The organism is Rhizobium sp. N621 (assembly GCF_001664325.1).
Classification (GTDB): Bacteria; Pseudomonadota; Alphaproteobacteria; order Rhizobiales; family Rhizobiaceae; genus Rhizobium; species Rhizobium esperanzae.
Map to the genome: position 1 here is coordinate 288,004 of NZ_CP013497.1, position 57,495 is coordinate 345,498.

A 57,495-nucleotide genomic window follows, 5' to 3' on the forward strand; every position below is an offset into this window, starting at 1 on the left:
CTGCGCGATGACATCTATCGGAACCTGGGCAGCTGGGCCGCGCCCTCCTGAGCCAGTACAAGGACATAGGCGTCGCTCGTTTCAAAGAACGCGAGACAATCGGCCTCCGGCAGGATCTCAACAAGATCAAGACGGCGAAACCGCCTGTGGAGCTTGAACGCAAAGGCGCGATCTGGGTTCAGCCAACCCTATTCGCTGAATCGAGTATCGCGCCTGGAGGCATAACGGAAAACTACGGCATCGAAACTGGCCGCATTGATCGAAGATTGGTACGAACCGTGAAATTGACGTAAGCGACAAGCTGACCCCATCTGGCGTCAGTAGCGTTGGCCGCTGTATTGCGGACAGACGATTCACAAACTGTGAGCTTCTATGTCTGCGCCTAGCTCTGGAACTAGAAACTTCCATATGATCGAGGCTGTTCCGGAACGGCTTGAGGGCGCCCCACGGCAATTTCGGCGCCGCTGGTCCGATGATTTTAAAGCGCGGGCTGTGGCTGAGGCAATGGAGCCCGGCGCAAGCGTCTCAGCCATTGCGCATCGCATCGGCATACATCCCTCGCAGCTATTTGGCTGGCGTCGTGATGCTCGTGACGGACAACGATCTTCCTCGCAAATCGGGCTGGTCAGACGGAGACTGGGACGATTGGCACACGTGCGATGATCGAGCTTATCATCGGCGACGTCGTTATCCGGGCCGACGCAGATATCGGCGAAGCACACCTGCAGCGGGTGATCCGAGCGGTGCGGTCGGCATGATCCCGTCCGGCGTGAAGGTCTTTCTTGCGAGCCATCCCATCGACTTCCGAAAGGGGCCGGACAGCTTGCTTTCGCTGGTACGAGATGCTGGCAGTGATCCGTTCAACGGTGCACTTTATGTCTTTCGGGCCAAGAGAGCAGACCGAGTCAAGATCGTGTGGTGGGATGGCTCCGGCGTTTGCCTCTATGCGAAGCGGCTGGAAAAAGCCCAGTTCTGCTGGCCCCGGATCGGCCATCATCGCGTCCAGCTCAATCATGCCCAGCTTCTGGCTTTAGTCGACGGAATGGACTGGAAGCGGGTTCGATCCACGCCGGTGAAGCCTCCCGAGATTGTTGGGTAAAACCGCTGCGGCGAAGTGAATCAGGTCCCTGAAAGCATGGGCGGAGCGCGGCAAAATATGCTCTGATCATACCCATGACGCGGCCCGAGATTGAGCTCCCGGATGATGTAGAGGCTCTCAAAGCCATGGTTCTTGCCATGGCCGCAAAAGCAGCCCGCGTCGAGGCTTTGGAGAAGCAGGTTGACGATCTAGAGGCCCGCAACGCGGACGCCGATGAGCGCATCGAGCGGCTGACGCAGATCCTGAAGGCTTTCGATCGCGCCCGATTTGGCCGACGCTCGGAAAGGCTTGCATCATCCACCGTCGATGACGAGCAGCACGCCTTTGTCTTCGAAGAGATCGAGACCGGCATTGCGACGATCAAGGCTCAGGTCACGAAAGGCCGCGGTAGCGCGGACAGCAAACGCGCTCCGCGGCCACGCAAGGGCTTTGCGCCTCATCTTGAGCGCGTCGAGGTCGTGATCGAACCGGAAGAGCTTCCAGAACATGCAGGTAAGACCAAAATCCTGATTGGAGAAGACGTCTCCGAGCGGCTGGATGTCGTGGCAGCGAAGTTCCGTGTCATCGTCACCCGTCGGCCGAAGTATGCCTTTAGGAACGAGGATGGTGTCGTCCAGGCGGCGGCTCCGGCACATATCATCGAAGGTGGCATTCCAACGGAAGCACTTCTGGCCCAGATCGCCGTTTCCAAATATGCCGACGGGCTGCCACTCTATCGCCAGGAAGCCATCACAAGGTCGAACTCGACCGCAAGCTGATGGCTCAATGGATGGGCAAGCTGGGGTTCGAGCTCAATATCCTCGCCGACTACATCCTCGATGAGATCAAGAAGGCCGAACGGATCTTTGCCGACGAAACGACCTTGCCCACACTTGCACCTGGTTCCGGATCAGCGAAGACGGCATGGCTATGGGCGTATGCCAGGGATGACCGGACTTTTGGGGGCAGCGGTCCACCGATGGTAGCCTATCGCTTCGAGGACAGTCGAGCCACCGAGTGTGTCGCACGACACCTGAGCGGCTATCGTGGAATCCTGCAGGTCGACGGATATGCCGCTTATAACAAGCTCGTCCGGAAAGATGGAGGCAATGACAGCGCCATCCTGGCCGGCTGTTGGTCGCACAGCCGGAGAAAGTTCTACGAGTTGCATGTCGCAAAGAGCTCGAAGGTCGCTACAGACACCGTCGAGCGTATGGCGAGGTTATGGGAGATCGAGGAGCGTGTGCGCGGCCAAAGCCCTGAAGCTCGTGTCGCTGCACGCCAGGAGATCTCCGCAGCGATCGTCCGTGACCTCTTCACTCTCTGGCAGGCGACCCTGCCACGGGTCTCTGGAAAATCCAAACTCGCCGAAGCTCTGCGGTATGCCATCTCGCGTCGAGACATCTTCGAGCGCTTCCTGACCGACGGCCGCATCGAACTCGACTCCAACATAGTCGAGCGAGCAATCAGACCCCAAGCGATCACGAGAAAAAATAGTCTATTCGCTGGAAGCGACGGTGGCGGCCGGACTTGGGCGACCATCGCGACGCTCCTGCAAACGGCAAAGATGAATGCAGTCGATCCGCAAGCTTGGTTGACCCAGACGCTTGAGCGCCTTGCGAATGGATGGCCCAGCAGTGAAATCGACGCGCTCATGCCATGGAACTACGCCGCCTGAACGGCCACGGCTTGTCGCTTACAAATTGACGCATGGTGGCTGGAAAAAACGCCGAGCTATGCATCCGGTTCGAGGATCACGCCCGCTATGGAATGCCTGCGATACAGGGCTCCAAATTCGGTTCAAAATCCTAATCCGCCCACTCAGGATCGGTTGTAAAGGCGATGGTGAGCCGACGACTCGGACCCTCGTTACCAATCGCGAGCCCGATTTCGTCACGGATCTTATCCCATTCCTGCAATTTCCTCGCCGGGAGGTCCTCTGAGACAACGAAATGTAGCTCGATTTGCCGGCCTCGGCCGACCCGGGCCACATAAGCCCGGTGGGATATGAATCCATGTCGTTCGATGATTGTTTTGGCGACCGCGTCAACTTGTTGTTTGAGATCTAATGGCGTAACAAGCAGTATGTCGGCGAGCGCTCGCCGAACCGTGCCCGCCGGAATGGGAATGATCACAATGCAGATTAATGCCAGCGCGACCGGGTCAATAAACGGCGAGATCCATTCGTAAGAAGACCCCTGAATGAAATATCCGATGGCAAACGCGACGAGTAACCCGATCGTTAGCCCGGCGGACATCAGCCAAGCTTTCGTATCCAGGGCAACGAAATCAGATTTGATCTTACGATTAGCTCGATCACCAATAACCCCCATGGTGGCTGTCACACCGAGTGTTACGACGGAGTAGACGATCGCTTGACTAAAGTTGAGCGGACGTCCCCCATGCAAAATGCTGCCGATTGCGTTGACAAGTGCGTAAACAGCCGACCCGGTTATGAGAATGCCGTTGAGAGCCAAGACTATGGGCTCAAGATGCCAGAACCCCATCGTGAAATGCTCGATAAGTTTTCCTTTGCTGGAGGGCGCTTCGGATGACGCGATGAGCTTTGTAACAAGCAGAGCTACGACAGTCATAGCAGCGTCCGTCAATGCGTAGACACCATCGAATATGATTGCGAACGAACCTGAAATGATCCCGAACAAAATGCCGATGCAGGCAAGGAGGATGGTAACGGCAATTGAAACGCAGAGAAGCCCCTGCTCCGTTCTCATGAAATTCATAGGCTCAGCCTTATAACTTACGTTTCTTTATGGTCCTCTGGACGCGGTACAGACCATCCAATTCAGCTACTGAAGCGAGCACATCCACTTTTGGATCAAGGTACCTTTTTAAATTCAAATGCTGACCTCTCCTGTCCAGTGGGCTCGCATGAGCGTCTTTCACATACCTGGCCACAAGACAAAATCGCCTCGCTGTGTTCTGGCAGTGCGGCCTCGACTATCTAAACAAGGGCCAATTTTGCTTTGCAGGTAAAGCGGGGCTGGACATGATGCACGACACGGAAGGACGCATGAACATAGTCCAGCACTTCGCTGACGGTCTCGCCGCCGCGAATGAAGTCGGAGCCACCACAGATAGGGCATGAGCAGGCCACCTGTTACACGTCATCATGGCACGGCCGAGGTTGCAGAGCTTGCGCGGCGATAGGGCTCTCGACGCATCCACGTCATCCGGCAGGTTCGAATTCCGTTGACTCATGGTTGGATCTGATTTGATGAGAGGCGTTCCAAAGAACGCCGAGGTTTTCGCCCTCATGATAGGCTGTGGCTGACACCACGTTCTAGTCTAGCGATGATCGGATCGTCGAGCCCTTTGGCGACTCCTGTAATTACGGCTGGATTGCCAGATGGAAAAGAGCAGGCTTGCGATATACGCCCACTGAAGAAGCAACAAACTAGCCACCATTGCAACGATGACTTCGTGGATGGAATGCCAGACGAAGTAACTCGTTAGTGCCTTCGCCCAGACGACGAGCAGCAGGAGGCCGCAAAAGATTGTGAAACGCAACACCGTTCTCCTGATTTGTTCGCGAGATTGCGCAGCAATGTCGTCTGCGGCAACGAGAGTCTGGCAGTTCTTCAGGCGGCAACCGCCGCGTGGTTGAGAGCCATGATCATGCCAGTGAGCTCACCATCGAACTCTCGTTCTGGCCATTGCAAATGCTGAGATTTTGGCAGCGGCGGCGCGGGACTGCAGCTTGCGGACCTTCTTCAGCTGCTCCACAATGTCTGACATGATCTCTTTCCTCGAAAATTGATTTCATGATGCCCGCGCCACGTCGGGATAGGTTTCGATAACTTCAATAGCGTCATCGACCATTTTCGTGCCGGTCTCGGCGAGCTTGCCTAGCGTCTCAAAGCCGAACCGGTGGACATCGCGCAGGGTCTTCGACAGAACGACCAACCGTCCAGTCGTGAAAAGCAAGCGGCCGAAGCCCTCATGGCCGATCGTCATGATCGGCGATGCCAACAGGCCTGTGCACTCTTCGATCACAAGCCCCACGCAACTGTAAAAGTTCTGTAGCCTCCACAGCACATACGGATCCGGATCGCCTATGATCGGGATCTTACGGCGCTGCTCCTTGGTGAGGATGAAGTCGGCCAGCAGGTCAGTGTCCGATTTGCCTTCCCACGCCCCATGGGCATCCTGAGCGCGAATGAGCCTTATCAGGCATCTGAGAAAAGGGGTGGCGAGATCCCCATCCTCGTTGACAGCAGGGCCATCCGTACTTCCTGTCAATGTACCCATTTCTTAGTCCTCCTCATCGAAAGGCTTCTTTTCAATGGCGCCTGCTTCGGTTAGCACCTTGCGTAACCAGGGTGGCGGAGTAGTCCTGAGCATCGCCCGAGTTCGCGACAAAACATCTTCGATCAGTTGAGGATCGGATACTTTAATTGGGTGGATTTTGGCCGAAACAACTCGGGCTGCCGATGGCCCACCGATCGCCAGACAGAACAATAAGTGACAACCTTCCAACGCCTTCACCTTCGGGTTAATACGATCGACGTCCTCGTTCCGATGCTTTCCGCTCTGGTCGGAAACGTCTTCGAAGTCCAGGACTTCCACCAGTTTCCAGTCGTCGGGACTCACATCATAGACGACGAAACGTTTTGCCGATCCGAAATGGGCGTCGAGAGATTTCATATCTTGAGTGGCGATTGCGACGCGCAACGCGCCAGCCTTCCGTTTTGGAGCTGACGAGTGAACCCCGTCAGGGACGAGGGAAAGGCGACGAGCGGCGATCATCTAGGCAGTTCTCCTTTGCGGGAGGGATCAAGCGATCCAGGACACGGCGCGCGCTGATTGGCCTGGAAGATGTTGGAAACATCGAAGATCAGGTCGCGCGTTCCCTGATAGAGACTTGTGAGCTTATGCTGGCTGCCGAGTCGGTCGTATATCGGGAAGCCCACCCGCATGAGCGGAATCCCAAGGCGCTCCGCCGCTTGTCGTCCATGCGAATGCGTGACGAGAAGATCAGCGCCGACGGCAAGTTCTTCGAGATCGCCAAGATCACCGACCTGGAGCGATTCGGCCGGCATTTCCGCGAGTATTTTTGAGGTGCCGGTCGTGGTGACCGCTGCCGCGATTTCGGCGCCCATGCCGGTGAAGAAGGTAGCGAATTGGTAGAGCTGGTCCGGCTCCACAGCAATTGCGATTTTCTTGCCTCCGAAATGGAAATGTCCGTCGAGCAGGGCGTCCTGCAGCTGTGCTCGGCGACGGCGGATGTTTGCTGGCACCGGCGCACCAGAAATCTCAGAAAGAAACGAGACGAACCGGTCGGCTCGTTTCAATCCTGTCAGCGACTGGAACAATGCGTAAGGGACTCCCGTCCGGGTCCGCAGTAGCTCTGCGGGGCGGCGCATATGCTCGCCGATCGCGATACATTGCGCCGCCGTGCCAAGCTCTTGTATCTCGTCGACGGGAGTACCGCCATAGGTGGTCGGAACCCAACGATCGCCGGGCACCGTGCCGTCGAGAGAGCCGGAAATGTCCGGCAGGATCACCGGCTTCAGACCGAAGCTTTCGACCGTTTCGCGCAGAAGCTCGATGTCAGCGACTGTCAGATGCCATCCTGGTAGGATCGCAATCTTCTTTTGGTGGCGGCTCTGCTCGCCTGGAGTGGTGATGCGCTCGACCATAGAGATGACGGCCTTCGCCCATCCCTCTTCGATCGCTCCCTCGAAATCCGGGGTATTCGCCAGCACAACCTCCGTACCCGCGAGCTCATCGGCACGATCCCGCTTGATGTTGGCGAGATCGCCTGCGAAATCTTCGCCGCGGGTTTCCACCAGGGCTGTCGTGCAAATTCCGATCAGCTTGGGTTTTGCGCGCCTCTTGAGATTTAGGATCGCCTCTTCCAGATTGCCTGCGCCGCCAAGAATGGTCGCCACTGCGTCCAATGCCGTTGTCTGCAAGGGAATGGCTTCCTTAAAGTGCCGGACTAAAAGTACCAGCGCCAAGCTGGTGCAGCCCTGGCTGCCGTGGAACAGCGGCACGGCACGCTCGACGCCAAGAAAGGCGAGCGCGGCGCCGAGCGGCTGCGACGATTTCAGCGGATTGACCGCAGCTGATTTGGTCTGGGGAAAGACTTGAACCATCGGCTTTCCTCAACGCTTGCCGAAGCTGCCGGCGACCGCGCCGACAAAGTTTTGCAAGACGTACCCAGTCTCGTTCTCGCTCTTGGTATTCGTCAGTTCTTCTTCCACCGCATGCTGGCATTCCCACGGTGCCGGCTCCCGCACCTCCATCCAGATCGGATTGTGAATAGCAAGATCGATCTGGCGAACGAGCTCCACCATGCCGTCATAGCCGGCATAGGGGTGGTGGCGTTCCTGGTTGATATCGAGCCAAGGTGTCTTGGCCTTCAGCGCGATGAATTGCGTGCGCCCGCCAGACAACATGATGTCGGCTTTACCGTCGGCGAGCATGTTATAAAGCTCGCGCGGCGCCATCGACTCGAACAGGTGTTTTTCGTCTTTCAGGAGTTGCTTGATACGTTCCTTGTCTTCAGGCGTGGATTTCTTGACCGAGGTGCCCACGATCTCGATGCCCACCTCCATCAGCGCATGGACAACCGACCAGGACTTGACGCCGCCGGTGTTGAGCAACACGCGCTTGCCTTCAAGCCTTGGTCGATATGCTGCGAGTTTCATCCAGGCAATCGCCTCCTCCTCCGCGATCAATGCCTCGGTGCGCTCGAGGATTTCGGGATCCGCCCCCTGCATCACGAGCAGCTTGGCGATCTGTCTGAGTGCTTCCGAGGTGTCGGTAATTCCGTAAAAGGAGCCTTCGAAGAACGGGATATCCCAGAGCTCCTCCATTTTGCGGGCGAGGTTGATGAGTGCTGTCGAGCACACCAACATGGACGCCTTGGCGCGATGCGCAGAAGCAATGTCAAGATATCGGGCGTCTCCTGGAATGCAGGCCCTTACTCTGATCCCCAGCCGGTCAAGAAGCGGCTTTACCAGCCAAAACTCGCCGGATAGGTTGAACTCACCAATGATATTGATGTCGTAGGCGGTCACGTCGTTCGGCTCTACGCTGCCGATCACATGATCGAGCAACGCTTCACCGGCGAGCTTATTGCCAAGGTTCTTGGAGCCGGCAAAGCCCGGTGCGTTGACCGGCACCACCGGAAGGCCGAATTTTTCCGCGGCCCGCTTGCAGACGGCCTCGATGTCGTCGCCGATCAATGCTGTCACACAGGTCGAATAGACGAAAATCGCCGGTGGAGCATAGGCCTCCTTGATCTCGCGGATTGCTTTAAAAAGTTTCCGCTCGCCGTGCCCCATCACCACTTCGGTTTCAGTGAGGTCGGTCGTGAAACTGGTGCGCCAGAGCGTTGGACCTGAGGAAGCCGATCCTCGGTTGTCCCAGGAATTGCCCTCACAGCCGAGAGGCCCATGGATCAGGTGCGCGACGTCGGTGATCGGCTGCAGCACGATCTTGGCGCCATCGAAAGCGCATCCGCCGGCTGCCGCCCCGGGGATCAGCGGCTTCGAACAGCCGTTTTTGCGCGCCTTGGAATCCTTGCTGCGGTTCTTCTCGCAGGCAGGCTCGTCGAAGACATCCTGGACTTTAGCATTGAGCAAGGGCATTGCGGTCTCCAAGTTCAGATGAAGGCGGGCCGGCCTCACAAGGCCGACCGCCGCGCTCCTAGCGGGTCAGGTCGTACGAATAGTCCGTCACACCCGGCTCGCTCGTCTCGCGATCGAGCTTGTCGAAGATCTTGTCGAGGATCGTCGTCAGGACGCGCAGGCCGCCCTGGTAGCCCATGAGCGGGAAACGGTGGTGATGGTGCCGGTCGAATATCGGAAAGGTCAGCCGGATCAATGGGGTGCCGGTGTCGCGCTCGAGATACTTGCCATAGGAATTGCCGATCATAAGATCAACCGGCTCGGTAAAGAGCAGCGAGCGCAACGCCCACAGGTCCTTGCCCGCCCAGACCTGGGCATCCTGGCCGAAGGGCGAGGATGCGAGCAACGCCTTCATCTCGGCTTCCCAGGCCGGCGTGCCGTTGGTAGCAAGGCAGTGGGTCGGCTCACCGCCGGTTTCCAAGACGAACCGGGCAACGGCGTAGACGAAGTCAGGATCGCCGTAGATCGCGTATTTCTTCCCGTGCAGCCAGGCCTGACTATCTGCCATAGCGTCGACGAGACGGCCGCGTTCCAGGCCGATTGCCGGAGGAATTTCCTTGCCGGTAATCTCCGAGACCTTCATCAGGAATTCGTCGGTCGCCTGGACACCCAGCGGATAATGGAACGAGGCCGTAGCCTGACCGACCTCCTTGCAATATTCCAGCGTCTTGCGCGTGTTATAGTGCTGCAGCGACAGGGTCGCTTCGGCATTCAACGCCGTTTTCAAGTCCTCGATCTTCGTGCCGCCGTCATACATGCGGTACGTACCGTCAGACGGCGTGTCGAACTGGTCGGAGGCATCCTGGATGAAGATGTAGGATACGCCCATCATGTCGAGCAGGCGCTTCAGTTCGCGGTTGTTGCCGACGCAGAAGCCGTCGAAGCCGGGAATGATGTTGATGGCTTGAGCAACCTCCTTCCGCTCGTTGCCTTTCCAGAAGTTCTCCAGAATGCCCTTGATCATGCCGTCATAGCCATCGACGTGGCTGCCGACGAAGGCAGGCGTGTGGGCGAAAGGAACATCGAAGTCGTGCGGGACCGACCCTTCGTTCTTTGCGTTTTCGATGAAGCCGTGGAGGTCGTCTCCAATGACTTCGGCCATGCAGGTGGTCGAGACGGCGATCATCTTCGGATCGTAGAGCTTGTATGTATTGGCGAGCCCGTCGACCATGTTCTTCAACCCGCCGAACACCGCCGCGTCCTCCGTCATCGAGGACGAGACCGCCGATGAAGGCTCCTTGAAGTGACGCGACAGATGCGAACGGTAATAGGCGACGCAGCCCTGGCTGCCATGGACGAAGGACATCGTTTGCTCAAAGCCTGCGGCTGCGAAGACGGCACCGAGCGGCTGGCAGGCTTTGGCCGGGTTCACGACCAGGGCTTCGCGGCCCAGGTTCTTTTCGCGATACTCCCAGGTCTTCGTGAAGTCGTTTTGATCGGCAACGACCTGATCCGGGTGGGGGCATTCGAAATTGGCTTTCTTCTCGGCGAGCATCTGCCTGTATTCCGGCTCGCGGAACAGGGGAGCATGGTCGAGAACTTTTTCCGCCGACTGCGGCATAGTAAGCACCTTTCTTTTCATCGCGCCGCACCGGTGGCGGCAATGGGATGTCATCTGTCACGAGTGCGGATCAAGTCCGATGGGAAGAGCCTGGCCTGCCCCTTCCCAAGACAGGCCAGGCTCTCATTCGGCCGCAACCGCCTCAGCTGGCGCGGCCTCTTTTTTCCAGGGGACGTCGTAGAGATCCCACACCGGATTATTGATGGCCAGATCCATGTCGCGGGCGAATATGGCGAAGCCGTCATAGCCGTGATACGGGCCGGAATAATCCCAGGAGTGCATCTGGCGGAAGGGGATGCCCATCTTCTGCACCGGATACTTCTCTTTAATACCGGACCCAACAAGGTCGGGGCGGATGCCTTCGATGAACTTTTCCAGCTCGTAACCGGTCACGTCGTCATAGATCAGCGTACCCTTGTTCACATAATGGCCGGTGCGCTGATAGTCGTCGTTGTGGGCGAACTCGTAGCCGGTGCCGACGATCCGCATGCCGAGGTCCTCATAGGCCGTGATGACGTGGCGAGGACGCAGGCCGCCGACATAGAGCATCACCGTCTTGCCTTCGAGGCGCGGCCGGTACTTATCGACGACAGCATCGACCAGGGGCCGGTACTTGGTGATGACAGCCTCGGTCTTGTCGACGATTTCCGGACCGAAGTGCTTGGCTATTTCGCGCAGGGAGGTTTCGATCTGGGACGGACCAAAGAAATTGTATTCCATCCACGGGATGCCGTATTTTTCCTCCATGTGCCGACAGATGTAGTTCATCGAGCGGTAGCAGTGGATGAGGTTCAGCTTGGCCTTTGGCGCGCGCTCGACCTCAGCGAGCGTGGCATCACCCGACCAGTTGCCGACCACGCGCAGCCCCACCTCCTCCAATAGAATGCGCGTAGCCCACGCGTCGCCACCGATATTGTAGTCGCCGACGACGTTGACATCGTAAGGGCCGGTCTCAAACTCGACTTCGTTCTTGTCGAAAACCCAGTCACGGATGGCGTCGTTGGCGATGTGGTGGCCGAGCGATTGCGAGACGCCGCGGAAGCCCTCGCAGCGCACCGGCACGATCGTCTTTTCGTGCTCCTTGGCCTTCTTGCGCGACACCGCCTCAATGTCGTCGCCAATCAGCCCGATCGGGCATTCCGACTGCACGCTGATGCCGTTGTTGAGGGGGAAAAGCTCCTCGATCTCGTCGATGACCTGTTCAAGCTTCTTGTCGCCGCCGAACACGATGTCCTTTTCCTGGAAGTCTGAGGTGAACTGCAGCGTCACGAACGTGTCGATGCCCGTCAGGCCGACGTAGTAGTTGCGGCGTTGCGACCAGGAATAATGACCGCAACCGACCGGCCCGTGCGAGATGTGGACCATGTCCTTGACCGGCCCCCATACCACGCCTTTGGAACCGGCATAGGCGCAGCCGCGGATCGTCATCACGCCCGGAATGGACTTGATGTTCGATTTGACGTCGCATTCGGAAAGGGCCTTCGGCTCATCGCCAGGCTCGTCGCCGCTCGTTGCGACGCTGAGGTGCTTCTTGCGGCGCTTCGCCGCCTTGTCTGGATATTGCGCTAATACTTCCGCAATGAGCTGTTCATGCAAAACGCTGTCATTCTCGTAATCAAGGCTCATGGGCCCCTGCCCCCTTTCAAGGTTCGGGTTAGGTCGTCGTCGCCGAAGCGGCTTTCTTGGAAGGACGCGCTGGCGCAAGGGCCAGCGCGTCCTGTCGACAGCGGCAGTTATTGAGCCGCAACCACCGCTGACTCCTTGGCCTGTAGTTCGGCCAGCATCTGCTCGTCGCTCTTCATGATGCCGAAGTCGAGCAGCATGTCTTCGAGCTCTTCCATGGTAATCGGGGTCGGAATGGTCCCTTGGCCCGAATTGGCATGGATCTTCTCGGCTAGCGCCCGATATTCCCCGGCCTGCTTGGAGTCCGGCGCGTACTGGATCACCGTCATCTTCCTGAGCTCGGCGTGCTGGACGATGTTGTCACGCGGCACAAAGTGGATGAGCTTGGAATTGAGCCTGGCAGCCAGCGCCTCGGAGAGGTCGAGCTCGCGGTCCGTCTGGCGCTCGTTACAGATCAGGCCGCCGAGCCGCACGCCGCCGGAATGGGCATATTTCAGGATGCCCTTGGCGATGTTGTTGGCGGCATAGAGCGCCATCATCTCGCCGGACATCACGATGTAGATCTCCTGGGCCTTGTTCTCACGGATCGGCATCGCGAAGCCACCGCACACCACATCGCCGAGCACGTCATAGGAGACGTAGTCGACATCGTCATAAGCACCGTTCTCTTCGAGGAAATTGATCGAGGTGATGACGCCGCGCCCGGCGCAGCCGACGCCCGGTTCCGGACCGCCGGACTCCACGCACTTGATGCCTTTGTAGCCGGCCTTGAGCACGTCCTCGAGCTCAAGGTCTTCCACCGAACCTTCCTGCGCCGCCAGATGAAGAACCGTGTCCTGTGCTTTGGCGTTCAGGATCAGCCGGGTGGAGTCGGCTTTCGGGTCGCATCCGACGATCAGGATCTTCTGCCCGAGGTCGACAAGCGCTGCGAGCGTATTTTGGGAGGTGGTGGACTTGCCGATCCCCCCTTTGCCGTAAAATGCGATTTGACGCAAATCTGACATATCGCCTTCCTTCTTTCGTTCCATCCATCGCTGAGTAAAAGGCAGGCAGCTCGCGCCGCCTCGCATGGCAATCTTCAAAACCCGTGCCATGTGGGCCGATCGAGCCAAAGGAAAGATCTTTTTGTTGGGTTTCAGAAAGTTACTCCGAACCACCACAGGAAACTGCCAAACAAACCTAATGTCGCCGATCAGACAAAGCCGACAGACGGTGTCGTGATGGCATCACTTGCACCGCTAGGTCGACCGCGACTATCAGCAGGACAACGGATCCGAAAACTGGAGACAATCGCACCCAGCTCCCAATCGAAAAATGTTGAAGCTTTCGATCCTGACCTGCCGCTGACGGCGATTAGAGCCTCGGCGGTCTTGAACCGCTCCCAAACGTTGGACCACCGGATGCTAGAGTTTTCCGGCTTCATTCAGGGAGGCGGGCTGGTTGCGCCTCCCGAATTCACCAACGAGATCGGCGCCTTGTTGCCGATCGCACCATGAGGTCTTTCCTCATTGTAGTATCTACGCCAATCCTCCATCTTTTCGCGGGCATCCGCAAGGGTCAGGAACCAATGCTGGTTCAGGCATTCTGCACGGAAGCGGCCATTGAACGCTTCGATGAAAGCATTATCAGTCGGCTTTGAACTCAATCAGAATGTTCGTGATTTGATGGATGTTGCGCGGTCCCGTCTTGAAGACACCAAGGGCGAACTCGATGAAGCCCTCGGCCGAACCGGAATAGGTCCCGTGATTGTCACGTGCATCGGGCCAGTAGGAACTGCGCAGCGCCCTTTCATCGGCGCGGTCTATCCCGCGGCAATACCGATAGAGGCAGTCGCGGAGCGCCTCGCGGTCGAGCAATTCGGTAATTTTTTTGTGTTTCATCGCTTGTCGCACATCTGATATCGGGGCGCTTACCCATCCAGTGACGCAGCCAGCTTTCAACTGCTCGGCTGACGTAAGGAAAAACCCTCCCTCTGCTTAGGCATGCATGTAAACAACTGCCCTTAGAAGTAGACATCAATGGGAGAGCTGCGGGTAAGGTGTTTGGACAGCGACGGCGCCGTCATGCACCAGTTGCGTTGCGTTTCAACCCCCACAATGTTGGTTGAACAAAAGGCGATCGAGCAACGCATCCGAAACGCAATCTATCTCCAGCGCACGTTCAGGGCAGGATCGAGCGCCTCGCGACGCGAACAGTTCGTCCCTCTCCTCGACATCGATTGCACCGGGCAGTATGTATCCCTCGTCGTCAAGATTGAATATTTCGGGCGCTTGGGCCCAGCATCTTGCATGACCTTGGCATTTGGAAGTGTGCACTATGACGCGCATACGGTACTCCATGTCTTTCCTCCTCTCAATTATCAGGACCAGTCCAGGATCAGATTCTCCATTCCAAACACGTGGCCCCCATAGGTGATGGGCGCCGTACCATCCTTGATACGGAAGTCAGGGATGCGCGACAGCCACTCCTCCAGGCCGATGACGATCTCTCGCCGGGCAAGGTGTGATCCAAGACAGCGATGGGGACCGTACGCAAAAGCGGTGTGGCGATTGTCTTCTCGTGCCAAATCGATCGTGTTCGGATTTTCGAATTCCACCGGATCACGATTGGCAATCATCGTGGCGCAGGAAATGTAGTCCCCCTTACGGATCGGCGCGCCTTCGAAATTGATATCTTTCGTCGCCACACGGATCATCTGCACGGTCGAATAGGCGCGAAGCAGTTCTTCGGCTGCGAGCACAATTCGATCCGGTTTGCTCCGCAGCAATTCCTGTTCTGTCGGATTGCGCGCGAGATAGGCCAGGTCAAAGCCGATCGCCGTTGCCACGGTGTCCAGTCCCGCGACGAATAGAAGCACGCCTATTCCATGGATTTCCTGGTCTCTCAACAGGCGGCCGTCGACCTTTGCCTGCACGACGAAGGTCATGAAATCGTCGGCCGGTTCTTTGCGGCGCATCGCTGCAAGTTCATCGATGAACGCCAAAATTGTTCGGGCGGCTGCGGTTCGTCTGATGCCGTCGCCGTGGAGCAGGTCCTTCCCCCAGCCCACGAATGTATTGAGGCGCTCATCGGATAAGCCGAGCAAACGGAGGAAGATACTAACCGCAAAAGGAAAGGCGAAGTCCGTCAAGATGTCGCAGCTTGTGCTCGACGCGGAAATCTTGGAAATCAACGCAATCGCCCGATCACGGACCGCCGGTTCAAGCTCCATTATCCGCCTGGGCGAAAGCAGCGGATTGAGAAGTGAGCGAAACACGCTGTGAGCCGGGGGGTCGAGTTCAAGCGGGATCAGCGGCCAGTTTTCGCCAAGCGCCGAGGCGAAAAGGCTCCGATGGCTGGAAAAGGTTCCGGTGTCCTGCAGCAATTTGCGTTGGTCCTGAGCGCGAACGATGACCCAGGTACCTCGGCCATCGCGCGTATTGCAGGGAGAATAAAAGATTCTCGGTCCATTATGGAGGCAAGCGACAGCTGCGTGCGGATCCCCATTTGGCATGCGCTCCATGCCGGGCGACGTGAACAGGCTGAAGTCCTTCACCATTTCGGGAGGGACATGTTCTGGAACCCTAATGGTAGCCACTGCTTTTCTCCTGTCATCAAAGCCCCTTCGCCGAGAACGAATTCTCCTCGGAGAGGGAGCGAGCAAAATCGTTGAGCGCCAGATTTCCAATCTCAGCAGCGCGAGGCGCCAATGACATGCGATGCAGCGATCAGATCGCCGTGCGGCTCGAAATCCACGCTGCTTTGTTGGCCGAAGTCGAAATTTCTTGGATGCCTCGCCCGCCCTTCCGGTCGACATCGGATTTTCACGGGTACCTCTCTTCCGGTAAATGCGTTCTGAGCACAGATGCATTTTGATTTCCTCCGCTCCATGGCGGTCACCAAAGAAACCGGCCGACAGTCCTTGCCGCCCCGCAAGAAGAACTTCAAAGTTCATGCCAATTTGATTGATTTGGCCGGAAAGAAATTTTTCAATTGCCTTTCAGCGCTTTGGCTCAAGGCAGAACTAAAGATTGGCTGATCAAGGCCGTGTCGCGTATCTAACAAAACCCGACATCAGGTGCCGGATGCCATCTATTCAGGTGCGACTTTTTTCCAGCCACCACAGCCGGGGGCCAGAGACAGCGCGACGAGTAACGAATGTCCTGATGTACTGCGATGCAGTGGGATAGCTTGAGGGTGGGTAGCTTTGAATTGTGGCATCGAGCTAGCGGCGGAATTCCGGGAACAGCTCGAAGCGTGCTACTCCTTTGTCCTGAATGTCAGTTCTACCAGCCCGACGACACCACCCTAAGAGTCGGCGGCAATCTGCCGATTGGGTGTTGCCTGACAGCAATGGGTATGGTGGCCTACCGTCCGCCGAGACGGAAGGCGATGGCCGCAGAAAGCCCGCTCAAGCGGCGGGCCGAAAATGCCGTCCGAAACAAATCCACAAACTACCCTGCCTGGCACGGCAAGAGCGTGGGTACGGAGATTTGATCTGGATCAAATCGCAATCCCGATGAAATTGATAGCCATCAAAGACGCGCTGGAAGAAATAGGGATAGCCGAAGTCGCAACGGCCGCGTGGTCGTCTCGGGCATGTCCGGCATAGGCGGTTTTCGAAGGGATCAGGACATGGACGTCGCACGCAGTGAGGTTCTCGTGATTGGCACTTCCGTCGCTTGCCGTTCCTGCCAGGCGCGGCACGGCGTCGTTTGCGGCGCCTTGTCGGCTGGCCAGCTTAGCGAACTTGGCCGCCACTCGCTGCGCCGCAAGGTCGACGCAGGCTGCGAGATCATTGCACAAGGATCGGAAAACTCTTTCTATTCGAACATCACGCGCGGCGTGGTGAAGCTCTGCAAGGTGATGTCGGACGGGCGCCAGCAGATCGTTGGCCTGCAATTCGCCCCCGATTTCGTCGGCCGCCCCTTCGTGCGCGAAAGCACGCTGTCGGCCGAGGCCGCGACCGATGCGGAGATCTGCGTGTTCCCCCGCAATTTGCTCGAACGCATGATATTGGAGACTAGGGAATTGCAGCGTAGCCTGCACGCTCAGGCGCTGAACGAGCTGGATGCCGCGCGCGAATGGATGCTGACGCTCGGCCGGCGGACCGCCGAGGAGAAGGTCGCAAGCCTGCTCCACCTCATTGCCGCCCACGCCGAGACGGCGACGAGCACTGCCATCGATCTGCCGCTATCGCGTGCCGAGATTGCCGACTTTCTCGGGCTGACGATCGAAACCGTCAGCCGCCAGTTGACCCGGCTTCGCAAAGAGGGCGTCATCCGCATCGAGAACATCCGGCATATCACCGTGCCCGACATGGATGCGCTCGCAAAGAAAATCAGCGGGTAATTACCACCCGCGTATTGGAAAGGCCAGCCTGGCGCGCCAGCGTAAAGAACTAGGCGGCATTGTCGGGATGCAGACGGACGTGCCGGGCGCTACCACATCGAGCATTCCGGGCGAGAAAACTTCTAGTCCCGGAGCCGCCGGCTTGCAGCTCGGGATAGCCGCCGGGCAGGTGGGTGGCGTCGCCATCGGCGCCGGGCGCCCAGCAGGTCGCCAGCGAGCTGAGCGGTGAGCGGTGAGAGGAACAAAATATCAGCTCCGCGGCGACGTCAGCCGAGCAACAAATGCTCGTAGGCCAAAGGCTACATAGCGCGACCCGGGTGCCGGTCGGCATCAGCCGATCGATATTGGCGGCTGCGAGCTCTTCACGCCCCCAACCTGCGGATATCCGCCATCGTCGTCTTCTGTGACGAAATTATCGCAGCCGTTTGCGTTTCACCATTTTTCGATGCGCGGTCCGAGCCTGGCGCCCCCTTTTTGTCGGACCTCAAACTTTCTTGTGCAGTTTCAAACAAGAAAACGTGCGCGGGTAGACATACGCACGAGCAGAACCTCAAACCTCGTGACCCGCGCCTTCCCGCCGCGACCGGACTGGCGGGCAGTATGCTAAGGTTCTAAAAGGCGGCAGAGAAACCTTGATCGAGATGCGGTCGGAAGTAGCCGAAACAGCGCCCGGCCGTCAGCGCGGCACAACGGCTTCACAATTCGCTCGCCCGCACGAGCAGCGCACGAGTGCGGCGACGAAGGCCCTGTGCTGACCGCAAGTCCATCTCCTTCAGGCCAAATGGCATGACGCTTGCTTGCCCTGGCGTGTGGGCCGAGGTCGGATTCGTGTTAGCCGTGACTGAGAGGCCGCAAATAAATTTTCCTAGAGGAGCTTCATTGATGACCATGGAAAAGCAGGTCCCTATTGTCACCTTTCGCACGCGGGTTCGCGACGAGTCTATATCCGGTCCCAACCCCTACCGCTGGGAAGACAAGACGACCGACGACTATTTCAGCGGTAAGCGGGTAATCCTTTTTTCGCTGCCGGGCGCCTTCACGCCAATCTGCTCCACCTTCCAACTGCCTGATTTCGAAAGTCTTTATGTCGAGTTTAAGAAGAATGGCATTGACGACATCTACTGTCTCTCCGTCAACGATGCCTTCGTCATGAATGCTTGGGGCAAGTCTCAGGGGTTGAAAAATGTCAAGCTTATCCCGGACGGTTCGGGAGAATTCACTCGGAAAATGGGTATGCTCGTCGCCAAGGACAATCTCGGTTTCGGTCTGCGCTCCTGGCGCTACGCTGCCGTGATCAATAATGGCGTCGTGGAGGGGTGGTTCGAGGAAGAAGGCTTTGGCGACAACTGCGCGACCGATCCGTATGGCGTTTCTTCGCCGCAAAACATTTTGAAATGCCTTAAGGCCCCAGCCTTCGTATGAGCATTGAAGCCAACGACCAGCAGCTACGACTTGTCGTGCACACCTGCGCCGAATGATAGGAGTTTTGCTCGAACCATGAAGTCCTTTACAAGCCTTCATCAGCGTCAGCAGCAATCGCTGGTTATTACGCCCCAGCTCATCGCGTCTATTCGCTTGCTGCAGCTGGCGCACACCGAACTGAATCAGTTCGTGGAACAGGAAATCGAGAAGAACCCATTTCTCGACCTGGCGTCGAATGACGGCGGGGCTTCTGGCGTATCGCCAACTGCGGCGGATGATCCAAATATCAGCGCACGCGAAGACCACGTTGATGGACCGGCCAGGACGGACATGCCTGAGCTGTCTAGTCCCTGGAAATCAATCCGTGACACAGGCAACCTTTCGCCGGGGGAAAGGCCTTCCCTGGATGAGTTCGCCGCCTCAACTGAGACATTGCACGAACATGTCGCCCATCAGATCGCCCTCACTGCCTTCACACCCCAGGAGCGGCTGATTGCTGGCGCGCTTGCCGACCATCTGGATGACACTGGGTATCTGCAAGTGAACCTTCTGGAGCTAGCAGAGAGGCTAAATAGCCCTGAGGCTGGAGTGAAGCGGGTTCTTGAGGCTTTGCAGCTATTTGACCCGCCGGGCATATTTGCGCGAAGTCTGGGCGAATGCCTCGAGATTCAGTTGCGCCAACGAGACCGGTTCGACCCGGCCATGGCAGCTCTGGTCGCAAATCTCGAGTTGCTTGCGCGACGCGATTTTCGAGCACTGAAGCGACGTTGCCGGGTCGATGAAGACGACCTTCTCGATATGTTGAACGAAATTCGTGCACTTGACCCAAAGCCTGGAAACCAGTTCCAGTCCGCAAGGTCGGAATCCATCATACCCGACGTCTTCGTCCTACCCTCGCCGGGAGGCGGATGGCACGTCGAGCTTAATCGGGAGATTTTGCCCAAGGTACTGATCAACCAAACCTATTTTGCGCAAGTTACTCGCCTAACCGCCCAAAGCTCGAAAGATCAGTCATTCCTGAACGAATGCTTCCAGAGCGCGAGCTGGTTGGTTCGGAGTCTCGATCAGCGCGCCACGACGATCCTTAAGGTGGCGACCGAAATCGTGCGCCACCAGGATGTCTTTTTGGAAGATGGCATTGCTCATCTTCGCCCTCTCAATCTTAAGACCATCGCTGACGCGATCGACATGCACGAGTCCACTGTAAGTCGGGTAACGTCGAACAAATACATTCTCACGCCCCGCGGCGTGTTCGAGCTCAAGTATTTTTTCACCGTCGCGATCCCGTCCTCACAAGGCGGTGACGCGCACTCGGCCGAAGCTGTGCGCCATCAGATAAGGGCACTTATTGCCGCAGAGACGCTCCATGATGTGCTGTCCGACGATGGCATCGTTGCCAAGCTCAAGGAAACAGGCGTCGACATTGCTCGCCGCACAGTCGCCAAATATCGCGAGGCGATGAACATCCCCTCGTCCGCGCAACGCCGGCGGGAGAAACGGTTTGTACTGGCGGCCGCGGAGGGATAAGTCCTTTGTACCGTAGGTGATGCCCTTTTCCCAAAAACCGCGGAACTGAGGCACATGTGACATTGTGCTTAGTCCTCTCCATGGAGGATCGACTTCATATGGGCTGGCGACCGCAGCCTCGTCACGGGAGCTTCAAAAGTTGTTCCGGCCGCTTAAGCTGACGTTCCAGAAAAGATTAGATGTCTGTTCCATAGCCCAAGCGCTTAGGGGCTAAGCGGTTAATCACGAAAACTCGTGCAGAATTTTTATGTCGCGCAAGCGACAAATCTAGAAGCAGTTGTCGCCTCCCATTCATTTTCGCCGAACCGCTGGGATTTCGGTGCGGCGGCAACGAGAGCCTCAACCGAAAATGATAGACGGAGATACGCGGGCAGACGTTCTGGAGTTGGCGCGCTTTCGAGATCTCCGATGTTCGACGACGCAGGAATACAACACGCGGGCTGATCGAACTCTTGGCCTTCCTCACCGCTTGGCACGACGCATGCACGGTAATCCGAAAATGCGCCATCGAACAAAAAGGAATCATCCCATGATCAAGCTCACAGAGAATGCCGCCGCCATCATGAACGTAACGCTTTCCCGAGCCGAGCAGGCGGAAGGCTTTCGCATCGCGGTCGAGGCAGGTGGATGCGCCGGCTACAAATACCTGGTGGGGCTAGAAAGCGTCCAGGGCCAGGGCGACGCGGTGATCGAAACAAATGGGGTCAAGGTGTTCGTTGACGCAGACTCGCAAGCACACATCAACGGCATGACGATCGACTTCGTGACGGGACCAGAAACCTCCGGTTTTGTCTTCGACAATCCCAATGCGCACCAGAACTGCACTTGCGGCAAATCCTTCGGCTGATCACCGAGAAAGCGAGAGAGCCATGCGGAATTATTGCGAAAAGGTCATGGTTTCCTTTTTCAATCCGAAGAACGACGGCGTGCAGGAAAATCCCCTCAGCGAGACCGGGGCAGTTTCCTACGGTAGAGGGCCTGAATTGATAATTGGAGTCGATCCAACGGTGGAAGCGTTTCTGGTGACGCCGTCGTCCTTGCGTTCCAACCCAGCGACCGCCTTCTCGCCAGCGCTGGCCGAACTCATAACCCTAAAGCCCGCCGAAGCGCCTCAAACCGTCCGTCAGGAGACAGCAGGCTTTTTAAGCGGTTTGCTGCCGGAGAGAAAGGTCTGCTCATCAACGGATTATCCTGAGGCAGCAAAATTTTTTGGCGGGCATCCGGGCCAGGATTCCAAAGGAGACGCCCCCTCTGCAAGCAGTTCCGCGCCGAGGAAAGGTGAGCGAAGACGCGTGCGTGTCAAGAGGCTTGATTTCATGACCAAGTCGCTCACTTCGCTAGATCTGGCAGTAGACGGACGACACTCGTTCAAGCCGTCGAAGACGTGTCAGCGGTTTATACAATACTGGTCGTCGAAAGCCTCGTTCCGGCAGAGGAGGACGATCAGACCGTCACAACAGAAATCTGAGGCCTGGAGAAATTGGCAGGGTCGAAATGGATGTTGTAGCCGGCAATCGCGTAGGACAGGGTCTAAAAATCGCCGCAGCCTGCAACAGTTCAGTTCTCAGCGACAAGCTAAGCTGGCGACCCATCTAGTTAAGCAGCCGCGGCGAATCCAACCGTTGGAAAAGGCGCGAGCGCACAACGTTCTTCCCTTCCTACTGATGGCGGCTATGCGACGTTATCGATGCCAACAAGATCGCGTGACGCGCCATCGCACGACTCCACCCCGCGCTGCTTGCCCGAGGCTATCAAACAACAGCATGTGCAAGACGCCGCAGCATTGTCACCGCTTCCCCTCAGTCGAGATCCACCCATGAGAGCGATCTATCTCGACAATAATGCAACGACCAGAGTCGATCCTGAAGTGGTTGAAGCCATGCTGCCGTTCTTTGCGGATCAGTTTGGAAACCCTTCGTCGACGCACGCTTTTGGCTCCTCCATCCGCGAGGCGGTGAGGAAGGCGCGCCGGCAATTGCAAGCGCTGATCGGCGCCGAGTTCGATCATGAGATCGTGTTCACCTCGGGGGGGACGGAAAGCGACAATGCGGCGATCCTTTCGGCGCTGGAGGTGATGCCTGAGCGCACAGAGATCGTGACTTCCGCAGTCGAGCATTCAGCGGTGCTGACACTCTGCGGCCATCTGGAGAAGACGCGCGGCATTAAGGTACACAGGATCCCAGTGGATCGACATGGACGTCTCGATCTTGACGCCTATGAGACCGCCCTCACTCATCGTGTAGCGATTGCTTCGATCATGTGGGCGAACAACGAGACGGGAACCATTTTCCCGGTCGCTAAGCTTGCCGAGATGGCCAAGAGAATCGGTGCACTTTTCCACACCGACGCGGTCCAGGCGGTCGGCAAGGTTCCAATGGACCTCCAACCTACTGCAATCGACATGCTTTCGTTGTCCGGACACAAATTCCATGGACCAAAAGGCATTGGTGCACTCTATCTCAGGCGGGGCTTATCTTTCTCCTCACTGATCAAGGGAGGTCATCAGGAGCGCGACCGACGCGCAGGGACAGAAAATACGGCCGGGATTGTCGGTTTAGGCAAGGCTGCCGAACTCGCCCTGAAATCAATAGACGACGAGAGCACCCGATTAAAGTCGCTCCGAGATCGATTGGAGAACGGCATTGTCCAGCGTGTTCCAGGCGCCTTCGTAACCGGCGATAGGCTTAAGAGGTTGCCGAACACGGCGAACATCGCCTTTCAACGTGTCGAAGGAGACAGTATGCTCCTTCTTCTCAACCGCTATGGCATCGCCTGCTCTTCCGGCTCTGCTTGCTCCTCCGGTTCGCTGGAGCCGAGCCATGTCTTGAGGGCAATGGATATCCCTCATGCTATGGCGCACGGAACAATCCGCTTCTCGTTCTCGCGCGATAACTGTGACGAGGATGTCGACCGGGTGCTCGAAGTTTTACCGGGCATCGTTGAAAGGCTCCGGAGCCAATGCCGTTCCGGCCACGTGGCCGACACGAGCAGCCGGGTTCGTTCAGGGGAGTAGGAGCAGGCACGCTCATGAAACGGCAATTCCTTTTCACCGATACGACCTGCATGACGGCACCGGCATCGTATGAACGATCAGGTAAAAGCCGGGGCTCTCAGTCACATAGATCGCCGGTTCACCGCCCATGCGTGTTCGTGGAGGGGGCCCAGCGCCATATCATCTTAATCAATCTCTCGACACCATCGGTGGATCGCATCCGACCACCAGCCTATGCCGACTCCAGTTGCAACGCGACTGCCTTGCGCCTAGCCGCGTCGAACCACGCATTCCGTACGTTGCAGCTTAAGCTACGGGAGAACGATCTCGCGATCACCGCTCACGACCAGGGGGAATCTTATGTGCCGTTGCTCCGCTGACAGCAGTCCCGTCGATGTCAAAGACATCCTCAATCGGCTGAAATCTCTCTCGGCTGCGGAGGAGTTCTTCGCAGCCCTAGGGGTCCCCTATGACCCTAAGGTTCTCGATGTCTCACGACTCCATATCATGAAGCGTATGGGCCAATACCTCGCGGCAGAGGACTTCTCCCATCTCCCAGACCGGGTAATCGCTGCTCGTGCCCGTGCCATACTGGAAAGGGCCTACTGTGATTTCGCGACCTCCGCGCCGCTCTCGCACCGGGTCTTCAAGGTGCTCAAGGACCACAATCCGAACAGACCTGTCACACCCGGCCGCACCGTTGTCCCGTTAGACTCTTTCCTGAAGCCGTTCGAAAAGAAGTGAGCACGGTTGCGACACGACAATGTCGGGAAGCTTACAATTCAGTCATATGCTAGCAACGTCGGAATCGAAGCCATTTCAATGTGATAGAGAACGCCAAACGGTTGGCACGAATGATGCACGCAAGCATGTGTACTGACAAGCCCGCCACCCATAGAGGGAGGGAGTAAGAAACCGCCATGCACATAGTTATCTGTATCAAACAGGTACCGGACTCCGCACAAATACGAGTGCATCCGGTGACGAACACAATCATGCGTCAGGGAGTGCCAACCATCATCAACCCCTATGATCTGTTCGCCCTTGAAGAGGCGCTCCAGTTGCGCGACCGCCATGGCGGCGAGGTGACCGTGCTCACCATGGGGCCGCCCATGGCAGAGGACGCGTTGCGCAAGGCGCTCACCTACGGCGCCGACCGCGCCGTACTCTTGACCGACCGTCATTTTGCCGGCTCCGACACTCTGGCGACCTCGTTTGCTCTTTCGCGAGCCATCGCGAAGATCGGAGAGGCCTTCGGTACGCCCGATATCGTCTTTACGGGCAAACAGACCATCGACGGCGATACCGCCCAGGTTGGGCCTGGCATCGCCAAGCGCCTCGACCTCCTGCAGCTCACCTACGTTGCCAAAATCGTCTCTGTCGACATCAATGGGCGCGAGATTACGGTGGAGCGCCGCTCGGAAGGGGGCACGCAGACGCTGATGAGCAAGCTCCCTTGCCTAATTACAATGCTCGAAGGCACAAACGAAATCCGCCGCGGCTCGCTCGATGACGCGCTACGGGCCGCGCGCAGCCAGATCGTGAAGTGGAATGCGGCCGACGCTGGCATAGAGGACCTCACCAAGTGCGGCCTGCGTGGCTCGCCAACCGTCGTTAAGAGGGTCTTTGCCCCTCCTGAGCGGGCGGAAAAGGCGGAGCAGATCGACACCGCGGAAAAAACACCGCGCGATCTCGCGGAGGAGTTGATCGCTGGGATCTTTTTGCGCCAGCCGGCGCTCGAAAGCGAACTCGCCTTTGACGGCGAATGAAGGCAAGGAGCGACGATGTTGAGCACGAATCGAGAGAGCCCTCCTCCAGCCGCTGGCCGTGCCGCCATGAAGAAAGAGCTGCCCGATCAGTTTAAGGACCATCGGCACGTTTGGGTCTTCATGGAGCTGGAGCGCGATCAGGTGCATCCCGTCTCCTTCGAGCTGCTCGGCGAAGGCCGCAAGCTCGCCGACAAGCTGGGCGTCCAGCTTGCCGGCGTCGTTCTCGGACCACCGGGAGAGGCCACGTGGTTTGCCATCGCCGAGGCTTTTGCTTATGGCGCCGACCTGGCCTACCTCGTCGAGGCCCCACTGCTCGCCGACTACCGAAATGAGCCTTTCACCAAAGCATTGACGGATCTGGTTACTAACTACAAACCGGAAATCCTTCTTTTAGGGGCAACGACGCTCGGGCGCGACCTTGCCGGTTCCGTGGCGACGACCTTGTTGACAGGGCTCACGGCGGATTGCACCGAACTTGATGTGGATGCGGACGGCTCGCTTGCGGCGACCCGGCCGACTTTCGGCGGCTCCTTGCTTTGCACGATCTACACGCTCAACTGCCGGCCGCAGATGGCAACGGTCCGGCCGAGGGTCATGGCCATGCCTCCGCGCGGGAATAATAAGATCGGACGCGTCATTCAACACAAAGTGTCGATGATCGAGGAAGAGATCGTCACTAAGGTCCTCGGTTTCTTGTCCGATGGCCAGTCGGCGACGGCGAATCTCGCCTATGCGGACGTCGTGGTTGCTGGAGGCCTCGGTCTCGGCGCGGTGGAGAACGTGAAGCTTATGAAGAAACTCGCGCGGACGATCGGGGCCGATTATGGCTGTTCGCGCCCCCTCGTCCAAAAGGGCTGGATGCCTGCTGATCGGCAGATCGGCCAAACTGGCAAAACTATCCGGCCGAAGCTTTACATAGCAGCCGGCATTTCCGGCGCCATCCAGCATCGCGTTGGCGTCGAGGGAGCTGATCTTATTTTAGCCATTAACACCGATCCTAACGCGCCGATTTTTGATTTCGCCCACCTCGGCGTCGTCACCGATGCGATCCGTTTACTGCCGTCATTAACGGAACTCTTCACCCATCGACTGTCGCCGCACAGTCGCGATAAGCTTGCAAACTGAGGGCGCCCCATGACTGAGGAAAACTTCGACGCCATAGTTATCGGGGCCGGCATGGCCGGAAACGCAGCTGCTTACACGATGTCGAACCGCGGCATGAAGGTGCTGCAGTTGGAGCGTGGCGAGTATCCGGGCTCCAAGAATGTGCAGGGCGCCATCATGTACGCGGACATGCTGGAGAAAATCCTGCCGGATTTCCGGGATGATGCGCCTCTGGAGCGGCACTTAGTCGAGCAGCGCTTCTGGATGATGGACGACTCGTCCCACATCGGTATGCAATACCGGTCGGACGACTTCAACGAGTCGAGACACAATCGCTACACGGTCATTCGCGCCCAATTCGACAAATGGTTTTCACGCAAGGTGCGCGAGGCCGGAGCGACGCTTCTATGCGAGACGACCGTGACGGAACTCGTTCGTGATCCAAAGGGCAAGGTGATTGGCGTTCGCACCGACCGCGCCGGCGACGTGATTCTTGCTGACGTGGTCGTTCTCGCAGAGGGCGTCAATGGGCTGCTCGGCACGCGTGCTGGATTGCGTGACACGCCAAAACCGGAAACTGTCGCGCTCGCCGTCAAGGAAATGCATTTCCTGGCCGAAGAGGTAATTGACCAGCGGTTCGGCCTCCAGGCCAATGAAGGCTGCGTCATCGAGGCAGTTGGCACGATCTCTCGCAACATGGCCGGGCTTGCCTTCCTCTACACCAACAAAGAATCGATCTCGATCGGCATTGGCTGCCTTGTCTCCGAATTCGCGGCAACAATGGAAAGTCCTTATGATCTGCTCGAAAAATTCAAAAGCCATCCGTCGGTAAAGCCGCTGATCGCAGGAGCGGAAGTCAAGGAATATGCGGCGCATCTCATTCCAGAAGGTGGTTACAAGGCAATTCCGCAGCTTTTTGGTGACGGCTGGGTCGTCGTCGGCGACGCGGCACAACTTAATAATGCGGTGCACCGCGAGGGGTCCAACCTCGCCATGACGTCGGGGCGCATCGCCGGCGAAGCAATCGTCCAGATCAAGAATCGCAAAAAGCCGATGGTCAAGGAGAACCTCTCCCTTTACAAGTCGATGCTTGAAAAGTCGTTCGTTATCAAAGACTTGCGGAAATACAAGGACATGCCTGCCCTGCTGCACACCAATTCCCGCAATTTCTTCACGACTTATCCAAGGTTGCTGTCGCAGGCCGCACAGAACTTTGTGCGAGTCGATGGCACCCCGAAGATCGACAAGGAACGGGCGACCACGGGCACCTTCATCAAGGCACGCTCCCGCTGGGGGCTGTTTGGTGACGCGGTTCGCTTGGCGCGCGCGTGGCGATAAAGGAGAGATGAGATGACGGTTGCAGTGACGAACATACGCGTAGAGGACAAGCTTTACCAAAATCGATACGTGGTCGATGCCGGACGCCCGCATATTAGGGTGCGTCCACACGATTGGCCAAGCGTAAATCTGTATGCCCTCACAAGTGTCTGTCCGGCCAAGTGCTACGAATTGAATGACCAGGGCCAAGTGGAGGTTATCGCCGACGGGTGCATGGAGTGCGGCACGTGCCGCGTACTCTGCGAGGCAAGTGGAGATATCGAGTGGAACTATCCGAGAGGCGGTTTCGGCGTTCTCTTCAAGTTCGGATAAAGGTTTGCAACTCCACGATTCAGAACCAACTTGGGTTTGCAGACGGGCGCATCGGAAACTTGCAGAGGTGCGCGTTGCAGATTGGTATTAGAAATTACTATATATACATGCAAGCAAGGGTGATAAGAAACGTTAGACAACCCAAGGCCATATAATGACCCACATGCCCGCCCGACCGGTCGATGGAGCGGAACCCCTATCTGCGCTACCTGCTGGACCTATGCGCCAAGCGGGCACGCAGCGCAGCGGAATCTACGAGATATCAAAGGTACTGACTGCCCCCGCCCGGCTAGAGATTACGCTTGCCAACGTCGTGAACGTCCTCTCTTCCTTTCTGCAGATTCGATGCGGAGCAATCGTTGTTCTAGACGCTGAAGGTCAGCCCGAGATTGCCGCAACTGGCGACATCCCCCCATCCTCTCAATCAGCCGCTCGAGGCGTTATACCTAAGGCCGTAATCGACCATATCGCGACGACCGGTATGCCCTTAATCGTAAAGGATGTCAGCAAGTCCGAATTATTTCAGGCTGAGCCGCAACCGCCTTGGAGCAGCGGCACCGTCCCAATTTCTTTTATTGGCGTTCCGGTAAAAGCCGATAATAAAATACTTGGCACAATATCGATCGATCGCGTCAGGAACGACGCCGCCCCCTTCCCCGCCGACGAGGACGTTCGCTTTCTGACCATGGTCGCCAATCTGGTCAGTCGGACGATCAGGCTTCATCGTTTCCTGAACCTGGAGGGTCGGCGACCTATCGGCGAACAAGAGAGACCGGAGAAGCCGATCATCGCGCAAAGGGGCGCGCCGGGCCGACATCCACCCGTCAAAATCGACGGGATTATCGGGGATAGCCCGGCTCTCCAGCAGGTGGTTGAAACCGTCTCGGTGGTGGCGAGGACGAATTCCACCGTGCTTCTGCGGGGCGAAAGCGGCACCGGCAAGGAATTTTTTGCACAGGCGATCCATGAACTTTCCCCTCGTAAAAACAAGCCGTTCGTCAAATTGAACTGCGCCGCGCTGCCCGAAGGCGTCCTGGAATCGGAGCTGTTTGGGCATGAAAAAGGGGCTTTCACCGGGGCCATCGCGCAGCGCGCCGGACGCTTCGAACTGGCAAATGGCGGAACGCTTCTACTTGACGAGATTGGCGAGATTTCGCCCGCCTTTCAAGCCAAACTGCTGCGCGTCCTGCAGGAAGGCGAACTGGAGAGGGTGGGCGGAACCAAGACGCTTGCGGTCGACGTCCGGCTCATATGCGCCACGAATAAGAACCTCGAGATGGCTGTTGCAAACGCCGAATTCAGGGCCGACCTGTATTACCGCATCAGCGTAGTTCCAATTGTCCTGCCGCCGCTTCGAGAGCGACCCGGCGATATTCCACGCCTTGCGAACGCTCTTCTTGACCGATTCAACAAGGAGAACCAACGCGAGCTGACGTTTTCGTCGTCGGCGATCGAGGTGATGTCGCAATGCTATTTCCCAGGTAACGTCCGGGAACTCGAAAACTGCGTGCGAAGGACTGCCACCCTTGCGCGTTCAAGCTCGATCGTTTCGTCTGATTTTGCCTGCAAGAACAGCCAGTGCCTTTCGTCGCTCCTCTGGAAAACCGACGGGTCGCCCGGCGGCATCACCGTCGATGGGCATGCCCGGAGCAATGTGATGCCGACTTCATCGCCGCGCTCGGGCGGGAGCATCGGTGCGTCGGACGAGGTATCTTCCGTCAAGGCTTGTGATCCGCACGGTTCCGGTTGTCCCGCAATGGAGTCGCGCCTCACGCAACGGGACCGGTTGATCGAGGCGATGGAAAAGGCCGGATGGGTTCAGGCCAAAGCGGCTCGTATTCTCGGCCTTACGCCTCGTCAGGTCGGCTATGCTCTACGCCAGCATCGCATCGAGGTGAAAAAGCTTTAAGCGCCTGGGTGATGTTGGACCTTCTCGATCTCCAATGCCTGGTTTGGTGGCTTACGGACAACTCTTTTGTCGACTGTCGGAAGCTTGACAAGTCTGTGTCCGAACACGGTCGGAATCGGGCAATAAATGCAAATTCTTAAAGCAAATCCCGTCCTTGGGATGGCATGGCTTTTGCGTTTTGAAAGGCGACGTCAACTAGCAACGGAGCACTCAATGTCCGCACCGATGATTTCGCTTGAAAGTGCGACCAGCACGACATCCTTGTATCAATTGCTGGCGACCGCGAAACCGAGTGGCTGCACATCCTCGTCATGTGGCGTGTCCACAAAACCGGCCGACGTGGACCAGGCTATCTGGGCGAAGATCAAAAACCACCCCTGCTATTCAGAAGAGGCTCACCATTATTTCGCGCGCATGCATGTCGCGGTCGCACCAGCCTGCAATATCCAGTGCAACTATTGCAATCGTAAATATGACTGCGCCAACGAAAGCCGCCCTGGGGTCGTCTCGGAAAAGTTGACGCCAGACCAGGCGCTGCGCAAGGTCATTGCCGTCGCCAACGAAGTGCCGCAGCTTTCCGTGCTGGGTGTCGCCGGACCGGGCGATGCCTGTTACGACTGGAAGAAGACAAAGGAAACGTTCGAACGAGTTGCGGGGGAGATCCACGACATCAAGCTGTGCATCTCCACCAACGGGCTTGCGCTGCCGGATCACGTCGCCGAACTTGTCGACATGAATGTCGATCACGTGACAATTACGATCAACATGGTTGACCCTGAAATCGGCGCAAAGATCTATCCCTGGATCTTTTACCGCAACCGTCGTTACACCGGCATCGAAGCTGCGAGAATTCTGCACGAGCGGCAAATGGTGGGCCTGGAGATGCTGACCGCGTGCGGCATCATCACCAAAGTCAATTCGGTGATGATTCCTGGTGTCAACGACGAACACCTGGTCGAGGTAAATAAATGGGTCAAGGAGCGGGGGGCGTTCCTGCACAACGTCATGCCGCTTATTTCCGATCCGGCCCATGGCACCTACTACGGCTTGACCGGACAGCGCGGCCCGCGGGCGCTCGAATTGAAGGCGCTCCAGGATCGTCTCGAAGGCGGCGCAAAGCTAATGCGCCATTGCCGGCAGTGTAGGGCCGATGCCGTCGGCCTGCTTGGGGATGATCGGGGCCAGGAGTTCGCACTCGACCAGCTTCCCGGAGAGATCACCTATGACGCCCGTAAGCGCGAGGCCTATCGGGAAGTGATCGCCCGCGAACGCGGCGATCACGCGACCGCCAAGAGCGAGGCAATCGAGACAGTCAAAGCAGCCGGCGATGGGTCCCTCCACGTCGCGGTCGCGACAAAGGGTGGCGGTCGCATCAACGAGCACTTCGGCCATGCGAAGGAGTTCCAAGTATACGAAGCTTCGTCGAGAGGCATCACCTACGTCGGGCATCGCAAGATCGAACAGTATTGCCTCGGAGGCAGGGGCGAGGAAGCCACCCTCGACGGCATCATAACTGCGCTGGTCGGTATTGACGTCGTGCTATGCGCCAAGATCGGGGAGTGCCCTAAGACTAAGCTCATGGAGGCCGGGGTTCGGGCAACGGATGCTTATTGCTATGACTACATCGAGACCGCCATCGGCACCCTCTACGCCGCCAAGTTTGGCGTCGAACCACAAGCGGCGACGGCGTGAGCGCTCTTAATCCAACATCTTCAGGAGTTTAAAAATGGCCTTCAGGATCATAGCGTCCCAATGCACCCAGTGCGGTGCCTGCGAGTTCGAATGCCCCTCCGGTGCGATCAGGTTCAAAGGTGAGATCTACGTTATCGACCCGGAAAAATGCACCGAATGCAAGGGTACCTTCGAAACGCAGCAATGCGCGGAGGTTTGCCCCGTGCCGAAGACCTGCGTCCTCGCCGCACCTGCGATTTGACCTTCAGCATGGTCGGGGCTCCTGCGGAGAAGCCTTCAATGATATCCTGCAAGGAGGAATGCCCATGGGCCTTGGACGTGAACAGGAGGTCGAAATCCACAGGCCTCCACGATTTACACCCGGCGAGCGGGTGCGGGCCAGACTTCACGTAAAGAATGACGGCACCTATGCTGGCAAAAAAATTGGGGAAAGTTTGGTGCGGAAGGGCGACGAAGGCTATGTGCGCGACATCGGCACCTTTCTCCAGCAGTTTTACATCTATGCCGTCGAATGGGTCGAACGTGGCACTATCGTCGGCATGCGTGCCCGTGAACTGACGAGTCTAGACAACGCCGCTGCTTGCGGCGCTGCTGAAATCGCGGGGCCCCCAACGAAGGAATAGCGACATGAAGATAATGATTCGCAGAACGAGCGCCGGCTTGTCGGCTTACGTACCAAAGAAAGATCTCGAAGAGCCGATCGTAGATGTCGAGGCTGATGACATGTGGGGCGGCACGATCACTCTCAGGAACGGCTGGAGACTCGTCTTGCCCAAGCTATCGCGGGATACGCCTCTGCCGATCACCGTCCACGCAAGGAAGATTCCTGACGAGGACTGATGCTGCAAACGAGAGGTAAGAGAAAACAGCATGAATAAAATTTTGACCTCGGACCGTCTCCTGATCATTCGCAACGGTGACGCCGAAGAAAGACTTAGGCTGCTTCAGGAAGCGCTCGCTGCGGATCGGATCGTTCCCTATCTCGGTCCGGATCTCCTTCGGCTGCAATCCACGGAACCACCTGTACCGGACACCCCGGAAGCCGTCTCCGCGGCACTCAACGAACGCACACCTGCCCCTTCCAGGATACGCAGCAATATGTGGTCAGTCGCGCAGTTTATTGAACAGCGACGGCATCGCCGGACGCTTCAGGCCTGGATGGCAGAAATATTTGGAGCACCCGTGGCGCCGACCGCCCTCCACGACTGGCTCGCAACGCTGCCGCTCTCCCTTATCGTCGACGGTTGGTACGACGGGACAATGCGTGCGGCTTTCGCGAAGACCGGTCGAACGGATGTCGTCGAGATTCAGGGCGTCACGCGTGCAAACGGCGGCGGCGACATTTGGACAAAAACTTACGATCTGTCCGGGAGAGACGTCGAATGCGTCGCAGCGCCAAAGACGGTCCTCTATGCGCCGTACGGCAGTGTTATACCAGCTTCGAACTTTCTGGTGTCCGATTCCGATTACGTGGAAGTCCTAACCGAAATCGATATCCAGACGCCAATACCTGGAATGGTGAAAGAACGGCGTATAGATCGCGGTTTTCTTTTCATTGGCTGCCGCTTCAACGATCAGATGCTCCGGATCTACGCTCGACAGATCATCAAGCGCTCTCACGGCCCCCACTTTGCAGTACTTGATGCGGAAGGCCTTACCAAAAACGAGCGCCGTTTCCTTGCAGCAAGCGGAATCACGGTGGTCGACCTGCCGATCGGCGAAGCCGCGGCTCTGCTTGTACCATTTGGTAGCAAGGCGGATGGTGACCATGGCCGCACGGCTCCCGCTTCGAATCTCTGTAGCGGCTAGAGTGCCGCAGATTGAAAAAGTTCTGTTTCTGCCAAGTTCGAATGCCATACTGCCCACGTTTGCTGGCGTAGGGGATTGCGGGTGGGATCAATGGCGATGAGCGAGCGTGATCTTTAGCGGATCGAGGTTCTGTCGCAGGTGATCGACGGAAGATCGGCGACGACCGCAGATTACTGTTCGCTCAATGTCAATGCGAAGGACCGATTATGAAGAAACCTAAACCATTCCCAATACAGCGGCAGAGCCGCGGCCGAATCGCCAGAAATAAGCCTCGCATCGGCCACCGGGTGCTCCACTCGTGCGCCAATAACACGCGTAATCAACGGGATCGAGACGGCACACGCTTTACGGTCTTGCGCTTATTTGTGATCTTTATCCCACAATATGGACTTCGATACTTGGTGTTTCCAAGTGACAAGCAGTGTGGCCAATAATTCTAACCGCCTAGCTCTGCGTCTTCATACTTCCAGAAATGATGTCCCTGGCGGCTGAAAGGAACGCGTCCATTTGGGTTCTGGTGCCGATGCTGACGCGGATAAAATTTTCCAAACCGGCATCGGGAAAGACGGCTACAAGTATGTTCTGCCTATCCAAAGACGCTTGCCACCATTTGCCATCTCGTCCGGGTGGCACCCGAGCTAGCAAAAAGTTTGTGTGGGAGGGAATGACAGAAAAGCCCAATTGAGACAAGGCAGTGGTCGTTCTGTGTCTTTCATGTTTAATATATCTGTGGTTCTCGTCGTAGTCGGCGCGGTGCGAAAGGATACTAATGCCCACCGCATGGCCGATCACGTTCATGTTAAAGACATTTTGCAGGTTGCGTAGCCTCCCAATAAGTTCGGGATGACCAAAGCCGAAACCGACGCGAATTCCCGCGGCTGCAAAGCCTTTCGAAAGTGTTCTCAATACTAGAAGGTTTGGATGACGATCGACTAGGCGCAGGGCATCATCGGGTGCAAAGTCGACATACGCTTCATCCACCACTATCAACTGGTCCGATTGCGCGACGAGGCGGTCGATTTCAGCCACCGGAACGAATGTTCCCGTTGGATTGTTCGGATTGGCCAGCAGTATGAATTTTGCATCTTTTGCTGGACCAAGAAGCAGCTGCTCGATTGGCAGAGAATAAGACTCGCCCCATTCGATTTCGAGAAATCTGGCACCCTGCAACTTGGCCAGTTTGCGGTTAAAGGAAAAACCTGGCGATATCATCGCAACGCTATCTCCCGGGTCGAGGAATGCTCTGTAGATGAGCCCAAGCAGCTCCGACGAGCCGTTCCCGGCGACCACCTGATCCTGGGAGAGGCCATACGCGCTGGCGGCTGCGTCGCGCAAGCTCAGATTGTCATCTTCGGGATACAGATAATGCCGTTCGAGGGCCGCCAGCGCACTTTGCAACACCATCATCGGCAACGGAAACGGATTCTCATTCGTGTTTAGTTTAACGCAGTTCGCATCTCGCCCCGGTTGATTGGAGGGTAGCGCATTTAGCTGTCTCGCCATCGGCGAAAGAGCCGAAAGCACGGCTTGCAGCTTTGCATCAGCCATATCTTTTCTCCGTTTCAGTAAGCCGAGTCGTGAGCGCGTGATCGGCCGTCTCCTGTTGAAGCCACATCGGACGTTGGCGCGGGCCGCCTGCGGGCTGCTACGGTCGCCGCGTAGTTAATAGGCCAAGGACCGCCGCGGCCGCTTCAAGCCGCCAATGGTCAAGCCTCCCCACTCTCACACTCATGCGTCACTTGCTCCATTCGCCTTTCGAGGAACTGTTCGATCTCAAACGCCAACGCCGCAGGGTCGTGGCCAACCGTTTCGAGATGTAATTCAGCGCCCTCAGGGATTTCGTACGGCGAGGAAACGCCGGTGAAATTGGCGATCTTGCCGGCGAGCGCCTTCCGATAAAGCCCCTTCGGATCGCGTCGCGCGCATTCCTCAAGCGGCGTGTCGACGAGGATTTCAATAAGCTCCCCTCCTCCATCAGCTCGGCGACCTCGGCAACGCGGCGGATGTTCTCGACGCGATCGGGTTGATTGAAGCCAGGTCGCGATTGAGCCCGTGGCGCACGTTGTCGCCGTCGAGGATGTAGGTGTGCTTCCCGTGGGCATGCAGCAGCCGGTCGAGCGCATTGGCGATTGTCGACTTGCCGGAGCCGGAAAGTCCAGTGAACAAAAGGACGGCTGGCTGCTGACTCTTCATCGCCGCGCGCGCCCTTGTCAGCGTCGGTCGCCTGCCAATGCAGGTTGTCGGCGCGCCTTGCCCAGCTTTGGCTGCCACTGAAATTGAAGACCCCGGTCGGCCCTTGGGCTTTGCGAAAGAGCTCGGGAGGATCGACGTGGTCGATGAGTTCCAGCTCGTTTTCCCAGCACAGCTTCCACCGCACCTCAGAACGCATGCAAAGACCTCCTTTGGTATTTCCTGCTGCTGTTTTTGAAGCCCGCACTGTGCGATCGAAGCAGTGGCCGCCCCGATGCATGTCGGCGCCGTTGCTCGGGTTCGCGCTATAGCCAGTCCGGATCGTCAAATGTTTCGCCGTCACTCGCGTCTGAGATCATTCCTAGTGCATCATCACGGGAGATTGGTAAAATGGATTGTATGAATGGAATTATCGATGCTTTGTATGTCGAATATACGGGTTTCTTAGACTTTGACGTGACCTCCCTGGCACTCGCGGCGTAAAGACGACCGCGCGTCCCCTCCAGCGGCCGAAAGCAGGGATGCGTTGGACCAGTTGACCCAACTGCGCCCTCCCCGGTTTACCCACCTATGTCCCGGAGTGGCGATGAACGGTCGCCAGCTAGTCCTTCGCGGTTTCTGATGGAACTTCATCAGGGACGCACGTTCTGTTTATTGAAGCTAGCGATCTACGTCCTATTCGCGATCGTCTGCAGTGGCGCTGGTAGACGCGACTTTCATGGCACGATCGCCGCTATCGCTACCGGTCTCGTCTATGCGGCTTAGTAAGCTGAAAATATCTTGCAAGATCTCTTCATCGAAAGTCCGCAACTTCACGATAGTAGCCAGCAGCAGAACCGCTTTGGTTTCAGTTTCGCCCCAAAGATAAGGTGCCGCCGGGGCGATAATCTCTTCCGGAGTGGCATCCAAAACCTCACACAGATGAATCAGTCGGCTCACGGTCAAGCGGGATACTCCATTTTCGTACCGGCCGTAGACCTGCTTAGTGATGCCAAGCAAGGGCGCCAGTTTCGAGCGCGGGAGTTTTCGCTTATCGCGGGCTTCGCGAAGGCTGATGCTGATCAAGTTTTCGAGTTCGGCGCTAAGTGCAATCCGTCCGTCAAAAGGTTTTCGATAGACCGGCTTGTCTATGCCTGGATCATCGACTTGTTGCAAACCGAGTTCATTAATCCATTGCTTCAATGGTGGTCCTGACATTGCTCCGACTGAGGTAAATGCGCCAAAGCTCTTTATACGGAAAGTGATGTGCTTGGAACCACCAATGTTTCGTTTCGATCTAATTTGGCGCATTTTGGGCCACGCGGACCTCACCCGATAGCTATCGTTCACCAAAATATATAAGTGATCGCAAGTACATAGACATAGATCATACCGAAATCGCTTCACGCAAGGATTATCCACTTGCGCCAAATTGGCTATGACCCTCAGTGATTTTGGTGATAACGGTCGCTTCATTTCCTCGTCTAGCTCCCGGGACGTCGTGTGCGGGCATGGTGGCCTTTTGTCCTGCACGTGGAGCTCTCGGTTCACGGCAGACCAATCACGGCTCCGCGCGCTGGCTGCTCTGGTGTTTGGTTCCGGCATTTGATGGTGCAATATTTTCCTTGGCATGGAGGGAAGCACTATGGGCCAGGTTCTACACGGGAGCGCCACGACGACAGAGGCAATCCGTCGAGCAATAGTGAAGAGAGCCTGAAAACGCTTTCGAAGCGATACGGGATCAACCAGAAAACCGTGGCGAAATGGAAGAAGCGGACATCGTTGGTCGACCTTCCTACAGGCCCAAAGGACCCGCACTCGACGACCCTTTCCCTCGAAGAAGAGGCCGCTATCGTCGCCTTCCGCCGGCACACGTTGCTGCCGCTCGATGATTGCCTCTACGCTCTTCAGCCGACCATTTCACATCTGACGCGTTCGTCGTTGCACAGGTGTTTGCAGCGCCACGGCATTTCACGTCTGCCGGAGGTCAGAGGCGACAAGGAGCCGAAGAAGAAGTTCAAAAGCTATCCGATCGCTTACTTCCACATCGATATTGACGAGGTGCAGACGGCTGAGGGCAAGCTCTATCTCTTTGTCGCAATTGACCGAACATCCAAGTTCGCGTTCGCGGAACTCTACACCAAAGCCGGCAAGATGAATGCCGCTCAGTTCTTGCGCAATCTGATCGCGGCAGTGCCCTACACCATTCACACCGTTTTGACCGACAATGGCATTCAGTTCACCAACCGAGCTTGTGATCGAAATGCCTTCCAGCACATCTTCGATTGGGTCTGCGACGATCACAGCATCGAGCATCGCCTGACCAAGGTGAAGCATCCCTGGACCAACGGACAGGTCGAACGGATGAACCGAACGATCAAGGAGGCGACCGTCAAGCGCTTCCACTACGACGATCATGCGCAGTTGAAAAAACATCTGGCCGACTTTATCGACGCCTACAATTTCGGGCGCCGGCTCAAGACGTTAAAGGGCCTTACGCCTTACGAGTTCATCTGTAGACGATGGACTTTGGAGCCGGATCGATTCATCATCGACCCCATCCATCAAATGCCGGGACTAAACACCTAGGCGATGCCCTTACCTCTGAACGGCGACAGCCATGAACAGCGTTTCCAGTCTCAGCGACTCGACCCCGTTTTCGCGGAACCTGATCGTGATGTCAAAAGACTGTTTCCGAGCCGAATGGCAAAAAGGATCGGCGCGATGGAACGGAGGCGCGGAGAGGACGGGCTTAGATTCAGCAATCGAAATCAAAGCATGCGCGCCGGCAGCTCGAATACCCACATGGCATTGAGCGGGAAAACCCAACGAGGGAGTTTAACACAGACCCTACTGTCGAAGCAAAGCGCATGCAAATAGACTTGGCGTCGCTCGCCGACGAATCGCTCGAGCATCGAGCGAGATCAACGCCAACCAAACATCGAAAAATTGCGCAATCGGCGCGTATTGTTGATCAGACGGAAATTCGAGTGAAAAACTAAGTTGTGAGATTGCGGGTGTCTGCACACCGACGACAGCGCGTCGGCTGCGACAGCTATCACCAATACTGCTAACTACTGGTCGGGGCGTCATAGACAAACCCAGCTCACTTCACGGGCTCCGCTACATCACTGATACCTCTGTCGCTCTCGTCGTCATCGGGGATCATTCGCTGCAGGAGCCGAATAAGATCGCGCGTCGTGCCGTTCGGAAGTCTCCTAAGAATCCTCGCCAGTGTGAGACAATCCTCGGCCTCCTCCGATGTGCGGCCCCAAAGATGTGGCGCAGCTTCAAAGATCATATCGATAGGCATGAAGCCAAGAATCTCACACAGATGGATCATCCGAGTAACAGTCATTTTGGAAAATGCCCGCTCGTAGCGTCCGTATACAGGGATGGACAGACCAAGCATTGGAGCAACGTCTGCGCGAGACAGGCCCTGCGCTTCGCGTGTCTTTTTCAGGAACGCGCTGATCAATTCCTCCATGTGACCCAACGATGTAATTTCGCCGCCGAAACCTGGCTTTCGATAGATCGCCTTGTCAACCTCCGGATCGGCGGTGCTGACGAGGCCTCTCGAACTTCTGTAGCTTGCTAGATCTTCCGTCACCGCACGTCCCTGTTTTCCTGCCACTCGTTGTAGGCTTGAGCCAACCTGAACCGATTTGAACCACTTGTCATCGCCACACTACAACCGTTTTAAATACCCATTTTGGGCATTTTTTGCGTTATAGCAAATATTTGAGAGTTTAGCCAAATTGCTTCATGAATGCATTCAAAACAGTCTCGCTAGACCGGTGGCCCAGTTCCATGAAAGATGAGTCGGCTATGGCCGCACCCGCGACTGAAACATCTAGGTTGCGTCGAATTTGAGCGAAAATTCACATTCAATGCTCAACATCTTCTAAGCGGTCTTCGTTGAGGACGATAAGACATAATCCTCGAAAACCGATCCATTTCCCCGTCCCACGATATCCCATTTGGCTAGCTGGGAAAGCTCCGCCGTGCTGGAAATCACTCAGCCAAGAACCCATATCGGTTACCGCTCCCGCTAGCGTGTAGGTTCGATGCTCTCTGAAAATTCCGGCATCATGGAGCAAGTGCCACAAACGTGAACTTTGCTAAACGAAGCCGCCACCTTATCGCATCCACACAAAGGGCTTGAAATAGTCGACCGTGAGGGTTATATCTTTGTGAGCAGCAGACAACGAGGCTTCCGAAAGGTCGCTGTTGCAGGTGCACCCTTAGAGGTCGGTACACCACGGTAGGGCACACGCGTTCGGCGGAAACGCCATGGGAAGGCTCCTTTAGGGGGCCTTTTTTGTTTCTAGGGCACCCTTATTTGCTGGAAATGAGCCTTTTTTACGAGTTGGCAGACGTTACACCTTCGCTTGATGCGGCTGAAATTAATTTCTTTCTGATCAGCGCTTTTTACCACCAGTTCTACGTTGTGTTCGTCTGATCTGCTCGGGAAAAGGTAATAAACAACAAGATCATTAAGGCCAGAGGTCAGGACAGGGCCTGAAACGGCAATGTTACCTGCCCAGTAAGGCATACAGAGGTAGGCACAAGATGCTCGAACGTGAATCTACCTTGCGGATGTTCGATTGTTGGGAACGAGTCGTTAATAGTCGTCATGAGGCGCGGTCACCCGAAGACAGCTCTCACGATCTGGACCCATTCACTGAACTGGATTATAGATTGCGCTGGGTAGTCTGGCTCTGAGACATTGAATTTTCTCCCGATATAAGGGCACGGGTTTGACAACCTTACGAAAGTGCTAACCCCTGAACGTGGTTTCGTTCTCCTGGTAAGGGTCCTTTCATGTTCAAATCGATACGAATAGAGCACTGACCTTTCGCTTCCGTCCTTACGACGGAGTTGTCTGCTTATGTCTCGCGTATGGACCGGAAGCCTGAACATGCTGCAGGAGCGAATTCCATCCTGAGACCGAATTCCTACGACGCTTTCTCCGCAGGAGACCGGAGGTTCGAAATACGACCAGTGCGCCTGGCCCGACCCGAGAGAGGCTTCGGGCAGCCGAGGACGACACCTACGGCCTGTTCGTCGACTTCCGTTGGCCCAAGAACGTCGGGAAGCCATATTGCCCTCGCTGTGGCTGCCTGGCGCCGTACGGCGTCGTCGTTCTGATGCTCGGAGCCGGAATGCCGCGCCGAATTTTCGGTTTTCGCCGACCGCAAGCTTTCATTCAAGAAGATCATCATGGCAATCTGGGAGGAATCACGGCCGCCAAGGGCATGGCGGCGCTCCATCTGAGCCGCAAGGTCAACGTCCAGTACAAGAGTATCCATCCGGCGAAGGCCGCGGCACTTATGATTTCGGCTCGTCTGCCATGATGCGTTCGAATCTTGTCGCGATCGCATTGCTCGTCGACAAGGAACTGCCGAACACCTCCTTCCCAGGTGCGGATATCGGCGAGGAACTCCTTCAAGCTTTCGATGCCCCGGTCGGTGAAGGTCGTGATGCCCTCTTCGCTGCCGTCATGGGCATGGATCATCTCACCATAGTCGATGTTGTCGGAGTTGCTGGCGACCTCCTGGATGAGTTCGAGGTTCTCGCCAATCAGCGTGGCGACGTAGTTGATCGTGTAGACATGCGTCGGGCGCGCCATCAGGCCGCCATCTGCCGGGCGCTTCCGGCGGGCCAGTTCCACGGCAGCAGTTCCGGCAGCCGTGATACGGGAATGCCAGGCATGCGGGCGAGCACGTCCGCCAACCAGGCCTGCGGATCGATATCGTTCGTCTTTGCCGTGACGATTAGGGAATACATGAAGGCAGCACGCTCGCCTCCGCGCTGGGAACCGGCGAATAGCCATGCCTTTCTTCCGAGAGCAATGCCCTGTTCATTCTGCCCATGTCGGCGATGAAGTCGAGGTTCACTATTGCTGGCATCCATATTTTGGCCAGAAGGTTTCCATTCGTCGCGTCGAAGAACGAGCGACAGGCCGGTTTTTGAAGGTTCTGGGGCCGACAGGTGTCGTCATCGCGATCTCAGGGTGGATGATCGATCCCGTGGTCTGCCGCGGCATGACCATGGGAACGCCACGCGTCGATCTTGCGACGCTAATCGAATTGAACAGGCTGGTCTCTGGCGGCAGCAAAGCGGCACCCTTCCGAAGTGGACGTAGAATCACTCAGGAGGACCATGATGAGATCTCGCAATACGCTGGTGCCGGCGTCGGGCCGGCAGCTCGACCTGATATTCGAGGAGCTCAACGATGACCATCACTGATTTGATTCCGACAGCGCTGCTCGCGCGCAAGGCCGTCGTTTATGTGCGGCAATCCACTCAGTCGCAGGTTATAACCAATCTGGAAAGCCAGCGACGGCAGTATGATCTTGTTGACATTGCGCGACACCACGGCTTCAGCCACGTCGAGGTGATCGACGACGACCTCGGGCGCTCTGCCAGCGGAACCGTCGCCCGTCCGGGCTTCGATCGTCTCGTCGCCCTACTGTGCGCCGGCAAAGTTGGTGCCGTTTTCTGCTTCGATGCTTCACGGCTTGCGCGCAACGGTCGGGACTGGCATCACCTGCTCGAACTGTGCGGCCTGGTCGAAGCCCGCGTCATTGACCATGACGGCGTCTACAATCCATGTCGACCCAACGATCGGCTGCTGCTGGGAATGAAGGGCAGTATCAGCGAGTTCGAACTGGGCGTGCTGAGAGCCCGGATGCTCGATGCCGCCAGGTCGAAGGCGCGCCGTGGCGAACTGCGACTTTCTGTTCCGTTCGGCTACATTTGGCATCGGGAGGCCGGGCTTGGGCTCGATCCTGATCTGCGTCTGCAAGAGGTAATTCGATCCATCTTCGCCCGCTTCCACGACCTTGGAAGCGCGCGTCAGGTGCTGCTGTCGATGACGAAAGATCACATTCACTTCCCTCGGCCGTCGGATGAAGGGCGCATGACCAACTTCGTATGGATGCCAGTACGTTATCGCAATGTGATCGGCATCCTCAAAAACCCCTTCTACGCCGGCGTTTACGTCTATGGGAAGAGCGAGAAGCGGACTGCCATCGTCGATGGATGGGCTCGGCGCAGTTACGGGCACGGCAAGCCCGTCGGTACCTGGGAGGTGATGATCCGGGACCATCACGAAGGTTACATTAGTTGGGGCGAATACGAGCGTAACCAACAGCAACTGGCCCTCAATAATTATGGCCGATCGGGTGGGACTAAATCGGGCCGCGGCGGCAAAGCATTATTATCAGGTCTCCTGACCTGCGGACGGTCTGGACGGCGACTGAGTGTTGCCTATACGGGAAATCCACAAAATCCTGTCTATCGCTGCTATAAACAGAACCTGATGATGGGCTTGCCCCGTTGCATGACGTTCGGCGGCTCGAAGGTCGATGCGGCGGTTGCGCGCGAGTTGTTGCGCGCGGTAGAACCATTAGCGATCGAGGCGACTTTTAAAGCAGAGCGGATGCACCGGGAGCGACAGGAAGACCAGCGCCACATTCACGATCTGGAGCTACAACAGGCCCGCTACGAGGCTAGCCTCGCCGAGCGCCGCTATGCGGCATGCGATCCCGACAACCGCCTGATAGCTGCACAGCTTGAGAAGAATTGGGAAACGGCGCTACGCCGCGTCCGTGATCTGGAAGTGCGCAGGCCTACCGAAAGTCCTTCAACCATCGAAGTTGACCCAGGCACTTTCGCAAACCTCGCCGACAATCTGCAGGCGGCCTGGGAGTCGCCGGATGTCACCATGCGCGTGCGCCAGCAACTGCTACGTACATTGATCGCCGACATTGTTGTCGATGTCGATGATGAGGTGCGCGACGTGGTGCTGACCATCCATTGGAAAGGCGGTCAGCATTCGGAGCTCAAGGTTCGCAAGCCCCAGACGGTTGAACACGGGTGCGCCACAACGGAAGATGCTTTGGCAGTGATGCGGAGCATGGCAGGACGCTGGTCCGATGAACATATCGCCGCGTCGCTCAATCGAATGGGAATGCCCACGGGGCAAGGAAAAACCTGGACTGCACACCGGGTCGCTTCAGTAAGGCGGGTCCGGGCCATTCACGCGTACAAATCAGCCGATAAAGAGGGCGAATGGCTGACCATGACAGAGGCGGCGGCGGTTTTGGGCGTGACCAACCACCGAATACGCCACCTGATCAAGACGAACGTGTTGTCTGCCGAGCAGGTGGTTCCCGGCGCGCCGTATCAAATCCGGGCCAGCAATCTGACTTCGGCAACCGTCCAAGCCGCGATAGCCCGAAAGGGCCGCCCGTGTCGCATTGCTGACACCGAGACGCTTCCAATGTTTACAGATACTTAAAGAGGGAGTGCACAATGACTCAGGTACGGCAACGCCGCGCAGGGCTCGTTCGGCGGCATTGTTCGTCAGACACAGTCTGCCGTCGTCGAGGAACCGGGCGAAGGCTTCCCAGCGACCCTCCTTCTCGAACATGTAGTTGATCGCCTCGGCGACGGGGTTGTGCTTCGACATTTGCCCGCGCTGGGCCATGAGCCAATCGTGCAGTTCTTCGACGAGCGGGCGAGCATGTTGCAGCCTCGCTGCGAGCCTATCCTCGGCAGGCATTCCGTTTATGCCGCGCTCGATGTCGAAGAGCGCGTCGATGCGGGCAACGGCCTCAAGCGCGACGGGCGATATCTCGTGGGCAGGTTTGCCCTTGCGCACGTTGCCGGCGATGTCAGCGAGTTCGAAGAATTTGCGCCGCGCGTGGCTCCAGCAAAGTGCGCTGATCACCAGCGCGGGGCGGCGGTCGGCACGATAGAGGTCGTTGTAGCCGCCATAGGCATCGGCTTGCAGGGTGCCGTGCCATCCGGCGAGATGCGTGTTGGGGTGGGTCTTCTCGCGATCGGGAGAGAAGTGGAAGAGTGCGGCGGGAGGCGCGCCGCCCGCGAAAGGGCGGTCATCGCGGACGTAAGTCCAGAGCCTCGCCTGCTTTGTTGCTCCCCTGGCCAGAAGCGGCACGGTGGTGTCGTCACCATGCAGCCGCTCGGCGGCCAGAACATGGGCACGGATCAGGTCATGGATCGGCTGCAGGGCCGTCGTGCAGGCTCCGACCTGATCGGCCAGTGTGGAGAGACTGAGAGCGACGCCTTCCCTGGCGTAGCGCTCAGCCTGGCGGTTCAATGGCTGATGTTGGCCGAACTTCTCGAACAGGATCGTCGCCAGCAGGTGCGGTCCTGCCCATCCCCGCGTGTCGCATGGAAAGGGGCCGGTGGCTGGCTGATCTTCTCGCAGTCCCGGCAGGTGAACTTCTCGCGCACCGTCTGGATCACCTTCCACTGGCGCGGAATGATCTCCAGCGTCTCGGTGATGTCTTCGCCCATCTTCACGATGCGGTGCGAGCCGCAGCAGGTGCAGGTCGACGGGGCATCGATGACCAGGCGCTCGCGCGGCAGGTGCTCGGGAAACGGCTTGCGGGCCGGCCGGCGGCGTTCGAAAGCGGAGACATTTGTGATTCTCGTCGCCACGCGTTCCGCAGCGATCTCGTCTTCGGTGGCGTCGGCTTCAAGTTCTTCGAGCTGCAATTCCATTTGCTCGATCAGCCGGGCGCGGCGCTCCGAGCTCTGGCCGTACTGCTCGCGACGTATCTTGGCGATCTCGAGCTTGAGATGCCGGATCATCGCCTCAGACGTCGTCACGACCGCGCGCACCTGTGCGAGGTCGGCCTCGGCAGAGGCGGCACGCGCTTCCGATGCCGCAAGCGCGGCGCGCAGTCTGGCTATCTCCGAAGCAGCATCATCCATGGCCGAAAGCTACCATGCCGCATGCCGAAAGCCCAACAAAAACAGAGGAATGCAGGCGGTCAGCCTGCCTTCGAAGGCCGCTGCGTCCAGCGCGGGTTGCGCCAGTCGATCCCTTCCAGGAGATAGCCGAGCTGCGCCGACGATACAGGCACGGCGGAGCCATTCTGGCTGACCGGCCAGATGAACTTTCCAGCTTCCAGCCGCTTCAGGTAAAGCGACATGCCGACGCCGTCATGCCAGAGGACCTTGATCAGGTCACCCTTGCGACCCCGGAAGCAGAAGACTTCGCCGCCATGAGGATCGCGGCCAAGACCTTGCTGAACCTTCAGCGCCAGGCTGTTCATGCCGCAACGCATGTCCGTCACCCCGCCCGCGATCCACACCTTTACCCCCGCGGGAAACGCGATCATGACCCATCCACGACGGGCAACAGGCGGGCAAGAATGGTCGGATCAAGCGAGGCTGGGATCGTCAGCCGTCGGCCATTCGGCAGGCCGATCTCGATCGTCATGTCGTCTTCAAATCGCGGCCGTGAGGCTACCTCGCAAGATGCCGCCGCCGGTGGCGAAATCGTAAGTGGCACGAAGCCCGTTGTAGCGGAACTGCTCAGAAGACCACTACGGTATTCCCGACGCCAACGGGTCAACAATGACCGTGACAATCCATATCGCCGCGCCGTCACCGAGCCTTTCCGAAAGCCTTGTAGACTTTCCTCGACGATCCGAACCTTCTCTTCGTCCGACCAATCCCGTCGGCGACCAAGATCGTCGACGGACAAGACCTCAATGGGGGAAATGATTGTAGCGCATGACATAAGGCATGGACTTAAAGCCAATCAGCAAGTCAGGACAGACGGCCTTCGCCGGATGGGTACGTACAAGACCGCCTACTTCCTGCTGCAGAAGCTCCGGGAGGCAGCCGACCTTCGCCGTGATGCGATCAAGCTGCACGGTACGGTGCAGATCGACGGCAAGTATGTGGGCGGCGTCCTCCGCAAGGTGACAAGAAGGAAGAGCGCAAGGACGGGCGCAAGAAGGAAAATCAGAACGGCAAGCGTATGTGAGTTCTGGCGCTGAGGGAGGCCAACCGCCATGCACCGAACAGAACGGTGACGCGGGTGATCCTGGACGAGAACGGCAAGGATGCATGGGCGGCCGTCGCCAAGCATGTGGAGCCGAAGGCGCTCCTGATCGCTGACGAACACAAGGCGCAACCAGGGCTTTGAAAGAAAGCGCTGTATAGATCCACCTGCTCCGCCCTTTTAGTCCGCTAGCAAAAGGCGGTAGGGGACCGACTTTTCGAAGCGGTTTCCTGCCGGCCGACAAGGGCTACGGCAGCGCTGAAATCCTCGCCAAGCCGGTCGAGTGTAAGGCTTCGGCAACATCGCGCCGAAGAACAACTGGAAGGCTCAGTCGTCTTCTCACGCTGGGTCTATCGGCAGCGTAACCTCGTGAAACGTCAAAAGCATCGGTTCGATCGTAATTGACGCAAAGCTGACAGTCGTGTGCGATCGCGCACATTGACAGGCTGGCATGATGCAAGCGCCGACGTGCATTGTGACCTCAACCCAAATCACTCCAATGCTGGGTTGGCCTTCGGACGGATCGCTCGCAAGGTTGACGCTGTTCAAATACTAGGCGGAGTGGCACAATCCGCGACTCCCGACACACGGTGAGCACCGGAAGACGCCTTCTGTCGCCATTGAAACATTCACTAACAATGATCTGGTGGCACACCAATTGCTTGTAGGAGCCCAGATCTCTGCCAGCAATGGTTCCGGTCCAAGCTCCAGTGGCTACTATCGACGATGACCAACACCTTTAGATGTAAGGCCCATCTTCGCCCATGTCGTACCGTACGAACGGAGCTCGTCAGCGATCATCACGCGCGGCGGCGTGCAGCCGATCCAAAGAGCTTTGTCACCAGCCACTGCTCAGCGCGGGAGCCTCTTCAGCTTTGGACCAAGACGTTGAGAGCGATGCCATTCTGGCCGACAGCGCCGCCGGAGCCAATGTTCTTCGCGCGCGATCGAAGTAACCGACGTTCAGATGTCAGGTCGCCACGAATGAGACTGCTTCAAGGGATTCCAGTGGGAGATCGCCTTGCCGAGTTAAGGCTCCCACTGGCACACGGTTTCATTGGTCACGCCGGTGCCGCATGTTGGCCGCCGCAATCCGCTAAACTTAACGGTGCCTTAGAACCTGAAGAGACACAGCGAAATCGGCCTTTTGTTTGGCACCGGTTGGACTAGGCCCGTTTTCGTTTTCGTCTCAAAAGTGGAGATGCGATATGATTTCGAATCACCAAGCCGACGTGGTTGGCGATAGCGACAAGCTCATCGAGCAAGCGCTGCGAGCTGCCATGGATACTGCTCTAAGTCCGGCTGCGCCGGCTCACCTGCGTGGAGCGCTGGACGCGGCAGTGTTTCCAGGGGGCTCCCGGATGCGCCCCAAGCTCTGCTTGAAAGTCTCCTATGTGTGCGGCGAAAAAGATCCTGAGCTGGCGACAAGAGCCGCGGCAGCAATTGAATTGCTGCACTGTGCCTCGTTGGTGCATGACGACTTGCCTTGCTTCGATAACGCGGCGCTACGCCGCGGCAGACCAACGGTGCACCGGCTTTTCGGAGAGCCTATCGCCGTTTTGACCGGCGATGCCTTGATTGTGATGGCTTTCAAATACCTCAGCTTGCAGGCTGCGCTAACACCTGAGTTGGGCGCGCGCATGATCGAGGTGGTTGCGGAGGCGGTCGGCCCCAGTCACGGACTGATCGCCGGACAGTCGATGGAGGCAATGACGCACGTCCCAATCGACCGCTATCACCATTACAAGACCGGCTCCCTCTTTGTCGCGGCGGCCACTTGCGGTGCCCTGGCAAGTGGTGCAGATCCGGCCCCATGGTCTAAGGTGGGGGAATTGCTCGGGCACGCGTATCAGATCGCCGACGACATCGCAGATACAGTCGGCCGCGCAGAAGTGCTTGGCAAATTGCCTGCCGTGGACACGCAGCTGAATCGACCCAGTATCGTTCGCGGCCAAGGATTGGACAGCGCAGCCGCCAGATTTTATGCGTATCTCGAACAGATAGGTGACACCATTCCTGCCAGCCCTCAAAAACGGTCCTTCGTTGACTGGCTTAATCATGCACTTTGCAAAGGCGTGGCTGGACCGGGAAAAGCCGGTCTGATTCAACAAACGGCGCTGGATTGCGCGCCTTTGTAAGCCCGAGTTACGGTACGCATAACCTAGCCGGCGGCATCATTACCGCTTCATCGTCAACAGCTGCTTCATGAACATTTCGTTCCCTGCATCGAACCGCTGGGCCAAGGTGGATTAGAGGTCTAGCTTTAGCGTTAACGGTTTTTGCAACCAGCTTGGAGGGCCGGCCGACAGAGCGGGCGACGCCGGCATCATCCGACTGGCGGATGCGCGGAGGGCAACAAGTGCGCGGAGGGCAACAAGCGCGCCTGGCGCAACGTCGCCAGATCAGGTGAGCCGGTGCAAAAGCAGGCGACGGCCAACTGGCGGATGACGACCTCGAAATGCGCAACGACCGCTTCGGTCGATACCGTAGCCGCCGGCAGCACGCCGGCTGCCTGCCCGGCAATGTCCGCACCCAGGCGAATGGCCTTGGCCACGTCGACGCCGTCGCGGATCCCGCCGGACGCGATAAGCTTCACCGTTGGCAGTGCCCGACGGACCGCCTGCAAGCTGGCCGGTGTCGGGATCCCCCAATCGGCAAACGCCATCGCCACTGCACGGCCGGCGGCATCGCGGGCGCGCTCGCCCTCCACCGCGGCCCAACTGGTGCCGCCGGCTCCGGCGACATCAATCACCTCAACACCCGCCTCGACGAGCGCGCAGGCCACCGAGGCGGACAGGCCCCACCCGACTTCTTTGGCCACGATCGGCACGCCCACGCTACGCGCGGCGCGAGCCACCTGCGCCAGTACGCCGTGCCAGTCGCGGTCGCCATCCGGCTGTAGCACTTCCTGCAGCGGATTGAGATGGACGATCAGCCCATCAGCCTCCAGCGCATCGACAGCCCGGCGCGCCAGATCAAGGCCGTCGGCCTCGCGCAGTTGCGCAGCGCCGATATTGGCCAGCAAGGGAATGTCAGGCGCCAGGCGGCGTAGGGCGCGCGTCAGCCCCTGGGAATTGCGCGATTGGAGGCTCACGCGCTGCGAACCGACGCACATGGCGATCCCCAAGGCTTGCGCCGCCTCGCTCAGGTGCCGATTGATGGCCTTTGCGCGTGGCATTCCGCCGGTCATGGAACTGATCAGCAGCGGCGCACGTATGGGCTTGCCTAACAGCGATGTGCGCAGTTCGATCTGCGTCAGGTCCAGCTCGGGCAGTGCGCAGTGTTCGAACCGGATTTGCTCCCAGCCGGCAGCGACCGTGGCTGGCGCCGTTCGCCGATCCAGCACGAGGTCCAGATGGTCGTCCTTGCGCCGGGTCAGGGCGTCGTCGCACCCGCTCGCTCGATCCGCCGTATTGGGCGTTGGCGTTGCGTCGGATCGGACCGAGGGCGCCGCGCGCACGCCGCCGCCTCCCGCGCGTTCACGCCGGCGCACGCTGGCCTCCCCCCGCCGCATCGTTGCCGTAGCGGCTGATCGAGGTCTGGTAGTACTTCGCGCGAATGACCGCCATGGCCTCGATTAACGGTCCCCATGGTGCAGGAAAGCGTTCTTTCACCATCACTCGGTGCAGCATGCGCGCATGGCCGACCAGCTCGTCGTTGAGGAAATCCTCCACAGGCATAGCCGGATAACGCTGCAGGAGCAGGATGGCAGCGTTGTCGGCTTCTCCCGCCGCCCTATCCTTGGCGCATCCATGCAGATCGTTCTGCAGGCGCCCTATCGTGGAGATGAGCCGCAGCACCTGGCGAAACGCCGGACGCGCGCGCAGGGTCGCCATGTCCAGCCCCCATAGCAACGACAGGCAACAGAACACGTTCGCGTAGGCGATCGAATCGATGGAATTGTGCAAGTATTCGGCGTACGACCAGCGTTCAGCCCCCGCCGCCTGCGCGGGTCCGGCGCGCAGCGCCGCGCAGTAGCACCGGGTATCGTTTAGAAGCTCAGTATAGTCGCGCCTATCGTAGGCGAGCGCGGCCAGGGAAGCGCGCAGCACAGCGCAGCCCTCGAAACCGGGGACCGCGCATGGCACGCCCTGCCCCAGCGCCTGCTCCACCGCGGCCAGCTGCTCCGGCGCGATCAGGCCAAGGTCGTTGCAATCGTCGAGCCAAAACAGTAGCGCCAACTCGCGATAAAACGCCACGATCAGCTTTTCGTCCTGCGGATCTCGGCCGGTGCGGGCGCTGATATCGTGCAAGCTCGGTTGGATACACTGCAGGATGTACTGTCCGCCCCTAACTGCTTCTACGGCATGCTCGTCGGCGAATCCGGTCAGGGAACGCCCCCACTCCAGTACTTGCTGCAGCGCGCTTTCCGTCGGGATCATTGCGCCATTCCTCCTGCTCCCTCGGTCGGGATGCGCCGCCCCCAACGAAGAGCCAGCCACAAGCCGGCGAGTTCGATCACGCGCACGACCCGGGTCGGGCAATACAATTCCTTGCCGATCCACAGCGGCGTCTGCGGCAATTCATGCGCCTCATGGCGAGCGAGCATCCACTCCAGCGCGCGCGCGACCGCCAGCGCGATGCGGGCGCGCCCTGTCGGCTCTTCGCGCCCATCCATCACGTGCAACGCGAACAGCGCATAGGCGGTTTCCTCAAATGTTGACGCGCGACCCGCGCCCCAGCCGCCGTCGTCGCGCTGCGCCTGCAACAGCGCCGCCAGCGCGCGCTCGTCGCGCCACTGGGGCGCGCCTTGCGCGAGCGCAGCGATTGCATGCGCGGTGGGATACAGCCACGAAACATGCCATTTGTCATTGTCCCATAGACCGTCCGCGTTGCGATTGGCCTCAAGGTAAGCGCTGGTACCGGCGGTGGGCTTTCCCAACAGTCTGAACGCATGCAGGGCGTGGATGTTGGTCGACACCGAGGCATTGCGCTCGCCGGGGAAGGTAACGAACAGCCCGCCGATTTCGAAGTGGCGCAACGCGTTGGCAGCCGGGTTGCGTCCTGCTAGGTGCAGGATGCACAACGCAACAGCAGTGTCGTCCGCATCGGCCGCGAAGTGCAAGGCCGGACCCAGACCGCGCACGCCCAGACAGGCATCGAGCTGCGCGACGATCACGCGCACCGCCTCGGCGAGCGCGGGATGCGAAAACAACCCGGCCAGATGCAGAGTGTACAGCGACCAGCATGGCTCGAACACGTTGATCGGCCAGACGCTGGGAACGACACCTTCGATGCCGCTGCGCGCCGCGCGCGATGCGGCCTGAAGATACCTGTCGGCACGCTCGACCTGTGGCGCGCTCGCCTGTGTGAGGGCGTGCGCACGCCACGCGGCGGTTGCCGCCGGGCTGATGCCGATGCTGCCGTCGTCGTCCAGGCATGCCGTGGTCGGCGACGTCCCCCAGGCTTCCCAGGAGTGCAACAACGGATGGCCGCTCGGCAGCGGTCCCACCGTCCCCAACTTAACCAGGCACGCTTGCCGCAACGGCAACAGCGCCGGGTAGCGCGGAAACACCACGTCGCCCACCAAGGATGTGGCCTCGCCGGAGATCTGCGGCAGGATCAGCTCCGCGCCTACCGGCGCGTCTTCCGGCACCGCATCTGCGTAGGGATCCGGCTGGCGCTCGAGGAACCGCGTTGCAGCCTGAACTGCGTCCGCAGCGCCGGGAAGAGGATCGGCACGCTGCAATGCAAGCAACGCCGCCCACGTGGGTACATGGCGGAACAGTGGGAAGTCAGCACTTCCCCACCCGCCATCGGCCTGTTGCTGCGCCATGAGCCACGCGTATGCGTTCTGCCGACCGGTGACGTTGCTGCTGAACTGCAAAACGCGCGCCGTGTCGTAAACGGACGGACTCACGCTGCCGCCATCGCGCGTCTCGTTCAGCAGGTGGCGCAATTCAGAAAGGATCTGTTCGGACAGCGCATTCATGCGGGATGTTCCTTCTGCAGGCAGTTGACGAGAAGCAGAATCGGGCGGACGCCGGGCACCGCGGCGGGCCGCGGTGGGCAACCGCTCCGATCTGCGCCGTGGAATCGGACACAATGTAGCATCTAGCGCTGCCGCCGGCCGATCGCAGCGGTACGGCGGCGCCTCCGTGCGGACCGGCGCCAATGCGCACGGCGCGTGCTTAAACAGATACCCCCCCGCTGCACGGCCTGCGCCAACCGCTCCGCACGCGGCCGCAGCGAGGTGATGGCTTCTCCGGCCCCTTGCCATAGGCCCGGCACTGACTGGGGCGCTGCATGCAGCTCCGTGATCGGCACGCCGGTTGCTTTTTTCTCCGCCGCATGCTTGCCGGGGGCTTCCCCAGCGTCGCGTCATCCGCTGGCGTGTCATCCTCGACCACCTACAATACAAGGCCGAAACAGGCGCGATAGCGATCCAGCGCGCGGTACAGCGTAACGCGCGGCATCCTCCGCGACGGCGCATAGCGCGCCCATGCCTATGGACGCGCGCACCGGCAATCCGCCGCACGCCAGCGCGCCCGATCCGCCGAACAGGGAAACGCCAGTTCGGTCGTCGTTTAGCGTGGAATCCTTCTGCATGTTGTTCATCTCCTTGTACCTGACAGAGAATGCCGCGGCGAGCGGCGAGCCGCCGCGGTGCTGCCGGCGTCGCACTGCGCGCGCGCCGAGTGCAGCAATGCCGCTCATCGCCGTCGCCGCTGCCTCTTGACACGGGGCAGAGGATCCCAGCTCATGAGAATCCGATGCGGATTGTCATGGACGGATGCGGTCGGGTAATAACGCCGGCCTTTTTCGACGCCGCTCATCAACCGCGGCCGCACCCCGGCCTCCTGCATGGTCAATGCCAAGGCGATGCTGAACTGCACCAGCTCCAGCCATACAAGGTGATAGCCCATGCAGACGTGTGGGCCGGCACCGAACTGCAGCATGTCCACCGGCCGGATCGGCTCCGTGCGTTGCAGCCACCGCCCCAGACGAAACGGATCGGGCGCTTCGTGCAGCAGCGGCGAGGTCGAGAAATGCAGCAGTGGGATGCACAAATGAGTGCCCGCAGGAATGCGCCGCGGGCCGAGTTGTAATTCCTGCATCGCGCGACGCGGTACGAGCGAGGAAGCCGGATGCATTCGTAGCGTCTCCCGAAACAGCGCCTCTGCGACCGGACATTGCGCCAGGTCCTCGTGCCCGGTCGGCACCGCGCCCACGCGTTGCGCCTCTTCGACCAGGGCGTCCCACAGCTCTGGATGCTGCGCCAGCTCGATCACCATCCAGGCCATCGTCGAGGCGGAGGTCTCGTGGCCGGCAAGCAGCAGCAAACGGATATTGGCGACCAGGACGTCATCGGAGAGCGCGCCATCGCTGCAATCGAAGGCGCTCACCATGTCGTTGATCAACCCGGTGCGCGCGGCGGGCGCGCGCGCGTCCCGGATGAACTGGCGCGACTGCGCGTCGATCCAATCGCGGGCGGCGCGGCCGCGCCGCAGTGGCATCCCCGGCAGGTCGATCGGGGTCGCGACCATCAATTGTAGCAGTTGCCGGTACTTGCGATGCCACTCCGACAGGTCTTGGGCGGGGATGCCCATGAGACTGAAGGTGAGTTTGAGCATCAGGTTGCGAGTGTCTGGCAGGATAGCGACTTCACCGCGGTCGCGCCACGCCTTGACCTGAGCCCTAATAATTGGTTCGAACAGCTCGCCAATGCCGGCCTCGGACAGACCCCTGGGCAGAAACGCCGCCTTTATCCCATCGCGCGCCTGCCGGTGCGCGCTACCGTCCAAAGTGACCAACGTTCCGCCAAGGATGTCGGGCGCCATCTCTTCGATCAGTGCCGAGGACACTTCCTTGTGCCGGAGCAATGCGAGCGCATCCGGATCCAGGCATGTGATCAGGTGTCCGGCCGGGCCGAAGTCCAGCCAGAAGTGGCTGCCTAGCGTCCGTTCCGCGCGCCGCAGCAGGCGCGGCAGATCGCAGACGATGGCGGGAAGATGCCCGACCAGGGGGAAAGCGCCAGGCATGACCGGGATGTCGTCCCGTAGCCGGCGCCAGCGGTTCAGCGGGTTGAGCAGCATGTCCATCACCAATGCGACGCTGCGGCTGCTTCGGCGGCGTCACCGGCCGGCCGAGCCGCGCTGTTGCCACCGTCGGCGTAGGTTGGAACATGCGCCAACATGCCGCCGTCGATGCACACCACTTGGCCGGTGATGAACGCAGCCTCCTCCGAGAGCAGGAACGCGACCAGCGCGGCTACGTCCTCGGGGCGGCCGACGTGCGGCAGGAGCTGGTGCCGGTGTAGATGCCGTTGCATGCACTCGTCCAGCTTGGCGAAGAGACGTTCGGTCATGACAAGACCTGGCGCAACCGCGTTGCAGCGGATCTTCGCGTGTCCGTACTGGGTGGCAAGCGAGGCCGACAGCATGTTCATTGCGGCCTTCGACGCGGCGTATGACGTCAGTGCGGTGTCGCCGCTGAGCCCTTGGCACGATGACATGTTCACGATCGCGCCACCACCACGGCCGATCATTTGTGGGATGGCCTGCCGGCAGCAGAGGAGCGTGCCGCGCAAATTGGTCGCCATGGTCTGGTCCCAGACCGCCACGTCCAGGTCGAGGATCGCGCTGTCGAGCGGGGTCAAATGCATGGCGCTCGCATTGTTCACAAGCACGTCGACCCCACCGAAGCGCCGCTTCGCCGTTTCGAACAGCTCTGCCACCGCCTGCGCATCTGCGATGTCCATGGCCACGGCCAGCGCTTGGCCCGCTTCGGCTGCGATCTGTGCGGTGCAGGCGATGGCAGCGGGGCCATCAATGTCGGCAACCACCACTCTGCCGCCCTCGCGCGCGATGGCGAGGGCGCATGCCTTGCCGATCCCGGCGCCGGCGCCGGTCACCACGGCCACCTTGCCTTTAAATCGTTCCATCATGTTCTCCTGGATTGCGTAGGTCTTTCGCTGCATGTCGCTCAGCGTCTGCCGGAGAGGGCGTAGGGCCGGGGTTGGTGCAATGGTCATCGCCGGCTTCGCTTTCGATCACCCGATGGCCGCGACGGGGCACTGGCTGGCTGCGAGCCGCACAGCGGCATGCAGCGCCTGCGGGACCGTCGCCATGCACACTTCGGCCACGCCGTCCGGTTCGCGCTGACGAAAGGCGCCCTGCAGCGTCAACACGCACTGACCAGTGGTTCCGCACAGATCCTGGTCGACCACGACGCGAACCTCAGCCGCCGCCTGCGCGCGCAGCCGCACCGGCAGCGCGCGGAACGTCCTAAGGAACGCTGAGCGCTCCCGGGTCGGCTGCTCGGCCAAGGCCAACGTGGGGAAGCGAGCCTGGATCTGCGGCAGGCTCTCGGTCAGCTGCACCCTGGCGAGTTGCGCACCTAGGCAGAAGTGGATGCCGTGGCCGAAGCTCAGCATAATCTTTCCGTCGCTCGACATGCCAGGCCTGGTGCCGTAGAACCGCACCGGATCGAATCGGTCGGGATCAGCGAAAGCGTCCGGGTCGCGATTGCCGGCCGCGATCAGCACGCGCACGTCCGCGTCCTTCGGGATCACCACGCCATGCAATTCGATGTCGCGCTGGGCGATACGCGGAATGGAGCTGAACATGGCGGGCGCCTCGCAGCGCAGTACTTCTTCTACAAATGCCTCCACCCCTGCGGCGTCTCCCTGCAGCCAGTGCCGCTCCTCGGGGTAGGCCAGCATCGCCAGCACCGCATGGTCGATAGTCGCAGCAGTGGTGGCGAAGCCGCCCAGCAACATGCCCCACAGCATGCTGATCAACTCCGCGTCCGAAAGCGTATCGGCGTCGTCGCTGTGTGCGCCGACCAGTGTCGACACGATGTCGCGGCGGGGATCGGCGCGCTTGCGCAGTATGAGGTCGCCGAAATAGGCCTTCACCCTGGCGCTGGCCACGTCCGCCGCGGCGAGCTGTGGATCGCTGGCGTGCGGGCTCAGGCCTTCTAGAATGGCGCTGACGATCGCTGAGAGCTCGAACATGTCGTCTTGGGGCATGCCGAACAATTCAGCGAAGACAAGCATGGGCAAGGCCAGTGCGAATTCCCGATGCAGGTCCACCGCCTCTCCTCGCTCCAGTGCGGGCGCCATGCCATCCAGGCGGGCTGCGACGATGCGCGCGATGCTCGGCCGCAGGTTGTCGATCTGGCCCACGGTGAAATCGCGCGAAATCAGCCGGCGCAGACGCGTATGCGTCGGTGGTTCCTTCATGGCTAGCGTGGACGCCAGCAGATTGAGCGACAGGCTGGACGCCGCACGCGGGAAATAGCGCGCCAGTTCGGATGGCGCCGGCCCCCGAAACGCATCGCCCGTGGCCTTGAACGCCCAGTAGATGTCGGCGTGGCGGCTCAACAGAAAGAGGCCCGACGCCGCGCGGTGCACCGGATCGTGCTCTTGCAACCACCGCATGAACGGGTACGGGTCTTGGATGCATGCTGGCGACGCTAGCTCGGCGAAGGCGTCGTGGCATGCTGCCTTGGTTTCTTGCACGTCCATCTTGGTTACCTGTCGGGTGGCTGATCTGACCGGCCCGCGCCAGGCGCCGTCAAATGAGAAGATTGCGATGCCGGGGGGCGTCCGCACCAGAGCACCGGCATTTCCTCGAACCCGCCGGTGATGATCTCCTTGCGCGACTTCAGTTCTTCGGGCGCCACGGCCAGGCGCAACGCGGGAAAGCGCTGGAAGATCGAACCGAATACGGCCTTCAGTTCCAGCCTCGCCAGCGCCGCCCCGATGCAATTGTGCTGCCCGTAGGAGAACGCCAGGTGGGGATTTGCGTCGCGTCCGATGTCGAAGACTTCCGGGTCTTTGAGATGGCGCGGATCAAACGAGGTCGCCGGCAGGCCGACCAGTACTTTGCTCTCCGCGGGTATATGCACGCCCGCGATGGTCACGTCGGTCCGGGGGTAGCGCATGATGCCGTCCCAGCCCGCGCCAGGCGAATACATTCGCAGTATTTCCTCCACCGCCTTGTCCACCAGGGACGGATCGCGGACCAGGCGTTCGCGCTGTTGCGGATGGCGAAACATGGCCAGCAGGCCGAATTCGATCTGCGCGACGGTGCTCTCGTGCCCCGCCACCAGCACGCCCGCCGCGAGGCCGACCGCCTCTTCCTCGGTCGCTTCACCCTGGTCAACCGCGGCTAGCAGATCCGTCAGCAGGTTATCGCCCGGATCCTGTCGCTTGCCCCGTATTTTGCCGTGAATGTAGGCGCGGAGCTCTTCCCAGGCCAAGCCCGACGCGCTGCGCGGGCCGCTTTCATGCTGGTGCGTCATCACCTCGTCGGAGAGCTCTGCGAAAAAGGCGTGTTCCTCGAAGGGCACGCCCATCAGCGCGCTGATTACCTTGGCCGGAAGCGGAAAGGAGAGATGGCGTCGCAAGTCTGCGGGCTGGGG

48 protein-coding genes and 12 pseudogenes (1 of these 60 only partly in view) are annotated in these 57,495 nt (G+C 58.8%); 28 read left to right on the plus strand and 32 right to left on the minus strand.

Annotated elements, in window-relative coordinates; translation table 11 throughout:
* Positions 1–504 precede the first annotated feature (504 nt).
* The 3 genes and pseudogenes from AMK00_RS33735 (at position 505) to AMK00_RS23930 (ending at position 2,756) form a co-directional block, all read left to right on the plus strand.
* The gene (locus AMK00_RS33735; protein WP_369685954.1) at positions 505–663 is read left to right on the plus strand and encodes a transposase; all 159 of its coding nucleotides are present in this window, start codon (positions 505–507) and stop codon (positions 661–663) included.
* Between the two features lie 91 nt (positions 664–754).
* Positions 755–1,099, plus strand: a complete 345-nt coding sequence (gene tnpB, locus AMK00_RS23925) for an IS66 family insertion sequence element accessory protein TnpB (RefSeq protein WP_003592504.1) — start codon at positions 755–757, stop codon at positions 1,097–1,099.
* A gap of 74 nt (positions 1,100–1,173) precedes the next feature.
* Positions 1,174–2,756, plus strand: a pseudogene (locus AMK00_RS23930) (IS66-like element ISRle3 family transposase).
* Between the two features lie 130 nt (positions 2,757–2,886).
* Here AMK00_RS23930 and AMK00_RS23935 read toward each other — a convergent pair.
* From AMK00_RS23935 to AMK00_RS23995, 13 genes and pseudogenes are all read right to left on the minus strand, one after another.
* The gene (locus AMK00_RS23935; protein ID WP_012489540.1) at positions 2,887–3,819 is read right to left on the minus strand and encodes a cation diffusion facilitator family transporter; all 933 of its coding nucleotides are present in this window, start codon (positions 3,817–3,819) and stop codon (positions 2,887–2,889) included.
* Between the two features lie 221 nt (positions 3,820–4,040).
* Entirely contained in the window at positions 4,041–4,193 is a 153-nt protein-coding gene (locus AMK00_RS33620) for an IS66 family transposase zinc-finger binding domain-containing protein (RefSeq protein WP_196411598.1), read from the minus strand.
* Between the two features lie 665 nt (positions 4,194–4,858).
* Entirely contained in the window at positions 4,859–5,347 is a 489-nt protein-coding gene (locus AMK00_RS23945; protein WP_012489542.1) for a NifX-associated nitrogen fixation protein, read from the minus strand.
* A gap of 3 nt (positions 5,348–5,350) precedes the next feature.
* Positions 5,351–5,845 carry a nitrogen fixation protein NifX gene (gene nifX / locus AMK00_RS23950; protein ID WP_008536565.1) on the minus strand — a complete coding sequence of 165 codons (495 nt, stop codon included), beginning with the start codon at positions 5,843–5,845 and terminating at the stop codon, positions 5,351–5,353.
* A complete protein-coding gene (gene nifN / locus AMK00_RS23955; RefSeq protein WP_012489543.1) occupies positions 5,842–7,197 on the minus strand; it encodes a nitrogenase iron-molybdenum cofactor biosynthesis protein NifN in 1,356 nt (451 codons plus the stop codon). The genes nifX and nifN overlap by 4 nt, the downstream gene beginning before the upstream one ends.
* A gap of 9 nt (positions 7,198–7,206) precedes the next feature.
* Positions 7,207–8,697 carry a nitrogenase iron-molybdenum cofactor biosynthesis protein NifE gene (gene nifE / locus AMK00_RS23960; protein ID WP_012489544.1) on the minus strand — a complete coding sequence of 497 codons (1,491 nt, stop codon included), beginning with the start codon at positions 8,695–8,697 and terminating at the stop codon, positions 7,207–7,209.
* 58 nt (positions 8,698–8,755) lie between these two features.
* A complete protein-coding gene (gene nifK, locus AMK00_RS23965) occupies positions 8,756–10,297 on the minus strand; it encodes a nitrogenase molybdenum-iron protein subunit beta (RefSeq protein ID WP_012489545.1) in 1,542 nt (513 codons plus the stop codon).
* A gap of 123 nt (positions 10,298–10,420) precedes the next feature.
* The gene (gene nifD, locus AMK00_RS23970; protein WP_010023084.1) at positions 10,421–11,923 is read right to left on the minus strand and encodes a nitrogenase molybdenum-iron protein alpha chain; all 1,503 of its coding nucleotides are present in this window, start codon (positions 11,921–11,923) and stop codon (positions 10,421–10,423) included.
* A 107-nt stretch (positions 11,924–12,030) separates the two neighbouring features.
* Positions 12,031–12,924, minus strand: a complete 894-nt coding sequence (gene nifH / locus AMK00_RS23975) for a nitrogenase iron protein (protein WP_004675840.1) — start codon at positions 12,922–12,924, stop codon at positions 12,031–12,033.
* A 419-nt stretch (positions 12,925–13,343) separates the two neighbouring features.
* A pseudogene (locus tag AMK00_RS23980) lies at positions 13,344–13,556 on the minus strand (integrase core domain-containing protein); the annotation flags it as partial.
* A gap of 1 nt (position 13,557) precedes the next feature.
* Positions 13,558–13,800, minus strand: a pseudogene (locus tag AMK00_RS23985) (nuclear transport factor 2 family protein); the annotation flags it as partial.
* Positions 13,801–14,004: 204 nt separating this feature from the next.
* Positions 14,005–14,259 (minus strand): ferredoxin, encoded by a 255-nt coding sequence (locus AMK00_RS23990; protein WP_004678571.1) that lies wholly within the window; start codon positions 14,257–14,259, stop codon positions 14,005–14,007.
* A 20-nt stretch (positions 14,260–14,279) separates the two neighbouring features.
* Entirely contained in the window at positions 14,280–15,458 is a 1,179-nt protein-coding gene (locus AMK00_RS23995; RefSeq protein WP_010009913.1) for a cytochrome P450, read from the minus strand.
* Positions 15,459–15,764: 306 nt separating this feature from the next.
* On the opposite strand from AMK00_RS23995, the gene AMK00_RS32715 reads away from it, so the two are divergent.
* Positions 15,765–15,938, plus strand: coding sequence for a hypothetical protein (locus AMK00_RS32715; protein WP_010009909.1), 174 nt, complete (start codon positions 15,765–15,767; stop codon positions 15,936–15,938).
* Between the two features lie 596 nt (positions 15,939–16,534).
* Entirely contained in the window at positions 16,535–17,251 is a 717-nt protein-coding gene (locus tag AMK00_RS24000; protein ID WP_064812017.1) for a Crp/Fnr family transcriptional regulator, read from the plus strand.
* Here the strand turns inward: AMK00_RS24000 and AMK00_RS32210 are convergent.
* Positions 17,241–17,330, minus strand: a pseudogene (locus AMK00_RS32210) (L,D-transpeptidase); the annotation flags it as partial. The gene AMK00_RS24000 and the pseudogene AMK00_RS32210 sit on opposite strands and share 11 nt — an antisense overlap.
* Before the next feature lie 803 nt (positions 17,331–18,133).
* On the opposite strand from AMK00_RS32210, the gene AMK00_RS24005 reads away from it, so the two are divergent.
* The 15 genes from AMK00_RS24005 (at position 18,134) to AMK00_RS24075 (ending at position 33,125) form a co-directional block, all read left to right on the plus strand.
* Positions 18,134–18,673 carry a peroxiredoxin gene (locus AMK00_RS24005; protein ID WP_004678566.1) on the plus strand — a complete coding sequence of 180 codons (540 nt, stop codon included), beginning with the start codon at positions 18,134–18,136 and terminating at the stop codon, positions 18,671–18,673.
* A gap of 75 nt (positions 18,674–18,748) precedes the next feature.
* Complete coding sequence (gene rpoN / locus AMK00_RS24010) at positions 18,749–20,200, plus strand: RNA polymerase factor sigma-54 (protein WP_011053429.1); 1,452 nt, start codon at positions 18,749–18,751, stop codon at positions 20,198–20,200.
* Positions 20,201–20,729: 529 nt separating this feature from the next.
* On the plus strand, positions 20,730–21,047 hold the full coding sequence (locus AMK00_RS24015; RefSeq protein ID WP_009995752.1) for a HesB/IscA family protein: 318 nt from the start codon (positions 20,730–20,732) through the stop codon (positions 21,045–21,047).
* A gap of 969 nt (positions 21,048–22,016) precedes the next feature.
* Positions 22,017–23,213, plus strand: coding sequence for a cysteine desulfurase NifS (gene nifS / locus AMK00_RS24020; protein WP_012489549.1), 1,197 nt, complete (start codon positions 22,017–22,019; stop codon positions 23,211–23,213).
* 339 nt (positions 23,214–23,552) lie between these two features.
* Positions 23,553–23,936, plus strand: a complete 384-nt coding sequence (gene nifW, locus AMK00_RS24025; RefSeq protein ID WP_008536550.1) for a nitrogenase stabilizing/protective protein NifW — start codon at positions 23,553–23,555, stop codon at positions 23,934–23,936.
* A 176-nt stretch (positions 23,937–24,112) separates the two neighbouring features.
* Positions 24,113–24,961, plus strand: a complete 849-nt coding sequence (locus tag AMK00_RS24030; RefSeq protein WP_004678528.1) for an electron transfer flavoprotein subunit beta/FixA family protein — start codon at positions 24,113–24,115, stop codon at positions 24,959–24,961.
* A gap of 15 nt (positions 24,962–24,976) precedes the next feature.
* Positions 24,977–26,086: an electron transfer flavoprotein subunit alpha/FixB family protein gene (locus AMK00_RS24035; protein ID WP_008536549.1), complete on the plus strand. Its 1,110-nt coding sequence runs from the start codon at positions 24,977–24,979 to the stop codon at positions 26,084–26,086.
* Positions 26,087–26,095: 9 nt separating this feature from the next.
* A complete protein-coding gene (locus AMK00_RS24040; RefSeq protein ID WP_008536548.1) occupies positions 26,096–27,403 on the plus strand; it encodes an FAD-binding protein in 1,308 nt (435 codons plus the stop codon).
* 12 nt (positions 27,404–27,415) lie between these two features.
* The gene (locus tag AMK00_RS24045; protein WP_004678523.1) at positions 27,416–27,715 is read left to right on the plus strand and encodes a ferredoxin family protein; all 300 of its coding nucleotides are present in this window, start codon (positions 27,416–27,418) and stop codon (positions 27,713–27,715) included.
* Between the two features lie 220 nt (positions 27,716–27,935).
* Positions 27,936–29,624, plus strand: a complete 1,689-nt coding sequence (gene nifA, locus AMK00_RS24050) for a nif-specific transcriptional activator NifA (RefSeq protein ID WP_011053431.1) — start codon at positions 27,936–27,938, stop codon at positions 29,622–29,624.
* A gap of 213 nt (positions 29,625–29,837) precedes the next feature.
* A complete protein-coding gene (gene nifB, locus AMK00_RS24055; RefSeq protein WP_012489550.1) occupies positions 29,838–31,316 on the plus strand; it encodes a nitrogenase cofactor biosynthesis protein NifB in 1,479 nt (492 codons plus the stop codon).
* 34 nt (positions 31,317–31,350) lie between these two features.
* Positions 31,351–31,557 carry a 4Fe-4S binding protein gene (locus AMK00_RS24060; RefSeq protein WP_012489551.1) on the plus strand — a complete coding sequence of 69 codons (207 nt, stop codon included), beginning with the start codon at positions 31,351–31,353 and terminating at the stop codon, positions 31,555–31,557.
* A gap of 64 nt (positions 31,558–31,621) precedes the next feature.
* The gene (locus AMK00_RS24065; RefSeq protein WP_012489552.1) at positions 31,622–31,939 is read left to right on the plus strand and encodes a nitrogen fixation protein NifZ; all 318 of its coding nucleotides are present in this window, start codon (positions 31,622–31,624) and stop codon (positions 31,937–31,939) included.
* Positions 31,940–31,943: 4 nt separating this feature from the next.
* The gene (gene nifT, locus AMK00_RS24070) at positions 31,944–32,156 is read left to right on the plus strand and encodes a putative nitrogen fixation protein NifT (RefSeq protein WP_004678514.1); all 213 of its coding nucleotides are present in this window, start codon (positions 31,944–31,946) and stop codon (positions 32,154–32,156) included.
* A 30-nt stretch (positions 32,157–32,186) separates the two neighbouring features.
* Positions 32,187–33,125, plus strand: coding sequence for an SIR2 family NAD-dependent protein deacylase (locus AMK00_RS24075; RefSeq protein ID WP_012489553.1), 939 nt, complete (start codon positions 32,187–32,189; stop codon positions 33,123–33,125).
* Between the two features lie 444 nt (positions 33,126–33,569).
* On the opposite strand, the gene hisC is transcribed toward AMK00_RS24075, so the two are convergent.
* From hisC to AMK00_RS31370, 4 genes and pseudogenes are all read right to left on the minus strand, one after another.
* Entirely contained in the window at positions 33,570–34,673 is a 1,104-nt protein-coding gene (hisC, locus tag AMK00_RS24080; protein WP_008536542.1) for a histidinol-phosphate transaminase, read from the minus strand.
* Between the two features lie 158 nt (positions 34,674–34,831).
* Positions 34,832–35,376: pseudogene (locus tag AMK00_RS33625) on the minus strand (adenylyl-sulfate kinase); the annotation flags it as partial.
* A gap of 39 nt (positions 35,377–35,415) precedes the next feature.
* Positions 35,416–35,595, minus strand: a pseudogene (locus tag AMK00_RS33740) (hypothetical protein); the annotation flags it as partial.
* Between the two features lie 395 nt (positions 35,596–35,990).
* A complete protein-coding gene (locus AMK00_RS31370) occupies positions 35,991–36,497 on the minus strand; it encodes a helix-turn-helix domain-containing protein (protein WP_004671987.1) in 507 nt (168 codons plus the stop codon).
* A gap of 442 nt (positions 36,498–36,939) precedes the next feature.
* On the opposite strand from AMK00_RS31370, the pseudogene AMK00_RS24095 reads away from it, so the two are divergent.
* A pseudogene (locus AMK00_RS24095) lies at positions 36,940–37,883 on the plus strand (IS481 family transposase).
* A gap of 517 nt (positions 37,884–38,400) precedes the next feature.
* On the opposite strand, the gene AMK00_RS24100 reads toward AMK00_RS24095, so the two are convergent.
* Positions 38,401–38,904 (minus strand): helix-turn-helix transcriptional regulator, encoded by a 504-nt coding sequence (locus tag AMK00_RS24100; RefSeq protein ID WP_010069248.1) that lies wholly within the window; start codon positions 38,902–38,904, stop codon positions 38,401–38,403.
* 1,555 nt (positions 38,905–40,459) lie between these two features.
* Between AMK00_RS24100 and AMK00_RS32720 the strand changes: the two genes are divergently transcribed.
* Positions 40,460–40,651 carry a hypothetical protein gene (locus AMK00_RS32720; protein WP_170965075.1) on the plus strand — a complete coding sequence of 64 codons (192 nt, stop codon included), beginning with the start codon at positions 40,460–40,462 and terminating at the stop codon, positions 40,649–40,651.
* Here AMK00_RS32720 and AMK00_RS24110 read toward each other — a convergent pair.
* Together AMK00_RS24110 and AMK00_RS24115 are read right to left on the minus strand one after the other, a co-directional pair.
* Positions 40,626–40,926 (minus strand): annotated as a pseudogene (locus AMK00_RS24110) (hypothetical protein). The gene AMK00_RS32720 and the pseudogene AMK00_RS24110 overlap by 26 nt on opposite strands.
* A pseudogene (locus AMK00_RS24115) lies at positions 40,926–41,156 on the minus strand (transposase domain-containing protein); the annotation flags it as partial. The pseudogenes AMK00_RS24115 and AMK00_RS24110, both read right to left, overlap by 1 nt.
* Here AMK00_RS24115 and AMK00_RS31380 point away from each other — a divergent pair.
* On the plus strand, positions 41,129–41,536 hold the full coding sequence (locus tag AMK00_RS31380) for a hypothetical protein (protein WP_012489556.1): 408 nt from the start codon (positions 41,129–41,131) through the stop codon (positions 41,534–41,536). The pseudogene AMK00_RS24115 and the gene AMK00_RS31380 overlap by 28 nt on opposite strands.
* Positions 41,533–42,678 (plus strand): annotated as a pseudogene (locus AMK00_RS33265) (recombinase family protein); the annotation flags it as partial. The gene AMK00_RS31380 and the pseudogene AMK00_RS33265, both read left to right, overlap by 4 nt.
* 675 nt (positions 42,679–43,353) lie before the next feature.
* On the opposite strand, the gene tnpC reads toward AMK00_RS33265, so the two are convergent.
* The 3 genes from tnpC to tnpA form a co-directional block, all read right to left on the minus strand.
* Positions 43,354–45,044 (minus strand): IS66 family transposase gene (gene tnpC, locus AMK00_RS31390; RefSeq protein WP_237350495.1). Its coding sequence is split into 2 segments (ribosomal slippage): positions 43,354–44,492 and positions 44,492–45,044, totalling 1,692 coding nucleotides; the frame shifts between segments, so codons are not numbered across the junction.
* Positions 45,045–45,103: 59 nt separating this feature from the next.
* Positions 45,104–45,454 (minus strand): IS66 family insertion sequence element accessory protein TnpB, encoded by a 351-nt coding sequence (gene tnpB / locus AMK00_RS24135; RefSeq protein WP_016737501.1) that lies wholly within the window; start codon positions 45,452–45,454, stop codon positions 45,104–45,106.
* On the minus strand, positions 45,451–45,858 hold the full coding sequence (gene tnpA / locus AMK00_RS33745) for an IS66-like element accessory protein TnpA (RefSeq protein WP_011053439.1): 408 nt from the start codon (positions 45,856–45,858) through the stop codon (positions 45,451–45,453). Before tnpA ends, tnpB (AMK00_RS24135) begins: the two co-directional genes overlap by 4 nt.
* Here tnpA and AMK00_RS24145 point away from each other — a divergent pair.
* The 4 genes and pseudogenes from AMK00_RS24145 to AMK00_RS24155 all read left to right on the plus strand — a co-directional run bounded on the left by AMK00_RS24145 (position 45,830) and on the right by AMK00_RS24155 (position 48,263).
* Positions 45,830–46,120 (plus strand): hypothetical protein, encoded by a 291-nt coding sequence (locus tag AMK00_RS24145; RefSeq protein WP_008536527.1) that lies wholly within the window; start codon positions 45,830–45,832, stop codon positions 46,118–46,120. The two genes, tnpA and AMK00_RS24145, sit on opposite strands and share 29 nt — an antisense overlap.
* 32 nt (positions 46,121–46,152) lie before the next feature.
* The gene (locus AMK00_RS32215; protein ID WP_008536526.1) at positions 46,153–46,269 is read left to right on the plus strand and encodes a transposase; all 117 of its coding nucleotides are present in this window, start codon (positions 46,153–46,155) and stop codon (positions 46,267–46,269) included.
* A gap of 86 nt (positions 46,270–46,355) precedes the next feature.
* A pseudogene (locus AMK00_RS33750) lies at positions 46,356–46,503 on the plus strand (IS5/IS1182 family transposase); the annotation flags it as partial.
* 830 nt (positions 46,504–47,333) lie between these two features.
* Positions 47,334–48,263, plus strand: a complete 930-nt coding sequence (locus tag AMK00_RS24155; RefSeq protein WP_008536525.1) for a polyprenyl synthetase family protein — start codon at positions 47,334–47,336, stop codon at positions 48,261–48,263.
* 188 nt (positions 48,264–48,451) lie between these two features.
* Here the strand turns inward: AMK00_RS24155 and fni are convergent, their stop codons facing one another.
* The 8 genes and pseudogenes from fni to AMK00_RS24190 all read right to left on the minus strand — a co-directional run.
* Entirely contained in the window at positions 48,452–49,618 is a 1,167-nt protein-coding gene (gene fni, locus AMK00_RS24160) for a type 2 isopentenyl-diphosphate Delta-isomerase (protein ID WP_016737499.1), read from the minus strand.
* Positions 49,605–50,507, minus strand: coding sequence for a terpene synthase family protein (locus tag AMK00_RS24165; RefSeq protein WP_008536520.1), 903 nt, complete (start codon positions 50,505–50,507; stop codon positions 49,605–49,607). The genes fni and AMK00_RS24165 overlap by 14 nt, the downstream gene beginning before the upstream one ends.
* Positions 50,504–52,057 carry a hypothetical protein gene (locus tag AMK00_RS24170; protein WP_064812005.1) on the minus strand — a complete coding sequence of 518 codons (1,554 nt, stop codon included), beginning with the start codon at positions 52,055–52,057 and terminating at the stop codon, positions 50,504–50,506. Before AMK00_RS24170 ends, AMK00_RS24165 begins: the two co-directional genes overlap by 4 nt.
* A gap of 404 nt (positions 52,058–52,461) precedes the next feature.
* Positions 52,462–52,782 carry a hypothetical protein gene (locus AMK00_RS32220; RefSeq protein ID WP_123876250.1) on the minus strand — a complete coding sequence of 107 codons (321 nt, stop codon included), beginning with the start codon at positions 52,780–52,782 and terminating at the stop codon, positions 52,462–52,464.
* A 43-nt stretch (positions 52,783–52,825) separates the two neighbouring features.
* Positions 52,826–54,167, minus strand: a pseudogene (locus AMK00_RS24175) (cytochrome P450).
* Complete coding sequence (locus tag AMK00_RS24180) at positions 54,167–55,009, minus strand: SDR family oxidoreductase (protein ID WP_040111858.1); 843 nt, start codon at positions 55,007–55,009, stop codon at positions 54,167–54,169. The pseudogene AMK00_RS24175 and the gene AMK00_RS24180 overlap by 1 nt, the downstream one beginning before the upstream one ends.
* Before the next feature lie 108 nt (positions 55,010–55,117).
* A complete protein-coding gene (locus tag AMK00_RS24185) occupies positions 55,118–56,596 on the minus strand; it encodes a cytochrome P450 (RefSeq protein ID WP_237350496.1) in 1,479 nt (492 codons plus the stop codon).
* Positions 56,597–56,601: 5 nt separating this feature from the next.
* On the minus strand, positions 56,602–57,495 hold the 3' portion of the coding sequence (locus AMK00_RS24190; RefSeq protein ID WP_064812006.1) for a cytochrome P450. 387 nt of this gene lie beyond the right edge of the window; the window shows 894 of its 1,281 coding nt (coding positions 388–1,281); its start codon lies beyond the right edge, outside the window; it ends in the stop codon at positions 56,602–56,604.

What these genes read in the sequence shown, in the direction of transcription:
- AMK00_RS33735 (WP_369685954.1), top strand. Translation starts at nt 505, where the DNA reads ATGGAGCCCGGCGCAAGCGTCTCAGCCATTGCGCATCGCATCGGCATA.
- tnpB (WP_003592504.1), top strand. Translation starts at nt 755, where the DNA reads ATGATCCCGTCCGGCGTGAAGGTCTTTCTTGCGAGCCATCCCATCGAC.
- AMK00_RS23935 (WP_012489540.1), bottom strand. Translation starts at nt 3,819, where the DNA reads ATGAATTTCATGAGAACGGAGCAGGGGCTTCTCTGCGTTTCAATTGCC.
- AMK00_RS23945 (WP_012489542.1), bottom strand. Translation starts at nt 5,347, where the DNA reads ATGGGTACATTGACAGGAAGTACGGATGGCCCTGCTGTCAACGAGGAT.
- nifX (WP_008536565.1), bottom strand. Translation starts at nt 5,845, where the DNA reads ATGATCGCCGCTCGTCGCCTTTCCCTCGTCCCTGACGGGGTTCACTCG.
- nifN (WP_012489543.1), bottom strand. Translation starts at nt 7,197, where the DNA reads ATGGTTCAAGTCTTTCCCCAGACCAAATCAGCTGCGGTCAATCCGCTG.
- nifE (WP_012489544.1), bottom strand. Translation starts at nt 8,697, where the DNA reads ATGCCCTTGCTCAATGCTAAAGTCCAGGATGTCTTCGACGAGCCTGCC.
- nifK (WP_012489545.1), bottom strand. Translation starts at nt 10,297, where the DNA reads ATGCCGCAGTCGGCGGAAAAAGTTCTCGACCATGCTCCCCTGTTCCGC.
- nifD (WP_010023084.1), bottom strand. Translation starts at nt 11,923, where the DNA reads ATGAGCCTTGATTACGAGAATGACAGCGTTTTGCATGAACAGCTCATT.
- nifH (WP_004675840.1), bottom strand. Translation starts at nt 12,924, where the DNA reads ATGTCAGATTTGCGTCAAATCGCATTTTACGGCAAAGGGGGGATCGGC.
- AMK00_RS23990 (WP_004678571.1), bottom strand. Translation starts at nt 14,259, where the DNA reads ATGGAGTACCGTATGCGCGTCATAGTGCACACTTCCAAATGCCAAGGT.
- AMK00_RS23995 (WP_010009913.1), bottom strand. Translation starts at nt 15,458, where the DNA reads ATGGTGAAGGACTTCAGCCTGTTCACGTCGCCCGGCATGGAGCGCATG.
- AMK00_RS32715 (WP_010009909.1), top strand. Translation starts at nt 15,765, where the DNA reads ATGCATTTTGATTTCCTCCGCTCCATGGCGGTCACCAAAGAAACCGGC.
- AMK00_RS24000 (WP_064812017.1), top strand. Translation starts at nt 16,535, where the DNA reads ATGGACGTCGCACGCAGTGAGGTTCTCGTGATTGGCACTTCCGTCGCT.
- AMK00_RS24005 (WP_004678566.1), top strand. Translation starts at nt 18,134, where the DNA reads ATGACCATGGAAAAGCAGGTCCCTATTGTCACCTTTCGCACGCGGGTT.
- rpoN (WP_011053429.1), top strand. Translation starts at nt 18,749, where the DNA reads ATGAAGTCCTTTACAAGCCTTCATCAGCGTCAGCAGCAATCGCTGGTT.
- AMK00_RS24015 (WP_009995752.1), top strand. Translation starts at nt 20,730, where the DNA reads ATGATCAAGCTCACAGAGAATGCCGCCGCCATCATGAACGTAACGCTT.
- nifS (WP_012489549.1), top strand. Translation starts at nt 22,017, where the DNA reads ATGAGAGCGATCTATCTCGACAATAATGCAACGACCAGAGTCGATCCT.
- nifW (WP_008536550.1), top strand. Translation starts at nt 23,553, where the DNA reads ATGTGCCGTTGCTCCGCTGACAGCAGTCCCGTCGATGTCAAAGACATC.
- AMK00_RS24030 (WP_004678528.1), top strand. Translation starts at nt 24,113, where the DNA reads ATGCACATAGTTATCTGTATCAAACAGGTACCGGACTCCGCACAAATA.
- AMK00_RS24035 (WP_008536549.1), top strand. Translation starts at nt 24,977, where the DNA reads ATGTTGAGCACGAATCGAGAGAGCCCTCCTCCAGCCGCTGGCCGTGCC.
- AMK00_RS24040 (WP_008536548.1), top strand. Translation starts at nt 26,096, where the DNA reads ATGACTGAGGAAAACTTCGACGCCATAGTTATCGGGGCCGGCATGGCC.
- AMK00_RS24045 (WP_004678523.1), top strand. Translation starts at nt 27,416, where the DNA reads ATGACGGTTGCAGTGACGAACATACGCGTAGAGGACAAGCTTTACCAA.
- nifA (WP_011053431.1), top strand. Translation starts at nt 27,936, where the DNA reads ATGCGCCAAGCGGGCACGCAGCGCAGCGGAATCTACGAGATATCAAAG.
- nifB (WP_012489550.1), top strand. Translation starts at nt 29,838, where the DNA reads ATGTCCGCACCGATGATTTCGCTTGAAAGTGCGACCAGCACGACATCC.
- AMK00_RS24060 (WP_012489551.1), top strand. Translation starts at nt 31,351, where the DNA reads ATGGCCTTCAGGATCATAGCGTCCCAATGCACCCAGTGCGGTGCCTGC.
- AMK00_RS24065 (WP_012489552.1), top strand. Translation starts at nt 31,622, where the DNA reads ATGGGCCTTGGACGTGAACAGGAGGTCGAAATCCACAGGCCTCCACGA.
- nifT (WP_004678514.1), top strand. Translation starts at nt 31,944, where the DNA reads ATGAAGATAATGATTCGCAGAACGAGCGCCGGCTTGTCGGCTTACGTA.
- AMK00_RS24075 (WP_012489553.1), top strand. Translation starts at nt 32,187, where the DNA reads ATGAATAAAATTTTGACCTCGGACCGTCTCCTGATCATTCGCAACGGT.
- hisC (WP_008536542.1), bottom strand. Translation starts at nt 34,673, where the DNA reads ATGGCTGATGCAAAGCTGCAAGCCGTGCTTTCGGCTCTTTCGCCGATG.
- AMK00_RS32720 (WP_170965075.1), top strand. Translation starts at nt 40,460, where the DNA reads ATGCCGCGCCGAATTTTCGGTTTTCGCCGACCGCAAGCTTTCATTCAA.
- AMK00_RS31380 (WP_012489556.1), top strand. Translation starts at nt 41,129, where the DNA reads ATGCCTTTCTTCCGAGAGCAATGCCCTGTTCATTCTGCCCATGTCGGC.
- tnpB (WP_016737501.1), bottom strand. Translation starts at nt 45,454, where the DNA reads ATGATCGCGTTTCCCGCGGGGGTAAAGGTGTGGATCGCGGGCGGGGTG.
- AMK00_RS24145 (WP_008536527.1), top strand. Translation starts at nt 45,830, where the DNA reads ATGGGGGAAATGATTGTAGCGCATGACATAAGGCATGGACTTAAAGCC.
- tnpA (WP_011053439.1), bottom strand. Translation starts at nt 45,858, where the DNA reads ATGTCATGCGCTACAATCATTTCCCCCATTGAGGTCTTGTCCGTCGAC.
- AMK00_RS24155 (WP_008536525.1), top strand. Translation starts at nt 47,334, where the DNA reads ATGATTTCGAATCACCAAGCCGACGTGGTTGGCGATAGCGACAAGCTC.
- AMK00_RS24165 (WP_008536520.1), bottom strand. Translation starts at nt 50,507, where the DNA reads ATGATCCCGACGGAAAGCGCGCTGCAGCAAGTACTGGAGTGGGGGCGT.
- AMK00_RS24170 (WP_064812005.1), bottom strand. Translation starts at nt 52,057, where the DNA reads ATGAATGCGCTGTCCGAACAGATCCTTTCTGAATTGCGCCACCTGCTG.
- AMK00_RS32220 (WP_123876250.1), bottom strand. Translation starts at nt 52,782, where the DNA reads ATGAGCGGCATTGCTGCACTCGGCGCGCGCGCAGTGCGACGCCGGCAG.
- AMK00_RS24180 (WP_040111858.1), bottom strand. Translation starts at nt 55,009, where the DNA reads ATGGAACGATTTAAAGGCAAGGTGGCCGTGGTGACCGGCGCCGGCGCC.
- AMK00_RS24185 (WP_237350496.1), bottom strand. Translation starts at nt 56,596, where the DNA reads ATGGACGTGCAAGAAACCAAGGCAGCATGCCACGACGCCTTCGCCGAG.